Consider the following 55,849-nt stretch of genomic DNA (forward strand, 5'->3'; position numbering starts at 1 on the left):
ATCCTGCTCTTCGGCCCGATCCTGCTGCCGGCAGCGGTTGCCGCCGGCATCGATCCCATCCAGTTCGGCGTGATCATCGTGGTCAACCTGATGATCCACGGACTGACGCCGCCGCTCGGCATGCTGATCTTCGTCGTCAGCGGCGTCACCCGCATTCCCGCGTCAGAGCTCTTCCGGGCCGTCGTTCCTTATCTGCTCGCCCTTCTGGTCTCGCTCGCAATCCTTTGCGCCTGGGCCATCATCGTCTAACGAACAGGACAACCCCATGGACAATCTCAACCGACGCCATTTCCTGAAGACCGCAGCGCTCGCCGGAACGGCGCTCGCGGCGCCCGCTTTCGTCCGCACGGCCGCCGCCCGCACGACGACGATCACGATTGCCTCGCTGCTTAACGACGACAAGCCGGAAACGAAGATCTGGGTGAAGATCGGCGAACTGGTCGAAGCCAAGCTTCCCGGCCAGTTCAAGTTCAATATCGTCAGGAACGGCGCGCTCGGCGGCGAGAAGGAAGTGGCCGAGGGCGTGCGCCTCGGCTCGATCCAGGCCAGCCTCTCGACGGTCTCGTCGCTCTCCGGCTGGGCGCCGGAATTGCAGATCCTCGATCTGCCCTTCCTCTTCCGCGATGCCGACCATGTGCGCAGGACCGTCAGCGGCGATGTCGGTGCCGATCTCAAGCAGAGGCTGCAGGCGCAGAATTTCGTCGTCGGCGATTTCATCAATTATGGCGCCCGCCATCTCCTGACCAAGGAACCGGTGACGCGGCCCGAGCAACTCAAGGGCAAGCGCATCCGCGTCATCCAGAGCCCGCTGCACACCAAGCTCTGGAGCGCGTTCGGCACGACACCGATCGGCATTCCGATCACCGAGACCTACAATGCGCTCGCAACCGGCGTCGCCGACGCGATGGACCTGACCAAATCGGCCTATTCCGGCTTCAAGCTTTATGAGGTCGTGCCTGATATGACCGAGACTGGCCACATCTGGGCATCCGGCGTCATCTATTATTCCTCGACCTTCTGGGCTGGCCTCAATGACGAGCAGAAGGCGGTGTTCCAGCAGGCTTCCAGCGAAGGCGCCACCTATTTCAACCAGCTGATCGTCGACGACGAGGTGAAGTCCGTCGAGACGGCGCTTGGCCATGGCGGCAAGCTCTTGAAGCCGGAAGCCTTCGATGAATGGCAGAAGGGCGCGCAGGGCGTCTGGGCCGATTTCGCGCCTATTGTCGGCGGCATCGACAGGATCAAAACCGTGCAGGCGGCTTGAATGAGGGCAGGGCGGACCCCTGATGTTTCAGATAAGGCCGATTGAAATATCGGCCCTGTCATCGCTCGGATGCATCGGAAAAATAATGCCGCCGTAGGCCTGAAATCGAAAGAGCATGCCTTCGGTGATCGTGGTATATGACGTACTTAAAATCCTGGAATGGGAAGTTTTTATCTTCGGCCGGTGCGATCCTGTTGACCGCAATCTCGTGACCGCTTCCGGCGGACGGATCCCATGGCCTCGATTTGAGATGATCAAGATTTAACACAAGGCTTTGGAGGGCCGACCATGAGCTTACGCATCAACGATATTGCTCCCGATTTTACCGCCGACACCACACAGGGACCGGTCAGCTTCCATGATTGGATCGGCAGTGGCTGGGCCGTCCTGTTCTCGCATCCGAAGAATTTCACGCCTGTCTGCACGACCGAGCTCGGCGCCATGGCCGGCCTGGCCGGGGACTTTTCCAAGCGTGGTGTCAAGATCATCGGCATCTCCGTCGATCCTGTGGAAAGCCATGCCAAGTGGAAGAACGACATCAGGACCGCCACCGGCTTCGACGTCGATTATCCGCTGATCGGCGATAAGGACCTCAAGGTCGCCAAGCTCTACGACATGCTGCCGGCCGGCGCCGGCGAGAGCTCGGAAGGCCGCACGCCCGCCGACAACGCAACGGTGCGTTCGGTCTTCATCATCGGTCCCGATAAGAAGATCAAGCTGATCCTCACCTATCCGATGACGACGGGGCGGAATTTCAACGAGATCCTGCGCGCCATCGATTCCATCCAGCTGACGGCCAAGCACCAGGTGGCGACACCGGCGAACTGGAACCAGGGCGAGGACGTCATCATCACCGCAGCGGTTTCCAACGAAGACGCAATCACGCGTTTTGGCTCCTTCGATACGGTTCTGCCGTATCTCCGGAAGACCAAGCAACCGACGGCCTGACCGCTGTATTCAAAGCTTTCCTGAAGCCGCCGCGGCCATCTGGCGCGGCGGCTTTTTCGTGCGGGCATTGCGGAAATGGCAAGCTTCGCGCCTTGATCGATGCTATCTAGGATCACCGTCGCGATGGAAGTCGAACCTGCTGAGATCCGATGATAGGGCGAAAGCGTCAGTCCGGCATTGGGAGGAGAACGGCGAAGGCCATGCTTTCGCTCTGCCTTCTGTTTTCCGCCGCAGCCAGTGGAAAAGCCCAGCCGGAAGAAAGCGCTGCCGAGCCGGCCTGTCTCTACTCTGGGCCTTCGGCGTCGGGATCGGGCGAGACACTCTGCATCCGTAAGGACAATTTCAATCGCGACCTTTGCGTCGCGATCGAGCATTTCGCCAGCGCCAATCAATTGCCGCCGGATTATTTCGCCCGTCTCATCTGGCGCGAAAGCACCTTTCGCCCCGATGCCGTGAGCTTTAAGGGAGCGCAGGGGATTGCGCAGTTCATGCCCGGAACGGCGAAACTGCGCGGCCTTGAGGACAGCTACCAGGTGCTGGAAGCCCTGCGGAAATCGGCGCAGTATCTCGATGAATTGCGCAATCGTTTCGGCAATCTCGGCCTTGCCGCCGCTGCCTACAATGCCGGCGAAAACGGCCTTTCTTCTTACCTCGCGTCAGGAAGATTACCTTACGAGACGCGCGGCTACGTCATGGCGATCACCGCTCATACGGTGGAGGAGTGGAAGGACAATCCGCCGGAAGATGCGGCCGCCCCGCTCGACAAGGACAGGCCCTTTCTCGAGGGTTGCGTGGCGCTTGCCGAACGCCGGATATTGAAGGACACGCCTTGGCGTCCGGAGGGCGATTGGGCGCCCTGGGGCGTCCAGCTTGCCGCGAACGCGGATGTCGCGGTGGCCCGGCGTATGTTTCTCGATTCGGTGCAGGATCTGCCTGCGCCGCTCAATGCGGAGCAACCGCTGATCCTGCGACAGCGTGATCGCAGCTTCGGCTTTCGCCCGCGTTATGCTGCCCGCATCGGCCGGCAGACGCGCCCGGAAGCCAACAACCTCTGCAACCAGATCCGCAGTCACGGCGGCACCTGCCTTGTTTTCAAGAATCGATAGCGGGGCCGCTTTCCCATCTTGGCGAAAACTCCGCTTACGGGATCGCGGCACGGCGCAGCATAGTCGGCGCGGATCATGCAAAGGGAGGAACGACAATGCGGGTTTTGGTCATCGGGGCAACGGGCCATGTCGGAACCTATCTCGTTCCTCGTCTGGTTGAGGCGGGGCACGACGTCGTCACGATCAGCCGCGGCGCCGCCAAGCCCTACACGGAAAACCGCGCCTGGGCTGCCGTCGATCAGCGTCGGATGGATCGGGCAGCGATGGAACGGACCGGTGAATTCGGCACGGCCGTGCGTGAGTTGAAAGCCGACACCGTCATCGACATGATCTGCTTCACGCTGGAGAGCGCGGAGCATCTGGTGACGGCACTATCGGGGCATGTCGGTCATTTCCTGCATACCGGCACGATCTGGACACACGGCCACGCCAGTGCCGTGCCGACACTGGAAGAGGCGCCGAAGTCTCCTTTCGGTGACTATGGCATCCAGAAGGCGGCGATCGAAACCTATCTGCTGCAGCAGGCAAGGCTTCACGGCTTTCCGGCAACCATCATCCATCCCGGCCATATTGTCGGTCCCGGATGGGCGCCGCTCAATCCTGCCGGTAATTTCAACCTGCAGGTCTTTTCAACCCTTGCTCGGGGAGAGACCCTGGCGCTGCCCCATTTCGGCCTGGAGACTGTCCATCACGTCCATGCCGATGACGTGGCGGCGATGTTCATGGGTGCGATCGCCAACAGGAATGCGTCGATCGGGGAAAGTTTCCACGCGGTTTCGGAGCAGGCGCTGACGCTTCGCGGTTATGCCGAAGCCATGTCGCGGTGGTTCGGGCAGGAGCCGAAGCTCACCTTCGCCCCATTCAATGCCTGGGCCAAAAGCCAGACGGCCGAAGATGCGAAGGCGACGTGGGAGCATATTGCCCGAAGCCCGAATTGCTCGATCGCCAAAGCCCGGCGCCTGCTCGGTTACACCCCCAGGTACACGTCCCAGCAGGCGGTGCAGGAGGCGGTGGGATGGCTGGTCGGGCAGGGGCGGATCAAAACCTGATCCACCATCGCTGCCATTGGCCGGCTTTCAGCGGATCAGGATAGCCCTGAAATCATTGACGTTGGTTCCGGTCGGGCCGGTTTCGAAGAGGTCGCTGGTGGCCGCAAAGCCGGAATAGCTGTCATTGCCGTCGAGCAGCCGGCGCGGATCGAGCCCGGCGGCACGAAGGCGCTTGACGGTGCCACCATCGGCAAAGGCGCCGGCATTATCCTCCGAGCCATCGATCCCGTCCGTGTCGGCGGCAAGGACATGGATACCCTCCTGTCCGTCGATATCAAGCGCCATGGCGAGCGCGAATTCGCCGTTGCGTCCGCCTTTGCCGCCCTTGGCTCGGAGCGTCACCGTCGTCTCGCCGCCGGAAAGGATGACGACCGGCTTCGAAAACGGCCTGTTCCGGCCCAGCACCTCGCGGGCGATGGCCGCATGCACCCGCGCCACGTCGCGCGATTCTCCCTCGATCGCATCCGAAAGGATGGCGGGCTCGATCCCCTGCGACTTCGCCAGGGCCGCAGCGGCCTCCAGCGACACGCCGGCAGAGGCGATGATATGATGCTCGTGCCGTAGGAAGACCGGATCGTCCGGCCGCGGTGCATCGGCCTTCGGCAAGTTCAGATGGTCGAGCGCCGCCTGCGGCAGCTGCAATCCATATTGCCTGATGATCTCCAGCGCATCGTGCCGCGTCGAACCGTCAGGCACGGTCGGCCCGGAGGCGACATGCGCCGGGTTGTCGCCGGGAATGTCGGAGACGATCAGGCTGACGACCCTTGCTTTGGTTGCTGCCGCAAGTCTCCCGCCTTTGATGGTCGAGAGATGTTTGCGCACGACATTCATCGCCGAGATCGGCGCGCCTGAGGCAAGCAGCATTTCGTTGAGGGCAATCTCGTCTTCGAGGGCCAGCCCCTCCGGCGGGGCGGGCAGCAGGGCCGAGCCGCCGCCGCAGATCAGCGCGATCACCAGATCGTCTTCCGTCAGTCCGTTCACCGTCTCCATCAGCCGCCTTGCCGCGGCAAGGCCTGCCGCATCGGGCACCGGATGGGCAGCCTCGATGATGTCGATATCGATTGTCTCGCAGCCGTAACCGTAGCGGGTGACCACCAGACCCTCGAGCGGTCTATCCCAGACGCTTTCAAGCGCCCGCGCCATCTGCGCAGCACCCTTGCCGGCGCCGATTACCACGGTCTTTCCCTTCGGCCGATCCGGCAGGTTTGCCTTGATGCCGGTTATCGGATCGGCGGCGCGAACCGCCGCGTCGAACAGGCTTTTCAGGAAATTGCGGGGAACGGTCATCGTCATCAGTGGTCTCTGTGCCTGGAGTGTCGATCGTGACACGGACTGTCGGCGCATCGGCGTGCCGGCGTCAAGGTCGAAGGCGAGGCTGACTGACGGCCGTGGGCTGCAAATTCTGCTTCGTCAAAAGGAACCGATACGAACGATAGAAAGCATTAACCATAGTCCCGTAGACAACGAATAGGATCAAAGGAACCTGTGTTCAATGGCTACTGAAATGACCTGCCGCCCCGCCGCCCGTAGTGAAGGCAGGGTTATTGCTTTTCCCTCTGCAACCGGAACCGCCAATATCGAGCGCTGCGCCCGTGAACTCGGCCGCCGACACGGCGCAGAGGCAATAGAATTCTGGAGGGCCGAATGCCGCAGGCTCGCCGATCAGCTTCTGGCAGCCGGGATGCCGGAGAGCGACGTTGGTCAGCGGGTGCTGCAGTTTCAGCAGGATGTCCAGATCGAACTCGTCCTCAGCCATCAAAACGGGCCACTGCCCAAGTCCCAAAACCGATAGCGCAATCTCGCCGGCTTCCGACGGTCATCCTGGCATGACGGCATAGCAGCCAGGGCTGCTCTCGGTCTGTCGCTTTACCGCAGCAGGCCGGCGGATCGAAGGGCGTCTTCAATGACCTTCTGAATGCCGCCACGGTCGCTCTCCGCGGCGAATGGAGCCGTGGCGTTTTCCGGTTGCGCAGCAGAGGATTTGGCGACGAGTCGCTTTTCAAACGAGGGAACCAGACCCCAGGATCTGGCAATTTCCACCGTCGAGGAAATTCCGACGTCAAGCATGAAGGGGCCGCTTGCCCCGTAGCCGGTGCCGACATCGAGCGGAGTGCCGTGATCCATCCCGGCAATCGTATAAAGCTCAATCACCTCGACCCCATGAGCATCGGTCCACACCCTTCGCTGATGTCGCCCGATATCCTCGACGCGTGACGGCGATGCGTCGACGCTGTGGATATTTCTCCATTGCTCCACGATCGCATTCGCATTGGCTGGTACGACGGTTCTGTCGGCGGTTCCCTGCCAGAGTGATAATGTCGGCCAGGGACCTTTGTGCCCTGAAGCGCTTCTCAACCGCAATTCAAGTTCTTCTGCCGTCGGACCGCCGTGGCCGCGCATTCGGTCGAATGCCTCGGGAATGGTCGCGGCGCTTGCATAGGGCAGGCCCGCAATGATCGCGCCGCCGGCAAAAACCTCCGGATAGGTGGCAAGCATGGCGGCGGCCATGGCGCCACCGGCCGAAAGCCCCGTCACGAACACGCGCCGGCTGTCGATACCGTGTTCGGCAACGAGTTTTGCGATCATCTGGCGAATGGAAGAGACCTCGCCGTGATCGCGTCTTGTGTCCTCCGGGTTAAACCAGTTGAAGCAGAGGTTTGGATTGTTTGCCCGTCGCTGCTCGGGAAACAGTAGCGCGAAGCCATAGTCCTCGGCCAATCGCGACCACCCCGACCCGATATCATAGCCGGCGGCAGTCTGGATGCAGCCGTGCAGGACGACGACCAGCGCCATGTTTTTCCCGCGCTTCGTCGGCAGATAGGTATGGCCTCCCAAAGCACCCGGGTTTGCGCCAAACGCCTCCAAGGCGACAAGATCGGAATTGTCCTGCGTGGGTTGGGGGCGAAGCGTTCCACGCAGCGCAGCAAGGCGTGCGAGAGTGTCTGACATAGATCTCATGAAAAGTCTCCGCCAATCAGCAGCCGGGATGGCGGTGATGCTTAACCAAACGTCTACACTAGCAAAAAGTTGCTGCGCTGCACAATATTTTCTGAGTTGGCCGTGTTTCCGGGTGCGCTGACGGCTCACCGGCGAGGAACTTCGGCCCGGATTTGACGTTGATGTTGTCGATTGACGGCATTGATGCTGCGATCCAGCGAGGCTTTTCAGATGTCGAACAAACCCAACTTCTTCTCTTCCTTTGCAACCCTCGTCGCCGATTTCTCGGGAAAGCCGTTCACCTTCGTAGCGGCGCTGGCGCTCGTACTTGCATGGGCGATCTCCGGCCCGTTTTTCGGCTATTCTGAAACCTGGCAGCTTGTGATCAATACAACCACGACCATCATCACCTTCCTGATGGTATTTGTCTTGCAGAACAGCCAGAACCGCGACGGAAAGGCGGTCCAGGCCAAGCTTGACGAACTCATCCTGACGAGCCAGGCCGCCAACAAGTTTGTCGGTATCGAAAAGCTGGAGGAGGAGGAACTCAGGGAAATGAGCAAGACGCTTGCCGCGCAAGCCGACTGCGTCGAGGAAAAAGCGGATGAAAAGTCTGCCGCAGAGGCGGCATCCGCCTGATGCATGCCGCCTCCGTGCGACGCGCTTCAGTTCATTGTCTTTGAGATCTGGTCGTGGTGTTGTTGGCGCATTTCCTCGATGGCGTCGGCATCTTTCTTCTCAGCCGCAATCCAGTGATTTCTTGCCTTGCTTGATCGGATGAGTTCGTCGAGCTTTGCATGGAGCGCCATCATGTCCCGATTTTGCGAGTGCTGCACCAGCAGCAAAATGAAAAATATAATAGCTGTACCGACCATGTTGGTCAGCAGAAGCCACTGCCGCGGGAAGGAAAAACTCAGGCCGACTGCCGCCCATGTGGCTACGAAAGCGACCAGCGTGACAGGGACCACACGATGCCCTGCCCATAAGACGGCTAAGTCGGAGATCTGTCGAAAGCACCAGCGCATACGGCTCTCCACAGCGCATTGGACGGAAGATGGAACAGATCGAAGCAGTTTCCATCACGTAGTTTCAATAAATTGCGTGCCTCATACGGTATAAAACCCGCGTTTACGCGGGTTTTAGATTGCGACAAATCATTCCCATGGCGGCGGTCAATTCCGTTTGACCGAGGGTTCGCGGCCCCAGACACGCAGTTTGCCAAGCACCTTGACGAAGGCCGATACATCCCCAGCCGCTCCGAGCGCAATCACGCCCTCATCCCGTGAATCGGCAATTCCGGCCTTCTGCATGAGTGGCAGCGCTGTTTCCACATAGCCGATGAACTTGCAGTGCACGAAGGCATCCGACACGAAATCATGGGCCGTGGCCTCCTTCAGCAGGTCACTCGTTCCCGCCGACGAGGGGAGGAGCGCGACGGCGTCGTAGAGCACCGAGGGTCCTCCGTCGATCATCTGATGCGCCTCGATCCAATTGCCGTCCGAGAGCGTCACGCCGCCGATCTTTGGCGCGATCACTTCGAAACTTGCCCTCTGTTCGGTGATTTCAGCAAGCAGCGCCTTGAAGATAGCGGCATCGGTACCATCGCTGACAAGAATGCCGAGCTTGCGTCCTTCGAACCGCTTCGGACCGCGCTCGATAATGCTGAGCGCCGGCGACGGCTCGAGATCCTGCCGCGTCGGCATGGCGGCATCGGCAGGTTTCGGCATCGATTTGAAGCCGAGCGCGTGGCCGACCTTGCTGGCCAGGGTCTCATCGATGTTCATCAGATGCGAGACCATGCGTTCGCGAATGACAGGTGTCTCGACCTTGCTCAGTTCGAAGATCAGCGCTGCCGCGATATGGCGTTGCTCCGGCGGTGTCTGGCTGAGGAAGAACTGCCTGGCCTGGCTGTAATGATCGGCAAAGCTTTCCGGCCGCAACCGGACTTTGGGACCCTGCTCCTCGGCGGGGAAGTGACGATAGCCCTGAACCGGCGATTCTCGTGGCCCTTGATTCCAGGAGTTCGGTTGGTAATTGACCCGCCCGACAGGATTGCGCATCGCCATATGGCCATCCTGCTGGAAATTGTGGAAGGGACATTTCGGAGCATTGATCGGCAGATGGGTGAAATTCGGACCACCCAGACGTTTCAGCTGCGTGTCGAGATAGGAGAAGTTCCGTCCCTGCAGAAGCGGGTCGTTGCTGAAATCGATGCCGGGCGGAACGTTCTGCGTCATGAAGGCGACCTGCTCGGTCTCGGCGAAAAAGTTTTCGGGCATTCGGTCGAGCACGAGACGGCCGACCGGTTTGACCGGCAAGACCTCCTCGGGAATGATCTTCGTCGGATCGAGGATGTCGAAGTCGAACGTATCGGCGAAGTCCTGATCGAAGAGCTGGACACAGAGCTCCCATTCCGGGAAGTTTCCTGACTGGACCGACTGCCAGAGGTCGCGGCGATGGAAGTCCGGATCCGCACCATTGATTTTGACCGCCTCGTTCCATGCGACGGATTGCAGGCCAAGTTTCGGTTTCCAATGGAATTTGACGAAGGTCGATTCATCGGCGGCGTTGATGAAGCGGAAGGTGTGAACACCGAAACCCTCCATGAAACGAAAGGAGCGCGGGATGGCGCGGTCCGACATGACCCACATGATCATGTGCATGCTTTCGGGGGTGAGGGTGATGAAGTCCCAGAAATTGTCATGCGCCGACTGCGCCTGCGGAAATTCCCTGTCGGGCTCCGGCTTCACGGAATGGATGACGTCGGGAAATTTGATTGCGTCCTGAATGAAGAAGACGGGAATGTTATTGCCGACCAGATCCCAATTACCCTGCTGCGTATAGAGCTTCACCGCGAAACCACGAACGTCGCGCGCCAGATCAACGGAACCCTTGCTGCCGGCAACTGTGGAAAACCGTACGAAGGCTGGGGTCTTTTCGCCAGGCCGCTGGAAAAGATCGGCCCGGGTATAGGCGGCCAGCGATTCGTATGTTTCGAAGTAGCCATGGGCGCCGTAACCGCGCGCATGGACGACCCGCTCGGGGATGCGCTCGTGGTCGAAATGAAAAATCTTCTCGCGAAAATGGAAGTCCTCGATGAGGGCGGGGCCACGGGCGCCGACGCGAAGCGTATTCTGATCGTCGGAGACGGGGCCGCCTTGAGCCGTGGTCAACACCGGCATGCCGTCCTCGGCAAACTGATGAAGCTCACCGCCTGCACCGCGATGCAGTTTCTGATCATGGATCGTTGCACTGTCCGAGGGCGAGATCTTGGACGTCTTCTTGGCCATCTATCTTCTCCGGAAAAGGTTTGACTTAACCGAAGCTCAAAAATGGCCACATGTTCCGCTCGCCGCAAAATAAACTGCAACCTGGCGAAGGGCTGCGTTTCAAACAAGACAACATAAATAGGGCGCGCGGCCTTTCGACCCCGCGCCCCGAGTTCACCCGGGCCTTTAGCGCCGGGAAGTGACGATGAGATCTTCCTCTTCGTCGCGTTGCGATCCGCCAAACGCTGCGGCGGCAGAGGCGATGAAAGCCCCGATCAGAAGTGACAGCGAGCCGAGCAGGGCCGTGGTGGAGGCCGCCTTGCGTGCCTCATCGGCAGCTTTCTGGGCGGCAACCTTGGTGTCGTCGATACGCTTCAACACCGCATCGACGCGGGTGCGTGCATCGGCTTCGGAAAGACCGGTCCGAGAAGAGACGATGGTGGCAAGATAGGCCTTGTCGTCATCGGGAATCTTGCCCTCGGCGGCGCCGTTGAGCAGGATGCGAGACACCTCCGATGTTGCCGCGGCATCATTGGATGTGGCCGCTGCTCGCGCCTGATCGGGGCGCAGCAGTGCGTCGGTAAAATAGGAAGTGGAGAGATCCACCGGCGAAGTTGCCGACGATGCTGCTGCCGTACCGGCGGCAGTGGCAGTCGATCCCACGGCATGTGCCGCTGAACCCACGGCTTGTGCACCTGCGCCGGCCAGCGAGGTCAGCGACGATGCAAGAAAGCAGGCGACGAAGACTGTCGCCAAAGCCCAGCTCAAGAAACCATGCGCGGTGTCACGGAAGAAAACTTCATCAGTGTGGACAGCCGCCCATTTCGTCCGCAGCCGTCCGGTAATATAGCCTCCGAGCGCCGAAGAGAGCCATTGCACGAGAACGAGCCAGATTGCCGCCGTCACACCGAGTGTCCCGAGCGAACTGCTTTGCCCCGACCAGGGCGACACCATGGTCAGCCCGAGCCCGGATCCGAGCAGCAAAAGGATGAGCGTCACGCCAATGGCTGCCGCGGCTCCCCCAAAGATAGGCCCCCATGTCATAGCCGATTTGGAGGATTCGACCGGAGTGGCAATCTCTCCGGAACCTGTCATTGAAACCGACATATCTGCTCCTATCGCATAAACAGAGCCAGAAGAATGATGATAGGCAGTGGAACACCGAGCAGCCAAAGTAGAATACCGCGACCCATGAGAGACCTCCTGTCAGAAACTGACGTTACGTTGTTAATGCCACTCAACTTTGAACCACGGCCTTTGTTCCCGGCCGGCTTGATCGTCGACGATCTTCAGGCGCGGATGATAAAGATCGACGAAATCTTGGGCGCTCCCGCTAACGCCAGTCGAGCAACGCGCCTATATCTTTGGGGGCAAGATAAATTCCTCCCGCTGCTCCCAAGGGACAGGCACTCATGATGGCGTCACGGCGTAAACTGGAGAAGCATCAATGAACAGATTTCGGGCATTTGTATCAGCCGGAGCAATCAGTCTTGCCGCCATGATCTCGGCCTGCTCGACACCGCCGAATTCATATGGCACGGCATCGGGATATCAGCCGGGAGATTCCATGAACCCGGCCTGCGCCGATGGCTTCCGACCCGGCGACGGCCGTTCGTGCAGCTATTAAAGGCAGGCGGCTCGCGTCTGCACAGAACGGGAGTATGGGGGAGAAGTCAGGCAGGCGCTCCGTAGTCGGGAGCGTTGGCCAATAGGATCGCGATCGAGCCCGGACGTCATTTCCGTTTGATTGTAGCCCCAACGGCAGCGCCGAGCGCAACCCCGAACGTGATGCCGATCGCGACGTCGTCGAACAGAATCGGGCCGACCGCAGCGCCTATTCCAATTCCTATTGCCATACCGAGAGCCATGACTGAGCCTATCCGGTTGCTGTGGCGGAAGTATGTGTTTGAAAAGGAGCTGCGAGCGCGGTTCCCACGCTCCGATGATGAGAACGGCCACGTGATCTCGTGGCAGCGACGTGACGTCAATCTGCCGCCCGACCCCATTCTAAAGTTAATGGCGGTCGCGTCCTGCCTCAGCCTCTACATCATTCGACCGTCAACGCAAAGGCCGGCCGGTTCGTCGTTTCGCTTTCATTAAAGACGAACGCCAGGACGACCAGCCCCGGAGGTATCGCCGTCGATGAAGGCCGGCGCCACGAGGGCTTACACGACCGCGGCCACGCTGTTCTCTCGCGACCTGGATCTTTGGGACTATGCCAACAATGTCACTGGCCGTGAAGGCGCAATGCATCGATCAACTGGTGCACCTTATCGGTTGCGTAAACGATATCCTCGCGGGGCAAGTGCACCGTGATTTCGATCTGCTGCCATCGACCGCCATTGTTTTTCGCGTAACTCACGGCGGCCTGTAGAGATTTGAATTCAACCGCGGGCGCGTCGGCAATCCAGAACTGCACGGTGCAATCGGCTTCGGAATAGTCGGAGAGTGCTTTGAGTGGGTCTAGGGCCATGCGATGGGCTCTACACCCTTGGCGGTTCTTTGGCTACCGCAGGTGAAGCGCCGCTGCTGTTTTCGAGTCGCGCAATCCGGTGAAGACGTCTGCAATGTTATAGTGGTGCTCTGTGCTAGGGCGAAGTAGCGTCTGCCAAGTTCGCAGCATGAGAACTTTTCAGGCCTCTCAGAACGTTGCCGATCGCGGTCTCTTGATGCGGCCACGGGCCAGGAGCGAGTGGTCCACAGGAGCACGGGGTATGACTAGCTTGACCCCTGTCTTGCTTTGCTTGAACCGGATCGTGACCATCACGATGGCAGGCGAGCGACGCCGCTTCATACGGCGCCGCGGCCGGGCGGCTCTCAGCTTTATGGGTGCGCTCGGTTCCTTTCGGCCGCTGCCCAGGCCAACAGCGGGGGGCACTTCACGCCACATTGACGTGACCTCCGCTCCTCCAACACCGATGGCCGGCGCGATCACCACCCCATCCGACACTAGGGCGCGGCGGCTGGTGTCTTTCTGGAAATTCCACAGCGGAGAGCCGTTCATGCCAGGTTAATGCCTATTAACCCAGACTCGGAGCCTGAAAGGATGCGCCGATGAAAAAGCTTTTTCCCGCAGTCGCAGCCACAGTCTTGGCTGCATGTTTTGCCCTGCCGCTAAACGCCACGCCGATCGTCGTGCCGAAACCAGTTGCAATGCACACCGCCGACGTCGAGCAGGTCAAACACCGTCGACACGGCAATGGATATGCGTATGGCCACTGGAAGAACCGCCGGTACGCTTACCGCGACTGCCGGTACTACGGTTCGTGCTACCGTCCGCGGTATTACGGGCATCGCGACTATTACGGCTATCGCGACGATTACGGCTATCGCAACGATTACGGCTATCGTCGTCGGTCAGGTGTGACCGTGTATTTCGATTTTTAGTCGGCAGTAACCCGGTCACAGTCGCGTCGGCCTGACCTCACCACACCACCACAGCAGCCCGTCGAGCAGCAACTCGGCGGGCGTTTTGTTTCCGGCGTCTGAACAAAAAAAAGGTCGGGGGGAGCATTCGACCCGACCTTTCTTTGATTGCATCAGCACGGTGCCAGTTCATCCGTGGTCACCAGCAAAAGCTATCCGATGGATTGAATTTATGCGTCTTGTGGATTTTCGCAAGGATTAGGGGGATGCTGATTTAGGGCTAAAAGTGAGAAGAAAACGCCTGTCTTCGGATTTCTCAACGAAACAGGCGATTAACTTGAAAATGGCTCCCCGGGCCGGATTCGAACCGGCGACCTGTCGATTAACAGTCGAATGCTCTACCGCTGAGCTACCAGGGATCACTGCTTGGCGCGGTGTGAGTGGGCTAATACAAATGCTTGCCCGATTTGCCAAGCGGTTTTTTCAAAAAAATGAAATGAACTTGTATTTGGGATGCCTGTGCCCATCTCTGGGGAATGACGAATCGGAATGATCGCGAACAGACGAGGGCCGGCGAAAGGCCCAAAAAGCGGGCGGGGCGCTTCGGCATCGATCATGCAAGCGGCAGGCTTATGCTCGGCTCCTTCAGCATCGGAATGCCCCGTTCGCGCATCGCGCGGATGGCGATCGGCGTGGCCCTCATTCTTTGCGGGTTCTTAGGCTTCCTGCCAATCTTGGGATTCTGGATGCTGCCGCTCGGCCTCCTGGTGCTTTCGCACGATCTGCCTGTCGCGCGCAGGCTTCGGCGGCGGCTGGTGGTCTGGTGGCACAGGCGGCGGGACCCGGCTGGCTGACAGTCATCTCCAGAAAGATTTGGCGAAACCCTGAATGGCTTTTGCCTTCATGGTTTATGGATTGTGAAATGCGAAAACGCGCCAATTGGTCCAGGTGAGGAAATGAAGGCATTATTTATCGTCGTTGTGTCAGCGGCGGCGATTTTTTCAAGCGTTCCTGCCGAGGCCCTCGACAGCCGGGGTTTTGACGCTCGCGGCGTCTGCCGCCGTCCCGAGGGATGCGTGATCGACCAAGGTCAAGGCGGAGGCTATAACGGACCTCGTAACTATCGCAATTTCAACGGCCGGAACGAGCGTGATGGCAGCAACGATCGCCACCGCGACGATCGCCGTTATCGCAATCAGAACAGAACCGACAATGTCGACCCAGCAGCCAGTCGCCTTGCCGCAGGCCCAGCGATTGAGCCGGGCACGCCGCCTATGCGAATTTGGGCCTAATTCGACCTGAGTTCGCTTTCCTCGAACACTCCACTGGGACCCGGATCGAGGCTGGTCACCATGAGGAGGCTGCAGACGGCAAGCAGGAGGACGAGCTTCAGCGCGTGGGAGACCGAGACCGGATGTCGCCCACCCCGTGATACGCGGGAAGGCGCAACATAATAACTGTAATAGAAGTGCGGATCACTCGTTTCCAGCAGGTTCTGGTAAACGTGCGCCGGAATATCCGCATGTTTCACTGGTGGAGAACCCGGGAATTTTACGTGGAGATCCCGGCTGTCGGCGTCGTATGCCGCATGCGCGTGCTTCGATTTGAGGGCAGCCCAATCCATTGCAGCTCCTATCACCCTCCCGGGGGCAATATGAGGCCAACAGCACGATCGTCAAGCTGACAATTCGTTTCAAATGCAAACATTGGCAGGAAATAGGGCATCGTCACGGCCATGGAAATCCCAGCCTGCGCCCGCGCCGTTCCGGGATGGGAAAATGGCCTTTTCGGCAGCAGCGGAATGGCGTTTTTCCGAAATGCCCTCTTGCGATTTCCTTACGATCATTCTAAACGCTCGCCACGGCTCAGATAACGAGCGCGTGAGGCCTCGTGGCGGAGTGGTGACGCAGAGGACTGCAAATCCTTGTACCCCGGTTCAATTCCGGGCGAGGCCTCCAAAATTTTCCACACGACGTATACCGCCTGGCTGCGGCCGGTTAAGCGACGAGGCGTCGCGTCTGAAACGCACGGCTACCAGATCCGCGGGCGGGCCGAAAAATCGAACTGCGACGGATTGATTCCCCTGAGGCGGTGAAGCGCCTTCAGGCCGCCCTTGCGGATTTGCGCCTGATATTCCAGATCGCTTGATCCAGACCCGCTACCGATTTCGGGACCAGCGCCGAGCAGCCGTCGCATGGCCCGCGGCGAAACGCCGGTGAAGCTGCGAATGTCGCCGCTGCTGTATTTGATCAGCAGCAGGCGGGCATCGGCATTGTAGTGAAGCGCTTCTATATCACGCGATTTTATCAGAAAGGTTTGCATGCGCACACCCATAGCGAAAGGTGAGGGCGCCGCAACAAAATGGTTGACGTAACGTTAATGTGCGTGAGGTGGTCGAGGCTGGAAGCGCTGGCTACTGTTGGCAACATGCGTAGCGGGCAGCGGGTCTCGCCCGTGATTTCAAACGAACCAAGCGCAAATCAAACCCGCGTCTGCCTGCATGAGATTGATGCAGACGATATGCCGGGAATCTCTGAGCGCCCTTCGGCGCCCAATCACTTCAGGGTCGTTTCGCCGTCAAGCAGCCCGCAGCAGAATATGCCGATGAGTGCTGCGACGATGAAAAAATCGAACAGCGAGAAATACTCGAAAATCGCAGACATGGCCTGCTCCTCCTTATTTCCTCCGTTGAGGATCATAACATGACGGGGCAGGGGATTCCACGTTTGCGTTGCAGCGCTTCAATCCCCCTGTGGCGCGGAAGATGCGCCTGCCGGATTCTTTACGCCGGAGGCTGCCAAGCCTTGAAAGCATCCGTGGCGGGGATTAAGAGACGAAGGATAGGAACCGCTTTCAAGAGCCAGAGGACATGATGGATTTCGAAGCAGCGCGCGCAAAGATGGTCGACACCCAGGTTCGCACGACGGACGTTACCTCGCATTCCGTGCTGACTGCGTTTCTCTCCGTGCCGCGTGAGGCATTCGTGCCGGAGAAGGCGAAGCTGCTGGCTTACATCGACAACGATGTCGAGATATCGCCCGCAGCACCGGGAAAGCCGGCCCGATTCCTGATGGAGGCATCGCCGCTCGCCAAGCTGCTGCAGCTGGCCGCGATCACCAAGAATGATTTCGTCCTCGAAGTCGGTTGCGGTACGGGTTACGCATCGGCGCTGCTGTCGATCATTGCCGGCTCCGTCATCGCGCTCGAATGCGATGAGACGCTGGCCGCCGAGGCGAAGGCGCAGCTTTCCGGCTATGCCAAAGTCGAAGTCGTGACCGGACCACTCGAAAAGGGCTACGCTGCCGGCGCTCCCTATGATCTGATCTTCGTCAATGGCGCAGTCGAGGAGGTTCCGGCAGCTCTTCTCGGTCAATTGCGTGATGGCGGCCGTTTGATCACCGTCGAAGGTTACGGCAATGCTGCCCGCGCCAAGGTATTCGTCGCCGAGCGCGGCGCCGTTTCGGAAAACGTCTTCTTCAATGCCTCCGTGAAGCCGCTGCCCGGTTTCGCCAAGGCGCGAGAATTCGTTTTCTGAGGCGGTTTTGTCGATGAATTCAGCAACGGGCGTCAATGGGGCCTGTCAGACCGGCTAATAGGCCTGCCTATTTCTCCGTCGCAGATCCTCGGCACAAGGCCGAGGATGACGCTGAGTAAAGAGCAAGGCTTGTCATTAATACTCGGTTTTTGTTCGTGCCGCTGGAAAGCCTTCACAAACATGAATTACCCTGACGCCGCCAGGTCGCAAACATCGGGTAACAAAACTGTGCATGGCCGCATTCATTTGATTCGCGATGATTTTTTTCCCGCCTGGGGTATTCTAAGGTCGTGGTGATTCGGGTGAACGCTCCACATCATCCGGTCGTTGTTTTTGGATAACGGGGATTGAAATGGCTCAGCCAGGTGTAGCGCGTGAACCGTCCATGGAAGAAATTCTGGCCTCCATTCGCCAGATCATCGAAAGCAATGAGCCCGGCGCCGGCAAGGCGATCTCCGCATCCCTGCCGCCGGTCTACGGCGCCGATGAGGATGAGAACGGCTCCGAAATCCATCTGACGGTGGATGACACCTATGCGGGCGTGGAGTTCCCCGAACCGGCCATGCGCTCCTCCGATCCGCGTTTCGTCGCCGCCAATTCGGCCGGCACCGCCCCTGAAGCAGAAGTGCCGGCCCGCGCCCTGTCGCTTGCCGATGTCGCCGCCCGCGTGCGCGCCGCCTCCGAGCGCAGCGCCGTGCAGGCCGGTCAGGCACTGCGTGAGATTCCGAGCGGCTTCCGCCAGCCCGAACCGCAGCCGGCAGTGATGCCGGAGCCGCCGCGTGCAGCAGCACCGCAGCCGCAGCCGGCGCAGCCTGTTTTTCCTCCGGCTAGCGTTGCACCCGTTCCGCAGGCGGTGATCGAGCAGCCGGCCGAGCCGGTCTATGCGGAAGCACCGCGGGTCGCAATCGACGAGCCGGCGCCCGCCGTCGAAACAATGCCGCCGGTTTTGGAACCCGCACAGTCGTCGGCCGAACGTTTTCTGCCGAGCGTCATGGACGAGGTCCAGCCGACGCTGCTTTCACAGGATGCCGGTCTGCAGATCAGCCGCTCTTTCGAGGAGCTCGCCGCCGCGATCGACGGTGCGGAGCGCCGCTCGCTGGACGAGATTGCAGAGGATATGCTGCGCCCGATGCTGCGCGAATGGTTGGACGACAATCTGCCGACGCTGGTCGAGCGGTTGGTGCGTGAAGAGATCGAGCGCGTGGCGCGCGGCCCGCGCCGCTGATCGGATTGCTTTTTCCTGAAAAGCCGCTCCGGTCTCCGGGGCGGCTTTTTTATTGACTTGCCGGTAGCCATCCTATTTACAAACGCCATCCTCGAACCTCGAAATTGGTCAGAAAATGCTCGACAAGACCTATGATTCAGCTGCCGTCGAACCCAAAATCGCTGCAAAATGGGATGAGGACGACGCCTTCCGCGCCGGCGCGAACGCCAAGCCCGGGGCCGAGACCTTCACCATCGTCATCCCGCCGCCGAACGTTACCGGTTCGCTGCACATGGGCCATGCGCTCAACAACACGTTGCAGGACATCATGGTTCGCTTCGAGCGCATGCGCGGCAAGGACGTGCTCTGGCAGCCGGGCATGGACCATGCCGGCATCGCCACGCAGATGGTCGTCGAGCGCAAGCTGATGGAACAGCAGCTGCCCGGCCGCCGCGAAATGGGCCGCGACGCCTTCATCGACAAGGTCTGGGAGTGGAAGGCTGAATCGGGTGGCCTGATCTTCAACCAGCTGAAGCGCCTTGGTGCCTCATGCGACTGGTCGCGCGAACGCTTCACCATGGACGAGGGCCTGTCGAAGGCCGTCCTCGAAGTTTTCGTCACACTCTACAAGGAAGGCCTGATTTACAAGGACAAGCGCCTCGTCAATTGGGACCCCAAACTCCTGACTGCCATTTCCGACATGGAGGTCGAGCAGCACGAGGTAAAGGGCCATCTCTGGCATCTGCGCTATCCGCTAGAGCCGGGTGTCACCTACCAATATCCGATTGCATTCGACGAGGAAGGCAAGCCGACCGAATTCGAGACGCGTGACTATATTGTCGTCGCGACAACGAGGCCGGAGACGATGCTGGGTGATACCGGCATTGCCGTCAACCCCGAAGACGAGCGGTATGAATCGATCGTCGGCAAGCATGTCATCCTGCCGATCGTCGGCCGCAAGGTACCGATCGTCGCTGATTCCTATGCCGATCCGACGGCCGGCACGGGCGCGGTGAAGATCACGCCTGCGCATGATTTCAACGACTTCGAGGTCGGCAAACGCGCGAAGCTGCGTACCATCAATGTCATGAATGTCGATGCCACGATTACCATCAAGGAGAACGAGGACTTCCTCGAAGGTCTCGACAATCCGGCAGCGCTGCATGGCGCCTGGGACCGTCTGGAAGGACAGGACCGTTTCTTCGCGCGCAAGATCATCGTCGAGATTTTCGAAGAGGCCGGCCTCGTCGACAAGATCGAGCCGCACAAGCACATGGTGCCGCACGGCGACCGCGGCGGCGTGCCTATCGAGCCGCGGCTGACTGAACAATGGTTTGTCGACAACAAGACGTTGGGACAACCCGCGCTGGAATCCGTTCGCGAGGGAAGAACCAGGTTCATTCCCAGGAACTGGGAAAACACCTATTTCAACTGGCTGGAGAACATCGAGCCGTGGTGTATTTCTCGCCAGCTCTGGTGGGGGCATCAGATTCCCGCCTGGTATGGCCCGGACGGCCAGGTCTTTGTCGAACAGACAGAGGAAGAGGCGCTGCAGGCGGCGATCCAGCATTACCTCTCGCATGAAGGACCAATGAAGGCTTATGTCGAGGACCTGCTCGAAAACTTCAAGCCGGGCGAGATCCTGACGCGGGATGAGGACGTGCTCGACACATGGTTCTCCTCCGCGCTCTGGCCATTCTCGACACTCGGTTGGCCGGACGAAACGCCGGAACTCGCACGCTATTATCCGACGAGTGTTCTGGTCACCGGTTTCGATATCATCCCGTTCTGGGTCGTTCGCATGATGCAGATGGGCCTGCATTTCATGAAGGACGAGAATGGCGATCCTGTCGAACCCTTCCATACGATCTACATTCACGCGCTGGTGCGCGACAAGAATGGGCAGAAGATGTCGAAGTCCAAGGGCAACGTCATTGATCCCCTGGAACTGATCGATGAATATGGCGCCGACGCGCTGCGTTTCACGCTGGCGATCATGGCGGCGCAGGGCCGCGACGTGAAGCTCGATCCGGCCCGCATCGCCGGCTATCGCAACTTCGGCACAAAACTCTGGAACGCCACGCGCTTCGCCGAGATGAACGGTGTCAAGAGCGACCCGCATTTTGTGCCCGAGGCGGCCGAACTCACCATCAACCGCTGGATCCTGACGGAGCTTGCCCGTACGGAACGTGACGTTACGGAAGCGCTTGAAGCCTTCCGCTTCAACGATGCCGCCGGCGCGCTCTATCGCTTCGTCTGGAACGAGGTCTGCGACTGGTATCTCGAGCTCCTGAAGCCGGTCTTCAATGGTGAGGACGAGGGTGCCAAAGCCGAGGCCCAGGCCTGCAGCGCCTATATTCTCGAAGAGATCTACAAGCTGCTGCATCCCTTCATGCCCTTCATGACCGAAGAGCTTTGGGCCCATACGGCAGGCGAGGGCAAAGAGCGCGACACCTTGGTCTGCCATGCCGAATGGCCGTCGCCCTCCTATGCCGACGACGCGGCCGCCGACGAGATCAACTGGCTGATCGACCTCGTCTCCGGCATCCGCTCAGTACGCGCCGAAATGAACGTACCGCCGTCGGCCACAGCCCCGCTCGTCGTCGTCAAGGCCAACAACCTGACGCGCGAACGTCTGTTCCGCCATGACGCCGCCATCAAGCGGCTTGCCCGTGTCGAGGCAATATCGCTGGCCGACGATGCGCCGAAGGGGGCTGCTCAGATCGTCGTCGCGGAGGCTACCATCTGCCTGCCGCTCGGCAATCTGATCGACCTTTCCGCCGAAAAGGCCCGTCTCGAAAAGGCGATCGCCAAAATGGAAGGTGAGATTTCGCGCATCAACGGCAAACTCTCAAACGAGAAGTTCGTCGCCAACGCCAATCCCGAAGTGGTCGAGGCCGAACGCGAGCGCCTCGACGAGCTGAAGGGCCAGATCGCCAGCTTGAACACTGCCCTCTCCAGGGTAAGCGAAGCCGGGTAAGGTTCATCGCCCGTTTTGGTATTTTATTTCAAAGGCGCGTCCCTCCTCGGGCGCGTCTTTTTCATTGGTTTCGGCGCGCGTGATTCGGCCTGAAAGCGGCTGATTTCAGGCGCTGAGCCTGTGGATTACGGCTGGACGGACCTCCTGGGGGTGAAAACTGCCACTGTTGTCGGATTGATACAGCTTCTGCAATGTTTGGAATGAAAACCCAAAAGCCCATCTTAAAACCGATAACCTGGGAATAAAATTTTATTAACCAGATTTTTTGACGTGTCCGTCAATTTCTTTACGTAAGCTAGTCGCTGCAATGCCTGGAAGCGCTGCCGTGGCGCGCGTTGCCATGTCGAGCGAACACTTACTAGAGTGACGTGACATCAATTGCTGGAGTGGGGGAGACACAATGGCATCGCGTAGGTTTTCCAAGGGCGTAACGTCGCTCGTTCTTTTTTCGTCGCTTGCATCGCCGTCCTTCGCCGGCGGTCTGGAGCGCGGCGGATACAATATCGACCTTCTCTTCGACAATTCGCGGTTCTCGGTGCAATCCGGTGCGACCTATGTCATGCCGCAGCGCAGGCTGACGAACGTCAAGGACACCAAAGCCTCGGACGGCCTCGGCACCAACGGCATCGGCGGTGGTTCGACCACAGCGGATGAGACGGAGGATTACTGGGTCCCCTATCTCGGGGTAAAGGTTGGTTTCGGAGACGCCATCGACTGCTTGGGCGATTATTCAACGCCCTTCGGCGCACACACCAATCCCGGCACTGATTGGCTGGGCGTCAACAACAACATCGAAACCAAGATCAGCACCCGCAACTACGGTGCCACTTGCTCCTATCGTTTCGACATGGGTCCCGGACAGCTTCGCCTGATCGGTGGCGGATTCTACCAGACGGTCGAGGGGTTCAAGACGCGCCTCGTCGCCCCGATCACCACTCTGCCGGCCGCACTAATCTATGACGGCACTGGCCGTCTGGACCTTGCCGACCAGGCTTGGGGATGGCGGGCGGGCGTCGCCTACGAAATCCCGGAATATGCCTTTCGCGCCAGCCTGGTCTATAACAGCAAGGTCAAGTATGACGATCTCACGGGCACGGTCGACTTGACCGAGGTGCCGAAGGCCGTCAGTCCCACCAATCCCTACCTCGGTATCGTCACGCCCGTCTACGGTTCGGCCGAAGCGCCCGATTCCGTCGAGTTGAAGCTGCAGAGCGGCATTGCCCCCGACTGGCTTGCCTTCGGTTCGGTCAAGTGGACGAACTGGAGCGTGCTTCAGTCGATCGCCTTCTGCCCGAAGGCCACCAAGGGCGTCGTCGCCTGCAACGCCGGCAGCCAACTCACCTCGCTCGACCTCTTGTATCGCGACGGCTGGACGATCAGCGGCGGCGTCGGCCACAAGTTCAACGACCAATGGGCAGGCGCCCTCAGCCTGACCTGGGATCGCGGCACAAGCCAGGGCTACGGCGCCCAAACCGACACGTGGACGCTTGGCGCAGGTGTTTCCTATACGCCGGTCGAAAACGTCGAATGGCGTCTGGCCGGTGCGCTCGGCATCATGACCGCCGGTGAATCCGGCACCTTCGTCTATAACGGCAAGACTTACGGCGACGACGTCTCTTATTCCTTCGGCGACGATCTGGTGGCGGCGCTTTCCACCAGCGTAAAGATCAAGTTCTGACCCTGCGTCCCAAGTAGAGGTTTGAGAGCCCGGCAGTCTGCCGGGCTTTTTTTGAGCACTCCGTAAGACAAATGGACGTTCTGATTTGTGACGATTCAGCAACACTTTTTTACGACGATTGCCGTAAGGTGGCAGCGGGGTGAAATTGTCCATTTCCCGCCACAAAGAGGGCGCAGCGCTATTTGCGGGCAAGGTGATGGGCAGGCTTACGGTGCGTGTAAATAGTAGCATGGGTCGATTTTTTTCCGGCAACAACAGATCGCGCGATACGATTGGCAACAATCGTTTGATTGCGGCCGTTTCGCTTTCTGCACAAGGCTGTTGCGACCGCCAATCCGGTCTCACGGCGGCGCCGTCGAGCCGTTCTTTGTTGTCGTTTTCGGCCCGCTCGGATGAGCGGCACGGCTTTCCTGGAGATGTCGATACCGGTTTCGTCACATTTGTTGTTTACGATTATGGTGAAGGCGGGAAGGCGGATGCCGCAACTGTCGAAAGCCTGCCACGGAGATTGCTGTCGGGCCATGCCGTGAGCCGGGTGGTTCTGAATGATGCGCTGAAAATTCGGCCTTCGAGAGAGGGCCAGTGGGCTGGATGCGACGCGGGCAAAGGAGCCATGGAGCTCGCCGCGGGATCGCTCGCCTCGAAGAAATACATCCGCGGAATGCACAGCGCGAGCGCCGCTGCTTCCTGCCTGCGATGAGCGAAAGAAATCGGTTGAAATGGTGACGTCCGAGTTCAGACTGTTCAAATTCATGCTGATGGGCATGTCGATGGCCGTAGCGCTGGCGCTGTCCGGCCCGGTCCGCGCATTTGACATCAAGGCGGGCGTCAGCAAGGAATCCGGACCCTTCGACCTCTTCAAGTTCGGCTTCAAGGCCTATAAGAACGGACAGAAGGAAGAGGCGGTCGAAGCCTATAAATACGCTGCTGAAAAGGGGCACACCGGCTCACGCTGGGCGCTCGCCAATATGTATGCCGATGGCGACGGTGTCACGCAGGATGATTTCGAAGCCTTCAAGATTTACAGCGAAATCGCCCAGCAGGGCGTCGAACCGGGCTCGGAAGATACCGGCTTCTTTGTCAACGCGCTGCTGTCGCTCGCCAATTATTACAAACACGGCATATCAGGCAGTCCGGTCCGGATCGACCTCAGCCAGGCGCGCCAGCTTTATTTTCAGGTGGCCTCCACCTTTGGCGTCCCCGAGGCGCAGTTCCAGCTGGCGCAGATGATGCTGGCCGGCGAGGGCGGCAATTCCAGCCCGCAGCAGGCGAAGAAATGGCTGAACCAGGCCCGCAAGAGCGGTCACCCAGGCGCCATGGCGGTCTTCGGCAATATTCTTTTCGACGAGGGCCAGACGGCCCGCGGCCTGGCGCTGATGACGGCCGCGCTCGACCGCTGCAAGCCCAAGGATTGCAGCTGGATGGAAGCGCTGCAGGAACAGGCCTTCTCCGTTGCCAATGAGGCCGACCGCCGCACGGCGGTATCCCTCTCGCACAGCATCGCAACTAGCTCCGACGACTAGTATCAAGGCGAAAAGCCTCAGGCCGTGAAATCGAAATAAGCGATGACCGGTACGTGGTCGGACGGCTTTTCCCAGGCCCGCACGTGTTTTTCGATTGCAGCCGACGTCATCCGGTCGGCGGCCTCAGGCGACAGCAGCAGATGATCGATGCGGATGCCGTTGTTCTTCGGCCATGCGCCGGCTTGATAATCCCAGAAGGAATAGAGCTGCGTCGCATCCGTCGTCACGCGCACGGCATCCGTCAGCCCGAGATTTTCGAGCCGGCGGAACGCCTCCCGCGTCTGCGGCAGAAACAGCGCATCGCTTTCCCAGACCTTGGGATCGAAGCAGTCGTGCGGTTCCGGGATGACATTGTAATCGCCGGCAAGGACCAGCATCTCCTCATAGGCCAGCCGCTCGGCTGCAAACGTCCGCAGGCGCTCCATCCAGGCGAGCTTGTAGGGATATTTTTCCGTGTCGACAGGATTGCCGTTCGGCAGGTAGAGGCAGCAGACGCGCAGGATACGTGTGTCGGGCAGGGTGAACACCGCTTCGATGAAGCGGGATTGTTCGTCCAGCGGATCGCCGGGCAGGCCGCGGTTCACTTCGGAAGGTGAACTCTTCGAGAGAATGGCCACACCGTTGAAGCCCTTCTGACCGTGCGTCTCGACGTGATAACCGAGCGCCTCGATCTCGAGCCTTGGAAAACCTTCGTCGACCGTTTTGATCTCCTGCAGGCAAACGATATCCGGATCGGAATCCTTGAGCCATTGCGTAAGATTGTCGATGCGCGCCTTGACGCCATTGATGTTCCAGGTCGCGATCTTCATGGCTCTGTCCCGTTGCGCATAATGCATGTCGCCCAGAAATGTGCAGCGGTTCTGGATAACGGCATGCATAAAAACAAAAGAACTAAAGCGCGCCGCATGAATCAGCTTCGAGGCGGTGCGCTTTAGTGCGCTTCTTTTATCGTGGTCTTTCGTCGTCGGACAAGACGGTAAACCGGCCGAAAGCATTATCTTCGGCCGGTTCGATGGGGAGAACGCAGTGCGTTCGGATCTTCAGATCGAGAAGCTGGTGCCACAACCGCAGCTTGCCACTGCGTTCGGGTTCTTGATCTGGAAGGATTGACCGAGCAGATTGTCGACGAAGTCGATCTCGGAACCCGCCATGTAGACGAGCGAAAGGCTGTCGATCAGCACCTTGGCATTGTTCTTTTCGACGACGACGTCGTCGTCATCAGCGCTGTCGGCAAGGTCGAACTTGTAGGAAAAGCCCGAGCAGCCGCCGCCTTCGACGGAGACGCGCAGCGCGCTCTTGCCGGCCTCGGCGCCGACGATCGCAGCGATACGCTTTGCTGCGGCATCTGAAAGGGTTACACTCGTATCCGTCATGTTTCCTCCTGCCGGGGTCAAGATCCGGAGAGAATGGGTTTTGGCACTCGAATATTCAAATGCCTGATATCAAACAAACTTATCATGATCTTCGTAAAAAGGCCATGATGCGCCGAGGTGGTTGAGAAAGCACCTCTTTGCCGTTTCTTCGGGCTATAGGTATGAAGAGCGCAAAGCGGCGTCAATGGGCAGATGCGGCAACATGCAGGATGACGGTGAACAATGACGATCGATAGGCGTGCTTTGGGTTTCGGCAGCGGTGAAAGGGCGGTCTATGCGGCCGACCCCTGGACGACGCGCGGACGGCTTTATCAGGAGGATGAAAGCCCGACGCGCTCCGACTTCCAGCGCGACCGTGACCGCATCGTCCATACCACCGCCTTCCGACGGCTGAAGCACAAGACCCAGGTCTTCATCGCTCAGGACGGCGATCATTACCGTACCCGGCTCACGCACACGATCGAGGTGGCGCAGATTGCCCGCGCGCTCGCCCGCGCCCTGAAGCTCGACGAGGATCTGGCCGAGGGCGTGGCGCTCGTGCACGATTTCGGCCACACGCCGTTCGGTCATACCGGCGAGGACGCGCTGCACGAGGTGCTGCTGCCCTATGGCGGCTTCGACCACAATGCACAATCGCTGCGCATCGTGACCAAGCTGGAGCGGCGTTATGCCGAATTCGACGGCATCAACCTGACATGGGAAAGCCTCGAAGGTCTGGTCAAGCACAATGGTCCGCTGCTGACGCCCGAAGGTGTCGGCACGCGCGGTCCCGTTCCACAGCCGATCCTCGATTATTGCGAGCTGCACGATCTCGAGCTTGCAACCTATGCCAGCCTCGAGGCCCAAGTCGCGGCGATCGCCGACGACATCGCCTATAACACCCACGATATCGACGACGGCCTGCGCTCCGGCTACCTGACTTTCGATATGCTGGAGGAAATCCCGTTTCTCGCCGGGCTGATGGCCGAGGTCAGGGCGCGATACCCGCATCTGGAGCCGAGCCGCTTCACCCATGAGATCATGCGCCGGCAGATCACCCGCATGGTCGAAGACGTGATCGGCGTCGCGCAGGCACGCCTTTCCCTGCTGCGCCCCGAGAGCGCAGCCGACATTCGCGGTGCCGACCGGGTTATCGCCACGTTTTCCGATCACATGGCCGAGACCGACAGGCTGATCAAGGCGATGCTCTTCAAACGTATCTACCGCAATCCCGATATCATGCGCATCCGTGCGGGTGCGGCGCAGATCGTCACCGATCTCTTTGCCGCCTACATGGCCAATCCCAAGGAGATGCAGAGCCACTACTGGGTCGATCATATCGCCGGCCTGTCGGATGCGCCGAAGGCCCGCCATGTCGGCGATTATCTCGCCGGCATGACCGACACCTATGCGATCAGCGCCCACAGGCGATTGTTTGACCAGACTCCGGATTTGCGATAGGCAGCGGTCGCCCCGCCGAAGGCCGATTTAAGCCTTTGGCACAGCCTATGCATGGAAGAGTGTGATGAACCTTTTTACCGACTTCGAAGCCAGGATCAAAACCGCCCTTGAACAGATCGATCTGGTCAGGGAAAAGCGATCCGAGCTCGATTTCGGCCGCATCGCCGTCGAGCCGCCACGTGACGCGAGCCATGGCGATGTCGCGACCAATGCCGCCATGGTGCTGGCAAAACCGCTCGGAACCAACCCGCGCGCGCTGGCCGACATCATCATCGCCAAGCTCAGGGAGGATGCCGACATCGCCGAGGTTTCGGTCGCCGGCCCGGGTTTCATCAACATCCGTCTGGCCGTCGGCTACTGGCAGCGGCTGCTCGCTGCGATGATCGGCGCCAGCATCGATTACGGCCGCTCGACGCTTGGTGAGGGCCGGAAGGTCAACGTCGAATATGTCTCGGCCAATCCGACCGGCCCGATGCATGTCGGCCATTGCCGCGGTGCCGTCGTCGGTGATGCGCTCGCCAACCTGCTCGCCTTTGCTGGTTACGACGTCGAGAAGGAATACTATATCAACGATGCCGGCTCGCAGATCGACGTGCTCGCCCGTTCGGTTTTCCTGCGCTATCGCGAAGCGCTCGGCGAAAAGATCGGCGAAATTCCCTCGGGTCTCTATCCAGGCGACTATCTCGTGCCCGTCGGCCAGTCGCTTGCCGCCGATTACGGCGTACGGCTGCACAACATGCCGGAAGACCAATGGATGCCGATCGTCAAGGATCGCACCATCGATGCGATGATGGTGATGATCCGCGAAGACCTGGCGGCGCTGAACGTCCATCATGACGTCTTCTTCTCCGAGCGCACGCTGCATGCCCATGGTGCAGCCGCGATCCGCACGGCGATTAACGACCTGACCTTCAAGGGCTTTGTCTACAAAGGCACGCTGCCGCCACCGAAGGGACAACTGCCTGAGGATTGGGAGGATCGCGAACAGACGCTGTTCCGCTCGACCGAAGTCGGTGACGATATCGACCGGCCACTGATCAAGTCGGATGGCTCCTACACCTATTTCGCCGCCGACGTCGCCTACTTCAAGAACAAGTTCGACCGCGGTTTCGACGAGATGATCTATGTGCTTGGCGCCGACCATGGCGGCTACGTCAAGCGCCTGGAAGCGGTTGCACGTGGCGTTTCGGACGGTAAGGCGAAACTGACGGTGCTGCTCTGCCAGCTCGTCAAGCTCTATCGCAACGGCGAGCCGGTGAAGATGTCGAAGCGCTCGGGCGATTTCGTTACGCTTCGGGAAGTGGTCGAGGAGGTCGGTCGTGATTCGGTGCGTTTCATGATGCTTTATCGCAAGAATTCCGAGCCGCTCGACTTCGATTTCGCCAAAGTGACGGAACAGTCGAAAGATAATCCGGTTTTTTACGTGCAATATGCGCATGCCCGCTGCATGTCGGTCTTCCGGCAGGCGAGGGAGGCTTTTGGCGACCTCGATGTTTCGCCCGCCGAACTGGCGCAAACCGTTGCAGGCATTGGCGATCCGGCCGAATTGCAGCTCGTCGCCAAGCTCGCCGAATTCCCGCGGATCGTCGAGGCTGCAGCCCAGTCACAGGAGCCGCATCGGGCCGCTTTTTACCTCTACGACCTCGCTAGTTCTTTCCATGCGCACTGGAACAAAGGTAAAGATCAGCCGGAATTACGATTTGTTAATGATAAAAACCGAGAATCAACTATTGCCAGACTTGGGCTGGTGTACGCCGTCGCGTCGGTTTTGAAGTCGGGACTTGCCATTACAGGCACTGCCGCACCGGACGAAATGCGATAACGTCACCATTTCCCCACAATGCGCTGGCAATTCAGAGTTGGCGTTTGCGAGTGGGATAGGCATGGCTGATAAACAACTTGCGTATGATACGCGCGGAAAAGATGACCTGTTTGCCGACGATGATCCGTTGGCCGAACTTGCCCGTATCGTCGGCTTCGAACCCCGTGTTGCAGCAAACACGATAACCGAGCCCGCGCGGCAGGAGCCCGCCCTCGATCTCGAGGACGAGCTTGGCCGCGAGTTCGACCGTTACGATTCGCCACGTCCGCTCGCAGAGCTCGACCGGCCAGCCGAGCCGATCTCTGACGACGTCATCCCCGAAGATTACATTGAGCCCGTTCTCGATGTTTCTCCGGCTGCCGAGAGGCCGGAGGTTGCAGAGCCGGTTTCCGTCGCCTCCGTTGAGGCTGAGGAAGCAACTGTGCCTGCAGCAAGCAACTGGGATGCGCCCGCCGCCGACCCGGCGGCTTGGCCGCAGCAGCTTTCCGTCGAGCCCGCTCTCGAGACGCCGGTGCAATCGGCTATCGGCGGTGCCCGCGACCTGATCGAGGAGCTTGAGCTGTCGATCGGTGCTGCTCCGGTCTCTTCGCTGCCGCAGCCCGCCAAGGCGCCGCAGTGGTCGGCCGCCAGCATCAGGTTGCCGCTTGCCAATTTCCACGCCGCGAAACGCGAGGAATCGGTTGTTCCGCCGAAGCCCGAACCTGTGGTCGAAGCAGCCGCAGCGCCGGTGGCTGAAGCGCATTCCGCCGATCTGCCCGCTGCAGAGCCGCAGCCCGTAATCGAGCAGTCCGCCCCCGCCGTCGAGCAGTTGGCCCCCATCGTCGCTGCCGAGCCGTCCGAGGAATTCGAATCCGCGTCTCCGTCGCTCGGCTTCCCCGCCGAGCTCGATCGCCACGACGAGGTGATCGCGTCGGAAGAGGTTGCCGAGGTCGAGGACTTCGTCGAAATCGAAGACGATCTGGAAGATTTCGGGTCCGACGCCGGTTTCGATCTCATTGCCGCCGCCGTCGAAGGCGAGATCCAGGCCGATGCCGCGCTGACCGAGGTCGTGCCCGACGTTCCGCACACTGCCGGCACTTTCGATCTTGACGATCTGCTCGCCGACGTCTCGCGTTATCCGGTACCGCAACGCCCCAATCCGGCGACGGTTTCGCCGCAGGCCGAATCGATCGAGGCAGCCCCCGTTGCCGCTGCATTTGTCCAGCCGCAAGTGATCGCGCCGGCACCGGTCGCCGCGGCTGCCGTTGGGCCTGCTCCGGTCGAGCCGGCTCCGGTCTATGCTGCTGAAGCCGTAACGGTCGCGCCGCAGCTTGCCGAGGTCGCTGCACCTCAGCCTGCCGCGACGGCATATTCGCGGGCACCGCAACCTGTACCGGAAGCCGACGATCCCTTCGCCGGCCATGATTTCGAGCTGGATCTTGCCGGCATCGAGCTGGAACTCGCCGATCTCGATTTCTCCGAACGGCCAGAGTTGGCTCCGGCTGAGCCCGCGCCGCAACTGGAGCCGGCAGTCCGTGCTCCCGAGCAGGTCGCTGCCGTCTCGCCTCGGCCCGCCGCCGTTTTTGCGCCTGAGCCACAAATTCCTGCTTTCCAGCAGGCGGCTTCCGCCCCTGCACGGCCCGCTCCGGCTGTCGTTGCTGAGTCCCACGTTCGGGCTCAGGCTCAGGTTCCAACTCCGGCTCCGGCCTTCAACTGGACGCCTGTCGCTGACTCGACCGAAGACTTGCCGTTTGATCCGGCGATGATCTCCGATCCGGAGGATCGTCCTGAGGCTGTCGAGGACATGCACGTGCCGGCGCTACCGCCGGTCGAGCAGCCAGCTCCGGTCGCGAAAACTCAGGATTTCGATTTTGATCTCGACGCGGAGATCGCGAGCTTCTTCGAACCGGCCAAGCCGCGGGAAAACCCGGCGCTGGCCACGGATACGGCTGCCGCAGCGGCAAAGGTGGTCAAGCCCACCATCGCCGATGGCCTCGATGATTTCGAACGGGCGCTGGAGGAGGATTTCCGCCGCAGCGTGCGCGAGCCGGTCGAGCGCCGCGAAACCTCCGAAGTTCGGATTGAGTCGGCAAGCCAGGCGGCTGATTTCAGCCGGGCCCGGTCGATGCGCCGGCTGCTTGCCGGAGCCGTCGTGCTCGTGGTCTTCGCCGGCGTCGGTTACGGTGTCTATTCCTCCGTCTGGAACGGCGAGGGGCTCGGCATCGTCGCATCGGGCGAGCCGCGCGTGATCGCCGCCGACAAGGAGCCGGTCAAGGTGGTTCCGGAAAATCCCGGCGGCAAGACCGTGCCGAACCAGGACAAGGCGGTCTACGACCGTGTTGCCGGTTCTGCCGAGGAGCCGAAGCAGAAGGCGTTGGTTTCTTCCGACGAGGCGCCGGTCGATGTCGTCCAGCGCACGCTGACACCGGAAGCGCTGCCTGAGGACGACGAGAACGCCAACCCGAGTGATCAGGTCACACCGACCGCAGTCGGTGAGACGGAGGATCCTCGGCTGCTGCCGAACCAGGACAATGCCGAAAACGCGCCCGCCAGCGATGCCGACAAGGCGCCGTCCGTTTCGCCGCGCAAGGTCCGCACGATGATCGTCAAGCCCGATGGCACGCTGGTCGCCCGCGAGGAACCAGCAGCCGTCGACCAGCCGGCTGCCCCGGTGACATCGTCTGCTCAGCCGATGCCGGCGTTGACGGCCCCGTCGGCGCAATCGGCTTCGCCGGTGCCGCCGGTAGGCGGAACGGCCGCAAGCTTCCCGTCAAGCGCCGAGGTTGCTTCCGCCGATGCTCGTTCTGCAGCACCTGCCGAAACGACGCCGGCACAGCCGCCGCTGACAGGTGGCGCCGACACGCAGGCTGCAAATCCCGCCCCGGTCCAACCGCCGGTGCGCCCGGTCAAGACCGGGGCGATGACCGATACCGCTCCGGTTCCGATCGCCCGTCCGGCCGAGCAGCCCGTCAACGTTGTCGGCACCGTGACCGAGAAGGGCAATGTCCGACCGCCGGCACAGCAGCCGAAGCCGGCACAGCAGCCGAAGACGACTGAGGTCGCGGCCGCAGCACCGGTCGCCGCTCAGCCGCAGCAGGCCGCGTCCGCCGGCGGCTACGGCATCCAGATCGCCTCATTGCCGTCGCAAGACGAGGCGACCAAATCCTATGCCAACCTGTCGAAGAAATTCGCCGGTGTGCTTGGTGGCCGCGCACATGAGATCCGCAAGGCCGATATCGCCGGCAAGGGCACTTTCTACCGTGTCCGTATTCCTGCCGGTTCCAAGGACGAGGCCGCAGCGCTCTGCGAACAGTATCGCGCAGCGGGCGGCAGCTGCCTGATCTCCAAGTAGTCTCGGGTTTGAATGGAATAACAAGAGCGGCGGGCCGGATCGGTCCGCCGCTCTTTTTTGTGCATCGCTTTCGACCTTGCTCGCATTTGGCCGGGCGCCGTCTATGATTCTCAAATGACCGAATCAAAAGCGATGATCCTTGGCTGCAGTGGCCTTTCCCTCACATCCGAAGAGAAAGCCTTCTATCGGGGCGAACGGCCCTGGGGCTTCATCCTCTTCGGGCGCAACATCTCGGAGGCAGGTCAGATTACCGATCTTGTCGCCGAACTGCGTGACAGCGTCGGCTGGCATGCACCGGTGCTGATCGACCAGGAGGGCGGCCGTGTCCAGCGCATCCGGCCACCCATTCTCAAGCGTTATCCCTCAGGCCGGGAACTCGGCGATCTCTATCGCCGCGACCCAGGGCTCGGCCTGCGCGCCGCATGGGCGATGTCGCGGCTGCACGCCTTCGACCTTTCGAGCCTCGGCATCGATGTCGATTGTCTGCCGGTGCTCGATGTGCCGGTCGAGGGCAGCAGCAATGTCATCGGCGACCGCGCCTATGGCGGCGATCTCGAGACCGTCATCGCGATGGGCCGGGCGGCTGCCGAGGGGCTGAAGGCCGGCGGCCTGTTGCCGGTGATGAAGCATGTTCCCGGCCACGGCCGCGGCTTTGCGGACTCACATCTGGAACTTCCTGTCGTCACCGTCTCGCGCGATGAGTTGGAAGCCCATGACTTCCCACCCTTCGTCGCGATGAAAGACGAGTTGATGGCGATGACCTGCCACGTCGTCTTCACCGCCATCGATCCCGATAATCCGGCGACAACGTCGCGCAAAGTGACCGACGGTATCATCCGCGAGCATATCGGCTTTACCGGTCTGCTGCTCTCCGACGACAGCTCGATGAATGCTCTTTCCGGCACGATCGGTCAACGGGCGGCGAATATCATTGCAGGCGGATGCGATATCGTGCTGCATTGCAACGGCCATATGGACGAGATGCGCGAGGTCGTGGCAAATGTTCCGCAGATCGCCGGTCAATCGCTTGTCCGCGCAAAAGCGGTGGAGGCGGGCTTCACGGCAGCAGATGCCGCCGACGAAGCGGAATTGAGGGCAGAATTCGAGGCGATGTTTGCGACGGTCTGATTGTAGAGGAGCAGGGTGGTGAACACGGTCAAGGGCACGGAGCGTTCGCAGGCGGCAACGCCGATGGACAAGCTGTGGCAGGAAAATGGTGCCGAGCGCGCCAGCCACGAGCCGGCGTTGGTGATCGATGTCGCCGGCTTTGAAGGCCCGCTCGACCTGTTGCTCTATCTTGCCCGCAACCAGAAGGTTGATCTGTCGCGCATTTCGGTGCTGGCGCTTGCCGAGCAATATCTGCAGTTCGTCGAAAGCGCCCGGCGCATCCGCATCGAGCTTGCCGCCGACTATCTCGTCATGGCAGCCTGGCTCGCCTTTCTGAAGTCGAGGCTGCTCATTCCCCAGCAGGCCAAGGATGACGGTCCTTCCGGCGAGGAACTGGCGGCAACGCTCGCCTTCCGGCTGAAACGCCTCGAAGCCATGCGCCAGGCTGCGGAAGGCCTCGTCAACCGCAACCGTCTCGGCCGCGACATCTTCATGCGCGGCGCGCCCGAGCATATTCCCGACCGGCAGCAATCCGCTTATGCGGCCAGCCTCTACGATCTGTTGACCGCCTATGCGGCGCTGCGCCAGCGCAATGCGGTCACCCATGTGACGATCGAGAGACGCAGCGTCTGGTCGCTGACAGATGCCCGCGAATTGCTGACCCAGATGATCGGCGAGGTCGGCGACTGGACAGCGATGGAGCATTATCTGCTGCGCTATCTCGCAGCGCCCGAGGAACGCGTCACGGCGATCGCTAGCGCTTTTGCCGCCTCGCTAGAGCTGGTGCGCGAGGGCAAGTTGGAAATCCGCCAGGACGGCGCCTTTCAGCCGTTATACATGCGCCGCGGTCCCAAACACGCCACGCTGCAGGTGGTGGAGCAGGAGCAGCCGGCTTGATCGATCCGAAGAGTGATGAGGATTTCGAGGACGATTTCGAAGGCAGGGGCCGCGACTTGCAGGCGGAGATCGAGGCAGAGCGCATCGCCGAGGCGCTGGTCTTCGCTTCCTCGCAGCCGGTTTCCGAGAGCTTCCTGGCTGAGCGTCTGGCTGAGAATGCTGACGTGCGCGCAATCATGCTGCGTCTGAAAGCGCAATATGCGCCGCGCGGCGTCAACCTCGTGCAGATCGAGGGCGCCTGGGCCTTCCGCACCGCGGCCGATCTGTCCTTTGTCATCCGCCGCGATGAAAACGAGGTGAAGAAGCTGTCGCGCGCCGCACTGGAAGTGCTGGCGATCATTGCCTATCACCAGCCGGTGACCCGGGCCGAAATCGAGGATATCCGCGGCGTTCAGACCTCGCGCGGCACGCTCGACGTGCTGATGGAAGCCGGCTGGGTGCGGTTTCGCGGCCGCCGGCGCACGCCGGGCCGGCCAGTGACACTGGGCACGACACGCGATTTCCTCGACCATTTCGGTCTCGAGGAACTGCGTGACCTGCCCGGTCTCGAAGAATTGAAGGGAGCGGGCTTGCTGTCAGGCCGGATTCCGGCGAATTTCAATATTCCCTCGCCGTTGATGAACGACGAACTGACCGAGGACGAGGACCCGATAACCCAGATGGACCTCGAGGAACTGGGGTTGCTGGCGCCGCGCGGCGCCTCCGAAGATTGAGGGGCTTGCGTCTTGCTTTTGCCATGCATGGCGAAAACAATGGGGGCCGCCACTTTTCGACGGGTCAATGGCTTGTCACAAAGGGCGATACCGTGACATTAAGCGCAGTTCAAAAGGCGTGATGTTGGAAACGGTGTTTGAAATCCTTACATCGTGGGAACAACGAAACAGGGAGTTAGGGTAATGGGTTCTTTTAGCATGTGGCACTGGTTGATCGTTCTGGTCATAGTGCTGTTGTTGTTCGGTCGCGGCAAGATCCCGGAACTGATGGGCGACGTTGCCAAGGGCATCAAGAGCTTCAAAAAGGGCATGACGGACGAGGACGCGCCGGAAACGGCAAAGACCGTCGATCACAAGGCCGACGAAACGAAATAACCAAGTCCGGGAAAAGGCGCTGCCCCCGCGCTTCCCGTCCAGGAGCCTTGCATGTTCGATATTGGCTGGACCGAGCTTTTGGTCATCGCGGTGGTCCTGATCGTGGTCGTCGGTCCCAAGGATTTGCCGCCGATGCTGCGCGCTTTCGGCAAGATGACGCAGCGCGCCCGCAAGGTGGCGGGTGACTTCCGCGCGCAGTTCGATGAAGCGTTGCGCGAGGCAGAGCTTGACGATGTCCGCCAGACGCTCAGCGACGCTCAGAAGCTCAACCCGGTGAATAGCCTGCGCGAGGCGATGAATCCGCTTCGCCAGATGGGCAACGAGATCAAGGCCGACCTGCAGAAGGCGACCGTGGCCCCGGAAAACAAGACCGAGGTGCCGCCTGCTGCGGTCTCAGCCCCGACGCCGTCGATGAGCCTGCCGGAAGCGCCGCCGTTGGTGCCGGCGCCTGCGCAGCCTGAACCCGTCGCAGCAGCGATCGTCCAGGCCGAAACGGTTGCCGCCAAGCCGAAGGCCGTACGCAAGCCACGCGCCAAGGCCGCAGATAAGGCCGCCTTTGCCATTGCCGCGCCTGTGGAAAAGCCGAAGCGCACGACGGCAGTCAGGAAGCCTGCAACGCCGAAGACGCCGGTACAGATGAAGAAAAAGGACGAGGCATGAGCGGTGAGTCCGAAGATAAGCCGCAGCCGTTGATCGAGCACCTGATGGAGTTGCGCACGCGGCTGATCTGGTCGATCGGCGCGTTTTTTATCGCCTTCATCGCCTGCTTCTTTTTTGCCAAGCATCTCTTCAACTACTTAGTCATTCCCTACAAGACAGCCGTAATATGGGCGCATCTCGACGTCGAGAAGGCCCAGCTGATCTACACCGCGCCACAGGAATTCTTCTTCACGCAGGTCAAAGTGGCGATGTTCGGCGGACTGGTGGTCGCTTTCCCGATCATTGCCGCCCAGGTCTACAAGTTCGTAGCGCCCGGCCTCTACAAGAACGAACGTCAGGCCTTCCTGCCGTTCCTGATCGCCTCGCCGGTCCTGTTCCTGATGGGCGGCGCGCTCGTCTATTTCTTCTTCACGCCGATGGTCATGTGGTTCTTCCTGTCTATGCAGCAGGCGCCGGGTCATGACGAGGTGGCGATCTCGCTGATGCCGAAGGTCTCGGAATATCTGAGCCTGATCATGACGCTTGTCTTCTCCTTTGGCCTCGTCTTCCAGCTTCCCGTCGTCACCACGCTGCTCGCCCGCGTCGGACTTCTGACGTCGCAATGGCTCGCCGAAAAGCGCAAGTTCGCCATCGTGCTTGCCTTCATCGTCGCCGCCGTGTTGACGCCACCGGATCCGATGTCCCAGATCGGCCTTGCGATACCGACGATCCTTCTCTACGAGATTTCCATCCATGCGGCGCGACTCGTAGAGCGCCAGCGTGCCCGGCAGGCGGTCGAAAAGGACACCGAATCCGCGGACGTTGCCAAGACGGACAGCGTCTGAGCGGCAATCCGGAAATCCTTTCATGAACGCCGTCTCATCCGGTCGAAGCCCGCTCAGGCTTTGGCCGGGTCACTTCTGTTGCAAACGATCTGGAACGACGATGCTCGATATCAAATGGATCCGTGAGAATCCCGAAGCGCTCAATGCCGCTCTTGCCAAGCGCGGCGCGGAGCCTCTGGCCCAAAGCCTCGTCGCCCTCGATGAAAAGCGCCGCTCTGCCGTGCAGAAAGCGCAGGACTTGCTGTCTCGCCGCAATCTCGCCTCCAAGGAGATCGGCGCGGCGCTGTCCCAGAAGAATGGCGAGCTTGCCGAGAAGCTGAAGGCCGAGGTCGCCGAATTGAAGACCCTGCTGCCGGCGATCGAGGAGGAGGACCGGCTACTGACGGCCGAACTCGCCGACGCGCTCTCTCGCATCCCCAACATACCTTTCGACGATGTTCCGGTCGGCAAGGACGAGCACGACAATGTCGTCACCCGCGTCGTCGGCGAAAAGCCGCGCTGGAACCATACGCCGAAGGAGCACTTCGAAATCGGCGAGGGGCTCGGCTATATGGATTTCGAGCGCGCCGCCAAGCTCTCCGGCTCGCGCTTCACGGTTCTGACCGGGTCGCTCGCCAGGCTCGAGCGTGCGCTCGGCCAGTTCATGATCGATCTCCACACCCGTGAGCACGGTTATACCGAAGTCAGCTCGCCGCTAATGGTGCGCGCTGAAGCCCTGTTCGGCACCGGCAACCTGCCGAAGTTCGAAGAGGATCTCTTCAAGACGACGGACGGTCGTTATCTCATTCCGACAGCCGAAGTGACGCTGACCAATCTGGTGCGCGAGGAAATCCTCGATCAGGAAAAGCTGCCGCTCCGCTTCACCGCCTTGACGCCGTCCTTCCGTTCGGAAGCGGGCTCGGCCGGCCGCGATACGCGCGGCATGCTGCGTCAGCACCAGTTCTGGAAATGCGAACTCGTCTCGATCACCGACGCCGAAAACGCCATCGCCGAGCATGAGCGCATGACGGCCTGCGCCGAAGAAGTTCTGAAGCGCCTAGGTCTGCATTTCCGCACGATGACGCTTTGCACCGGCGACATGGGCTTCGGCTCGCGCAAGACCTACGATCTCGAAGTTTGGCTGCCGGGACAGAACGCCTTCCGCGAAATCTCCTCCTGCTCTGTCTGTGGCGATTTTCAGGCCCGCCGGATGAACGCGCGCTACCGCGACAAGGACGACAAGAGCAACAGGTTCGTCCACACGCTGAACGGCTCCGGCACCGCTGTCGGCCGCTGCCTGATCGCCGTTCTCGAAAATTATTTGAACGAAGATGGGTCCGTCACGATTCCGGACGTTTTGCTTCCCTATATGGGCGGATTGACCAAAATCGAACGGGCGGCCTGAAGGCGATGCGCATCCTGCTGACGAATGACGACGGAATTCACGCGGAAGGCTTGGCCGCGCTGGAGCGGATCGCCCGCACGCTGTCCGACGACGTCTGGATCGTGGCGCCCGAGACTGATCAGAGCGGCCTTGCCCATTCGTTGAGCCTGTCGGAACCTTTGCGGCTGCGCAAAATTTCCGACAAGCATTTCGCCTTGCGCGGCACGCCGACCGATTGCGTCATCATGGGCATCCGGCAGGTGATGGACATCAAGCCCGATCTCGTTCTCTCCGGCGTCAATTCGGGCTCGAACGTCGCAGACGACGTAACCTATTCCGGCACTATCGCCGGCGCCATCGAAGGCACGATGCAGGGTGTGCGTTCCTTCGCGCTGAGCCAGGCCTACCTCTATGAGGACGGCGCGCGCATCGTGCCTTGGGAGGTCTGCGAGACACATGCGCCGGCCCTTCTGGAAAAGCTGATGGTTCTGGACCTGCCGCAGGGCACGTTTCTCAATCTCAACTTCCCGAACTGCCGTCCCGACGAGGTCGATGGCGCCGAGGTGACCATGCAGGGCAAGCTCGCCTTCAACCTGCAGGTCGACGCCCGCTCCGATGGCCGGGGCTTTCCCTATTACTGGCTGAAGTTCGGCGAACGCGCCGGCGCCTTCATCGAAGGCACCGATATTCACGCCCTGAAGCATAACAAGATTTCGGTAACGCCTTTGAAACTGGATCTGACCGATTATTCCGTGACGGACCGCGTGGCGCGGGCCTTGGGATACGGAGCACAGGTTTGACGGCAAGACTGGCCGAGAAAGAGGGCTTTGCGGCGCTCGTCCTCAGATTGCGTGCCGAAGGCATCTCCGACCTCGATCTGCTGACGGCGGTCGAGCAGACGCAGCGCTCGCTCTTTGTGCCGCCGCAATTTTCCGATGATGCCTATTCGAGCCGGACGATACCGATCGAATGCGGCTCCTTCCTTGAAGGCATCGATTTTGTCGTCCGCATCCTGCATCACCTCAAAGTCAAACCAGGACAGCGCGTCCTCGAAATCGGCACCGGCAGCGGCTTTACCGCCGCCGTCATCGGCAGGATGGCTGAGCGTGTTCTGTCCATCGACCGCTACAAGACGCTGACATCGGCGGCACAGCGGCGCATGGAATCGCTTGGCCTGCGCAACGTTATCATCCGCCACGCCGACGGTAGTGCCGGCATGCAGGGAGAGGGCACCTTCGACCGCATCCTGGTGACGGCGGCCTTCAATGCGATGCCGCGCTTTTATACTGAGCAGCTTGTTTCCGGCGGCTCGATGATCGCGCCGTTGATGATCTCCGAAACCGAATGCCGCATGGTGCGGTTGACGAAAACCGGCAGCCGGTTCGAACGCGAAGAACTGTTCGAAGCCCCGTATCTGCCGATCGTTCCGCGCCTTGCCTCGCTGCTGTAAGCTCTACGATTTTTCACCCGTAAGCTATGGTTATCAACTTCTCAAAAATACCGCACTGATTCCAGCATCTTAACCGCGTGGTAATACTAACGCGTTTTAATAGACTCACAAATGGTTGCGTTCTCAGTGGGTCGAGTCAATGCGTTTCAGTCTTTCGCCGAAGTTCGGGAAGTCGGCCGGTAATCTTCTGGTTGTGGGTCTGTTGGCGAGTGCCGCAACAGGCTGCAGTTCCGATGTGACACGGTTTGGCGGCTTGTTTTCCTCCTCAGGGCAGGATCAGATCACCACCAGTTCCATTCCGCGCAGGGGTGGTGCTCAGGGCGATCCGGTGCCGCGCGCCGATCTCGGCGGCTCCGCCGTTGCCAGCCAGTCGGGCTACGGCGGCGGCAATGGTGCGCTGAGCCAGCCTTATCCGTCGAGCCCCAGTTATGATCCGGTCCGCACGTCGAGCGCCCGCATGGCTTCCGCACCGGTCTCGGTGCAGCGTTCCGAGCTTGCTGCGCCGACGGCTGTTGCGCCTTCCCGCCAGCGGGAAAAGGAAGTCGCGCTCGCCCAGCCTTTCCCTTCGGCGCCCCAGGCCGAAAAAAATCGATTGGTGGCCCCGGCTGCGCCGAAGCTGACGCCCGATACTCTGACGACGGGCACGACGCCGAAGGTTTCCGGCTGGTCCGGGACCAATGCCCCTTCTGTAACGCTACGTCCGGGTGAAAGCGTTGCCACGCTGTCCAGGCGCTTCGGTGTTCCGGAAAAGGAAATCCTGCGGGTCAACAACCTGAAGACGGCTTCCGCCGCTGCGCCCGGCCAGGCGATCCTGATCCCGACCTTCAATGGCGGCAATGCCGCCAAGGCGGCGTCGCAGGCGGCCGATCTCTCCAAGCCCGGCAAGATGCCGGAGCCGGTGAAGGCTCCTGAGCAGAACGTCGCCGTCATTCCCGGCGCCAACTCCGCCCGCGACAAGACCATGACGAGCGCCGATTCTACCGGCAAGCTTCCGGCCGGCGCCGGCAAGGACCCGAAAGCGCCTGCCGGCAGCTATGTGGTCAAGCAAGGCGATTCGCTGGCAAAGATCGCCAAGGCGACCGGTAGCAATATCGACGATCTGAAGGCCGCCAACAAACTTTCGGCCAACTCGCTCCGGATCGGCCAGGCCCTGAAGATCCCGAACGGCACTGCCGACAATATCAAGACGGCGTCGATCCAGCCCGAGAAGGTCGATCCGAAGCCGGCTCAGACAGCGCCGGCCCAGCAGACGGCCTCCGTTCAGCCAGCGCCCTACAAGGCGCCGGCCGCCACCCAGACGGTCGACGATGTCGAAAAGAAATCTGACGTCAGCTCCGCCGCACCGGAATCGACCGGCATCGGCAAGTACCGTTGGCCGGTCCGCGGTCAGGTCATTGCTTCATACGGCGCTAACGTCAACGGCAACCGCAATGACGGCATCGACATCTCGGTTCCGCAGGGAACGCCGATCAAGGCCGCCGAAAATGGCGTCGTCATTTATGCCGGCAACGGCCTGAAGGAACTCGGCAACACGGTTCTCGTCCGTCACGACGACGGCACCGTCACCGTCTACGGTAATGCCGATACTTTGAGCGTCGCTCGCGGCCAGAAGATCCAGCGTGGCCAAACCGTCGCCGTCTCCGGCATGAGCGGCGACGTCAAGCAGCCGCAGGTCCATTTCGAGGTGCGCAAGGACGCATCCCCGGTCAACCCGATGACTTTCCTGGAATAGGTATAGCGTACCAGGAAACGAGAAAAGCCCGGCAACAGCCGGGCTTTTGTCATTCAATGCATATCATTCTAAATTAGACCCGGTCGATGTGAACGCGCATGCGTCCGGCCAAGTCCTGAATATACTGCCAGGCGACACGGCCGGAGCGCGCCCCGCGCGTCGTTGCCCATTCCAGCGCTTCGGCATGCATCTTGCCGCGTTCGAGCCCGAGCTTGAAGTGATCGGCATAGCCGTCGATCATGCCGAGATAGTCTTCCTGGCTGCATTTGTGGAAGCCGAGCCAGAGGCCGAAGCGGTCGGACAGCGAAACCTTCTCTTCCACCGTCTCCGACGGATTGATCGCCGTCGACTGCTCGTTTTCCATCATGTGGCGCGGCAGGAGATGGCGCCGGTTCGATGTGGCATAGAAGAGTACATTGTCCGGCCGCCCCTCGACGCCGCCGTCGAGTGCTGCCTTCAGCGATTTGTAGGCGGTATCGTCATGATCGAAGGACAGATCGTCGCAGAAGACGATCACGCGGTACGACGTGTCCTTCAAGAGGTCGAGCAGATTGGGAAGGCTGGAGATATCCTCGCGATGGACTTCGACCAGTTTCAGCGAGACACCACTTTCGCGGCTGACATCCTCGTGCACGGCTTTGACCAGCGAGGATTTTCCCATGCCGCGTGCGCCCCACAGCAGCACATTGTTGGCGGCATAACCCTCGGCGAAACGCACCGTATTCTCATGCAGAATGTCGCGCACATGATCGACGCCGCGGATGAGCTTCAACGCCACCCGGTTCGGCTTCTTCACAGGCTGCAAATGCTGGCGCAGAGGCGCCCAGACGAAACAGTCGGCAGCATCCCAGTCGTTGAGGGCAGGCGCCGGCCCGGCAAGACGCTGGAGGGCATCGGCGAGCCGTTTCAGTTCGGCAAGCAGGGCATTGTTGATTTCCTCGGTCATCGCAGGCCTCCTGTTTTTCGCTGCGGCAATCCGCTTTGATCTTTCGCTGCGGGGTAGCATGGCGTTTTGACGCCGGAAAGGTTATGAGGCAGCGGAATCGGTACTGTTTCCGGCTGTTTCTGTTGCATTCACCGAAGCCGTAACTATAGTCCGGCAACCTGAAAAAAGAGGCGGTGTTCCGCCGTGAAGCCTGAGGAGTTTAGCATGTTCATCACCCCGGCATTCGCCCAGAGTGCGACCGACACCGCAACCGGTTTCGGTGGCTCCGGTTTCGAAATGATCATCCTGTTCGTGCCGCTGATGGTCGTCTGGTACTTCCTGCTGATCAGGCCGCAGCGCGCGCAGGCAAAAAAGCGTGACGAGACCCTGAAGGCGATCCGTCGCGGCGACCAGGTCGTCACCGGTGGCGGTCTTGTCGGCAAGGTTACCAAGGTCGTCGACGACAAGGAAGTCGAAGTCGAGATTGCCGACGGCGTTCGCGTACGCATCGTCCGCAGCGGCATCTCTGAAGTGCGGGTCAAGGGTGAACCCGTCAAGGCCGACGCAGCGTAACGAGCGATAACGGCAGGACCGCCGGATCGGAAGATCGTCGAGAGAATGTTGCATTTTTCCCGCTGGAAAACACTTCTGATTTGGCTGGCCGCGTTTGCGGCCATCGTCATCGCTGCGCCCAATCTGCTGAGCGAGGAGCAGCGTTCCGCTCTGCCGGGCTGGTTGCGTCACGACCGCGTGACGCTCGGTCTCGATCTGCAGGGCGGCTCGCATATCGTTCTGAAGGTCGAGCGTTCCGATGTCGTCAAGGACCGCCTGGAAGAGGCGGTCGCCAATGTGCGCAATGCGCTGCGTGGCGCCGGCATCCGCTATACCGGGCTGACCGGCAATGACCAGACCGTTACTGTCCGCATCACCGATCCGGCCGAGACGCAGAAGGCGGTTGATCTCCTGACACCTTTGACGGCGACTGCCGGCAGTTTAGGGCCGGAGGTGGCGCTGCGGCGGGGCGAGGAGGGACAGCTCTCGCTGCAGATTTCCGACGCCGGCATCACAGCTGACGTCGCTTCCGCCCGGACTCGATCGCTCGATATCGTTGCCCGCCGTATCGCTGGATTCGGCCATGCGAATTTCCTTGTTCACCCCGATGGCGCCGACCGGATCGTCGTGCAGGTGCTGGGATCGGTCGATGCGGAACGGCTGAAAAACCTGCTCAACCAGCCGGCCAAGCTTTCCTTTCATCTGATCGATGCAAGCATGTCGGGGCAGGAGGCGCTGAACGGCCGTTGGCCCGCGACATCGCAAGTGCTCTATTCGCTTGATGATCCGCCGATCCCATATCTCGTCGACCGCACGGCTTTCGTCTCCGGCAGCAATATGGTCGATATCGAGCCTGTCGTCGATCCACAGACGCAGGATACCTCGATTACTTACCGCCTCGATGCCGAAGGCACGCAGCGGCTGGCGGAGGTGACGGGGCAGAATATCGGCAAGCACCTTGCCATCGTCTTCGACGACCAGGTGATGTCGTCACCGGTTATCGATGCGGCGATCACTGGCGGCGAGGGCGCGATTTCGGCGAACTTCTCCGAGGATGGCGTCCGCGATCTTGCGATCATGCTGCGCGCCGGCGCCCTGCCGGCGACGCTGACGAGCGTCGAGGAACGCAGCGTCAGCCCAAGATTTGGCGCTGATTCGATCTTCAGTGGCCTTGTTGCCGGCCTCGTCGCCGTCGTGCTGGTCGCAGCACTGATGATCGCGCTCTACCGCATTCTCGGCGTCATCGCCGTCGTCTCGCTGTTTTTCAACCTGATTCTCATCGTTGCGGTGCTGAGCCTTGCCGGCGCGACGCTCACCTTGCCCGGGATTGCCGGCATCGTGCTCATCGTCGGCATGGCGGTCGACTCGAACGTTCTGATCTACGAGCGCATCCGTGAAGAGGAGAAAACCACCCATTCCTTCGCAGAGGCCGTCGGCCGCGGTTTCACGCGCGCATTCGCAACGATCGTCGACGCAAATGTCACGATCTTTATCGCCGCGATCATCCTTTTTTACCTCGGCAGCGAATCCATCCGCGGTTTCGCGGTGACGCTGGCGGTCGGCATCCTGACGACAGTCTTCACGGCCTTCACGCTGACGCGCTCGATCGTCGCCGGCTGGCTGAAAGGCCGCCATCCCCGGCATCTGCCGAAGAGCGTTCTGACCGATCTCTTCGAACACGCCAATATCCGTTTCATGGGAATCCGCCGTTATGTCTTTACGGCGTCAGCGGTCATCTCGCTGATTGCCATGGCCGCCTTTGCTACCGCCGGCCTGCGTCTCGGCATCGATTTCACCGGTGGCTCGCTCATCGAGGCGACGGCGAAGCAGGGCAATGCCGACCTCGCCGATCTTCAATCACGCCTCAACGATCTCAATCTAGGCGAGGTGCGTGTGGAGCGCACGGGCGGGCCGTCGAATGCGCGGATCAGCATCGCGTCCCAAGGCGGCGGCGAAAATGCCGAACAATCCGCGGCGACGCTGGTGCGCGGCGAGCTCCAGGAGGATTATGACTTTCGCCGCGTCGAGGTCGTCGGCCCCGCCATCTCCGGCGAATTGACGATGATGGCGACGCTCGGCGTGCTTGCAGCGCTTGCGGCGATCCTCATCTACATCTGGATCCGCTTCGAATGGCAGTTTGCGGTCGGCGCCATAGTCGCAACGCTGCACGATGTCATCATCATGCTCGGTCTCTTCGTCCTTACCGGCATAGAATTCAACCTGACGAGCATTGCCGCGGTGCTGACCATCGTCGGTTACTCCCTGAACGACACGGTCGTGGTCTATGACCGAATGCGCGAGAATCTGAAGCGATACAGGAAGATGCCGCTGCCGATCCTGATCGATGCTTCGATCAATCAGACGCTGTCGCGCACCATTCTGACCGCCGCGACGACGCTGCTCGCCTTGCTCGCGCTCTATCTTTTCGGGGGCGATGTCATCCGCTCCTTCACCTTTATGATGCTCTTCGGCGTCGCTCTCGGCACCTTCTCTTCAATCTATATCGCCGCTCCCGTGTTGATCGTCTTTCGGCTACGCCCGGAGGCTCCCGACGGGGAAGAGAGCAACAAGACGGATGTTGGTGTAAAATCCGGCACGGTGGTTTGAAAACATGGCAAAAGGCATAGAAATCCGCGCCGCGCATTTCCCCGGGCGCGCGCCGATCGATAGCTACGGCAATGGCGGGTTCCGCTTTGCCGATATGTCTCATCGCGGCTCGATCCTTTGTCTTCCCTCCGGCATTCACGGTTGGGACATGGATATGTCGAAACCGCTGTCGCCTGAAAATTTTCGGCGTGTGCTCGATGAGGCTGACGAGATCGAGGTTCTGCTTGTCGGCACCGGAACCGAGCTTCGCCGTCTGCCCGAGGAATTGAAACTGGCGCTGAAATCGCGTGGCATCTCCTCCGATCCGATGAGCACCGGCGCGGCGGTACGCACCTTCAATATCATGCTCGCCGAGCAGCGCGCCGTCGCTGCGGCATTGATCGCGGTCTGACGATGGCTGAAGCCAATAGTGCGACGAACCAGGAGATCTGCCTGGCGATGCTCCGTGACAGCGACCGCGACCGTTATCTTGCCTGTCTTTTGTCGCCGGAGGAAAAGCGCGGCGCGCTTGCAGCTCTCTATGCCTTCAATGCCGAGCTTGCCCGCATCCGTGATCTCGTGCACGAGACTTTGCCCGGCGAGGTGCGGCTGCAATATTGGCGGGATCTTCTGGAAGGCAGCGCACACGGGTCGACGGCAGCCAATCCCGTCGCCGCCGCACTTCTGGCGGCGATCGAAACCCATCGCCTTCCGCGCAAGACGCTGATCGACATGATCGAGGCCCGCACCTTCGATCTCTATGATGATCCGATGGAAACGCGTCTTTCACTCGAAGGTTATGCCGGCGAGACGGCATCAGCCCTCATTCAGCTTGCAAGCCTCGTGCTGTCGCCTGAGGAGGCCGCACGATCGGCGAATGCTGCCGGCCACGCCGGCGTCGCCCAGGCTGTCGCTGGCCTGTTGCTGCTGATGCCGCTGCATCGCCGCCGTGGTCAGGTCTATATTCCGCTGCAGATCCTTTTCGCCACCGGGCTCGACCGCGATTCCTTCCTTGCCGGCGAAGACAGGCCACGCATCGCAGCCGCCATCGAGGCCTTCGCCGGCCTCGGTCGCGAGCATCTGGTAAAGGCGCGGGCGGCGGGGCCGATTGCGCCGGCGGTCTTTCCGGCCTTTCTGCCGGCGACCCTTGCCGAACCGGTACTCGTCAACGCGCAGAAACGCGGCGCTTTGATATTTGACCGGCCGCTGCAGTCGCCGCAATGGCGCCGCCAGTTGCAGATGGGGCTGGCCGCGGCGCGCCGCAAAATCTGACATCGGGTCAAATTCGCGCAAGTCTCGCGCGTTAGAAGGCTTGAACCGCTACCCCATTGAACGGAGACTCGGCGTGGGCATTATCGTCTGGTGCGTTCTTTTCACCATCGTTATCTTCTTTGCTTTTGTGGCAACGCGCATGGCTGCGCAAAACAAGGAAGACGGCCTGCACGATACAGGCCTCGCCATCATCGAGTTCGGCCGCGCTTTTCCGACCGAGGCGATCCGCCAGTTGCAGGCAACGGAAAACGGCCAGGCCATCTTCGTGCGTCTGCACGACAACAAAGCGGGCTTCATGCGCAATATGTCACGCCACTTCGCCTGCCATCTGATCGCGCCAGGCCGCGTGCGCGTCGTCAGCTCGCAAACGGGCAGGGGCCTGGTGATCGACTTCCTCGATGCACCCCATCACAACGGCGATTTCGAATTTGCTTCCGCTAAAGAATCCTCGGAAGTGGCGCTCTGGCTGCTCGGCAACTATATCGCCGAGCCGGATAAGGACCTGCCGCCGAGCCATATCTCGGCGGCGAACAAGCAGTAGAAGTGCTTTAGCCGAGCCAGGCGGCGCAGTCTGCAAGCGCGCGGCGTGCGATCAACTGCCGTTTCATGATCGTCTTGTCCTTGCCGCGGAAACGTTTGACGCCCTCGGGCTTGACGATCGAACCCGGCTGGAGCTCCGGAAACAGCCCGAAATTGATGTTCATCGGCTGGAATGATCGTTTACCCGGCTCCTCGTCGGTGACGATATGCCCACCGGTGATATGACCGAGCAGCGAGCCCAGCGCCGTCGTCGCCGGCGGCAGCGAGATCGCCTCGCCTTTGCGTTCGGCGGCGGCGAAACGGCCGGCCATCAGCCCGACGCTGGCGCTTTCCACATAACCTTCGCAGCCGGTGATCTGGCCGGCGAAACGCAGGCCGGGCCGCGATTTCAGCGTCAGCGACGGGTCGAGCAGGGTGGGGGAATTGATATAGGTGTTCCGGTGAAGACCGCCGAGACGGGCAAATTCCGCATTTTCCAAGCCGGGGATCATCCGAAAAATTTCCGCTTGCGCGCCATATTTCAGCTTCGTCTGGAAGCCGACCATGTTGTAAAGCGTGCCGAGCGCATTGTCCTGCCGCAGCTGCACGACGGCATAGGCCTTGACCGTCGGGTTATGCGCGTTCGTCAGCCCCATCGGCTTCATTGGCCCGTGGCGCAGGGTCTCGCGGCCGCGTTCGGCCATCACCTCGATCGGCAGGCAACCGTCGAAATAAGGCGTGCCTTCCCATTCTTTGAAACCGACCGTGTCGCCTGATATCAGCGCGTCGACGAAGGCATTGTACTGCGCCTCGTCCATCGGGCAATTGATGTAATCCTTGCCGGTGCCGCCGGGGCCGACCTTGTCGTAGCGCGACTGATACCAGCAGATATCCATGTCGATGCTCTCGCGGTACATGATCGGCGCGATGGCGTCGAAGAAGGCGAGCGAATCCTTGCCGGTTTCTGCCTGGATGGCGCTTGCGAGTGACGGCGCCGTCAGCGGCCCGGTGGCGACGATGGCAAGATCCCAGTCCCTTGGCGGCAGGCCGGTGACCTCTTCCCGCACGACCGTGATCAGCGGGTGGTCATGGATCGCCCTCGTCACCGCCTCGGAGAAGCCATCGCGATCGACGGCGAGCGCGCCACCTGCCGGAACCTGGTGCCCATCGGCAGTGGCCATGATCAGTGAGCCCGCCATGCGCATCTCGGCATGGATGACGCCGACGGCATTGCTGGTCGCATCGTCGGAGCGGAAGGAATTGGAGCAGACGAGTTCGGCAAGGCCGTCGGTTTTATGCGCATCCGTGCCGCGCACCCCGCGCATTTCATGCAGGATGACGGGGATGCCGGAGCTGGCGATCTGCCAAGCGGCTTCCGAACCGGCAAGCCCGCCGCCGACGACATGGATGGGGGAATAGGAGGAGATCGTGTTCATTCCGGGCTGATATCATGTCGGCAGGTGCGATCCAACACCCCGGAATCAAAAACGGCGCCCTGGGGCGCCGTCTTGGGAGCATCACGCTCGCTATTAGCGGCCGTTATTAACGGCCGGCTATTAGCGGAACGAGCGGGATGCGATATTGCGGATGTCGTAGCGGCTGACGCCGATATCGGACAGGGTCTGGTTCGAAAGGCCGCCGAGTTCATTGAGCGTACGGCGGTAGCTGAGCCAGCTTCTTGCAATGCGGATCGGGTTCATTGTCTTTTTCCTCTAACATATGTCCGCTGGATGGCGGGATCGCCTATCTCTCTGCGGTTGATGTTTATATAGGCGAGAACCGTCCTATTGTGCAGTGCAAATAAAAGGCGTCTGCCATGCAATTGTGCAGTGTGATGCTCGTCAATTAGGCGGTGGATATTTTTTGAGCGGGCTAACGAAAGCGGAAAAACAATGCAACCGCCGCAGCAGCCGCATGCAGACAAACGAAAACGCCCGCTGTGGATACAGCGGGCGTTTCAATCAGAACGATCCTGCTTGGGAGGAGCAGCGGATCGCCTGGATTAGCGGGAAGAAGCCTCACGGGCAACGCGATTAATGTCCGAACGGTCGATGCCGAGATCGTGCAATTCGCGGTTGGTCATGCGGCCAAGTTCCGTGATCGTCTGACGATACTTGCGCCAGTTATTGAAAGAGCGAGAGAAGTTCATGTTAAGCCCCTTTCTGAGGGTTTCATCTGCCAGCAGCCGCCGATCGGCGCTGACCTCTATTTGATGACCAGAATATATGTTGCGGCGCGAAAGACTAAAACAGCCAAGTTTTCAGATCACCTATGCGATGCATGCAATGCTCTAGGGGTGTTTGACGCAGATTTTCCGTTTTTTGGTCAACGAATAGGCAGAATGGCTTTCAGGAAAGCAATCCCGTTTGGAGGACCGAACCGGTGCCATTGCTCAAAAACGCCGCTGCTTCCGGCGGTTCCGCCCATATATCCGCTATAAGAACGCATTCCGCCGCCGGATCGAAGTTGCCCATCTGTCCGCAGCGTTGCCGGTGCGGTGTGACGGCAATGCGGCAGGCCGGCGCCAAACGGCGGAAATCCTCGGACCGCCAATGCTTTAATTCAGTTTTTGCCGAACAAAAACGCCCGCCGGGGGAGGATCCGGCGGGCGCGTTATGGTGACCGGCAACTGGGAGGAGGAGTGTTGCCAGCCTATCGCAGCGCGCTGGGAGGAGGAGTGCGCGGCTGCGAATATCGTCACGGACCAAGCGATCCGCGGGCGTCCGGCTGAAGCCGGGCCGGGGCGCCATCCCCGTGCTTCTATGGTTCGATAAATAGTATGACTAATGACTATTTTGCAGTGCAATAAACTCATGAGTGATATGCGATCGGCGCATACCTCTCCGTCCATATGCTGATATTAGCACTTCTGAGGTTAGCGGCCGGTTAATGCTCGGTACAAGTTAGACCAATGAGGAAGTTGTATATTTGCGCAAGAGCGTTTGCGAACACCCGTGCTGCGTCTATAACGGCGTGAGCCGTAGCGCCGCAGTCGGCGTTGCGGAAATGAAGGGTGGAGCATGTATCGCGGCAGATTGGAGCGGGATCTCTCACTCTGGGTAGGCAAGGGCCTGCTGGGGCAGGAAACGGCAGGCGCGCTTCTCGCCGAATATGACAGCCGCCCGGCAAGCTTCAGCCTCGGGCGGGTGCTGATGGCGCTGGCGGCGGTACTGCTTGCAGCCGCCATCCTGCTGGTCGTCGCCTCCAACTGGGAGGCTATTCCGCGCCTCGTCCGCGTCGGCGTCATCCTTGCCCTGATCTGGTTGGTGCATATTGCCGCCGCTCGGATGCTCGCCCGCGGTGCGACAGCGGCGGCAAGCGGCTTGCTGATCATCGGCGCGATGAGTTTCGGCGGCGCCATCTCGCTGGTCGGGCAGATGTATCATCTCTCCGGCGATGAGCAGACGGTGATGTATCTCTGGTTCGCGATTGCGACGATTTCCGCGATCCTGTTCCGTTCGGGCGCAGTGGCCGTCGTCGCCGGCTTCCTCTCCTGGGCGTCTTTCGCCGTCTATCTCGAGAATCACGACACACATTGGATAGGACTCGATCCCTGGATGGCGCCGGTTATGGCGGTGATCATTATCGGGCTGGTGCGGTATACCGGCGCCGAGCGGGCCCGCCATCTGGCCTATCTGCTTTTGATCGGTTGGCTTGCCTGGCTCTATACGCTTTATGAGGAAATCGCCGTGGCGCTCGCCTTCGCGATCGGCGGCATGGCGGCCTTCGTCCTGACGGCATTGCCGCTCCCGCGGATTACCTCCCTGCTCAGGAGCGCCGGTGCGGCCCCGGCCTTCTACAGCTTCCTTGTCGCTGCGATCGGCTTGCTGCTGCTGCATTTCGAAATCGAGGACGGCTGGCGGCTGGTGGTGCTCGGCCTGGCGACGCTTGCCGCTTCAGTGCTGGCGATTGCCCTGCATGGCAGGGACAACGGTGCGGTGCGTTATCTCGCCTACACCACGTTTGCCGCCGAAATGCTTTATCTCGCTTCCGTCACGGTCGGCTCGATCCTCGGCACGTCGAGCCTCTTCCTGTTCTCCGGTCTCGTGGTCGCACTGGTTGCCTGGATCGTCATCCGTCTCGAGCGGCGTTTTTCGGCGAATGCACAGGGGGAGCGCGTATGAGCTCGTTCATGGCAAGGCTGCAATCCGGAAAGGGCTATCTGCTTTCGGCGATCGTCGTCGCCGGCCTGCAGACCCTTATCCTCGGCACGATCATCCAGAGCCGGGCGTCGATCCTCGCCGATGGCGCCGAGGTGCTGCTGAAAACGGCGCCGGTCGATCCGCGCGATTTCCTGCGCGGCGACTATGTCGTCTTGAACTACGACATTTCCTCGGTGCCGGTGCAGACGGTTTCCGGCGGTATTCCGACCGAGCCCGGCGAGCGGACTTTATGGGTCCGGTTGAAGAAGCAGGAGGATGGTTTCTGGACGGTGACCGAATCGTCCTTTCATGGACTGCCACCGCTACCCGAGATGGTGATCCTGCGCAGCCAGCCATTCTACAGTGGCGGACTGGCCGCGGGTGACAGCATCCGCGTCGAATACGGAATCGAGCGCTACTACGTTCCCGAAGGCGAGGGCAAGCCGATCGAGGAGGCTCGCAATGACGGCAATGTCGCAATCGCGGTGCGCGTTTCGCCAGCGGGAGGCGCACAAATCCGCAGTCTTCTCGTTGACGGCAAGCCGGTTTACGACGAGCCGCTTTACTGATCCGGCGGCAGTTCGGAAGAAGACGGCTTCCGGGCCGTAAATCCCTGTCATTTGCCGTTCATTTTTCCTTTGCCTCGACCAAATCGGGTGATATAGAGACGCCGCGCTCCGGAAGGCCTCATGTGCAGGCATAAGCATGCGGTTTTGTGAACGCGGGTATGGTGAAATTGGTAGACACGCCAGATTTAGGTTCTGGTGCCGCAAGGCGTGGGAGTTCAAGTCTCTCTACCCGCACCAAGCTGTTTGCAGGCGGGAGACTAAAATCGGTTGCCGCAGGGCAGCCGAGAGTTATCCCGAATAGCCCGCGAGTGCCGTTCCCCCTTGGGCGGAATGATACAGGAATTGGGAAAAGCCACGCGCGGCACTCGGCCGGCGTCGTGCTCATTGAAACGAACGGCGTCTGGGCACGGCCGCCACGAAATGAAGGTAGGAAGACATGCAGGTTATCGAAACGCTCGCTGAAGGGCTGAAGCGCGAAATCAAGGTCGTTATCCCGGCCAAGGACATGCAAGACAAGATGAATGAGCGTCTTGCCGATGTGAAGGACAAGGTTCGCATCAACGGCTTCCGTCCGGGCAAGGTACCCGCTGCTCACCTGAAGAAGGTCTACGGCAAGTCGATCATGGCCGACCTCGTCAACGAGATCGTCCGCGAGCAGCCGTCCGCCATCCTGTCCAGCCGCGGCGAAAAATCGGCCACGCAGCCGGAAATCGCCATGACCGAAGACAAGGATGAAGCTGACAAGATCCTCGCCGCCGAGCAGGATTTCGAATTCACGCTCTCCTATGAAGTGCTGCCGCCGATCGAACTGAAGTCGGTCAAGGGCATCAAGGTCACACGCGAAGTCATCGACATCTCGGACGACGAAGTCAACGAGCAGGTCCTGAAGGTCGCCGAAAGCGCTCGCGCCTACGAGACCAAGACCGGCAAGGCCGCGAACGGCGACCGCATCACCATGGATTACGTCGGCAAGGTCGACGGCGAAGCCTTCGAAGGCGGCACCGACCAGGGCGCCGAACTGGTGCTCGGCTCCGGCCGCTTCATTCCTGGCTTCGAAGACCAGCTCGTCGGCGCCAAGGCTGGCGACGAGAAGACCATCACCGTGACCTTCCCGGCTGACTATCCGGCCAAGAACCTCGCCGGCAAGGAAGCGACCTTCGACGTATCGGTCAAGGATGTTGCAGCACCTGCCGCTGTCGAGATCAACGACGAACTCGCCTCGAAGCTCGGCATCGAATCCGCCGATCGCCTGAAGGAAATCGTTCGCGGCCAGATCGAATCGCAGTACGGCTCGCTGACCCGCCAGAAGCTGAAGCGCCAGATACTCGACCAGCTCGACGAGATGTACAAGTTCGAGACCCCGAACTCGCTCGTCGACGCCGAATACAACGGCATCTGGAGCCAGGTGAACAACGACCTCGCCCAGTCCGGCAAGACCTTCGAGGACGAAGACACCACCGAAGAGAAGGCACGTGAGGAATACAAGACGCTCGCCGAGCGTCGTGTCCGCCTCGGCCTCGTTCTCTCCGAAATCGGCGAAAAGGCCGGCGTCGAAGTCAGCGAAGACGAAATGCAGCGTGCGATATACGAACAGCTGCGCCAGTATCCGGGCCAGGAAAAGCAGATCCTCGAATTCTTCCGCAGCCAGCCGGGTGCCGCCGCTTCGATCCGCGCGCCGATCTTCGAAGAGAAGGTCATCGATCACCTGCTGACCGAAATCGACGTCACCGACAAGAAGGTGACCAAGGAAGAGCTGCTCGCCGAGGAAGAAGGCGAGGCTAAAGCCGAAACCAAGAAGGCCTCCCCGAAGAAGAAGGCTGCCGCTAAGGCCGAAGCTGCTGACGCCGGCGAAGGCGAAGAAGCCGCTCCGAAGAAGAAGGCTGCTCCGAAGAAGAAGGCGGCTGACGAAAGCGCCGAATAATCGCTTTTCAGTTCTGAAGTCTGCAAGGCCTCGCCATCGTGCGGGGCCTTTTTCTATTATCCGGGACCGTTCAGTCTCGAAGGTCTCCCACTATCGAGTTGTATTCCCGGCAACAGATAGTTGCGTTAAAGTATAATTCGATGCAGATTTCGCTGATGGTGGGAGGACCGGAAAATGACCGCAAAACATGACATGAAGAAATGCGTGGAAGAAATCTACGCTGTGCGCGACCGCGGCGATATCGAGGGCACGCTGGCGCTGATCGGCGAGGATTGCACCTTCCGGATGGCCGGCAATACACGGTTGGCGCCTTTTTCAACTGAATCCGGCGGGCATGCCTTTCGCCAAGTGATAGAGCAACTCATCACTGTGTGGGATCTATCCAATATCAAGACAGTCGGCATCTATGTGGACGAGGACGAGCATATGGTCTTCGCCCATCGCGAGGGTGAGGTCAGGCACATCCCATCGGGTGCGAGCTTCTATACGGAATTCGTCGACAAGATCCATTTCAGGGACGGGAAACCGGTCAAGATCGTCGAATTCGTCGACACACTGCAAGTGGCCGAGACAAGTCAGATAATCCAGGTCGCTTAGCGTAACGGAAGTCGGAGCTCCAGGCTTCGACTCCGTTGTCATCAATGATTCCGGCTGACAGCGTATGAGCCGCCGCTGTAAGAGATGCCGGTCAATGCGCGGCAGATCGGCCGTGGGTCAGTTCCGCCACCTTGCGAATATGGTTGACCGCCGCGGTGCCGCCAGCGGTCTTGGTGAAGAGGCTGAGTGTCTCTTCCTCATCGTCGGCGACCGGCGTCAAGGCCTGATCCATATAGGTCTTCGACTTGGCATCCCGTGAGATCAGGAATGCCGAAATCGTCAGGCCGATGATCGTACCGGCAAGCGAAGCATGTTTTCGGAAGGTTTCCCAGGCAAAGCGCGGCCAGAACACCAGCGGATTTTCGCGCGGCAGGTCCGGGCGCCGCTCCGCCGGCGTCTTCAGGCGCAGCAAGCCGCTTTGCAACGGATGCACATTTTCCAGCGGCACGGTGGTTGCGAAGGAGACGAGAACCTTGACGAGCCTTGCGAGCGGTACCCCGGTCGCCACAGCACGGCGCAGCAGGGTCTTCATGTGCTTCGGCGAATAATAGAGCGCCCAGGCCTCGTGATAGATGTCTTCCCACTCCTGCTTGCTCATCTTCGGATGTGCCGTGCAGACGTGCTCGACATCGTAGATGTTGAGATCCGCATCCATCTCGATGCCCTTCTTCCACAACACCTGATGGTCCTCGGAACCGGGCAGCGGCGTCAGGATGAAGAATTCGATGACGTCGAGCGGCAGTTCGTCCTGGATGATCGCGATGTCGCGGCGGATCGATTCCGGCGTGTCGGCGGGGAAGCCCAGGATATAACCGGCCAG

Annotated in this window: 55 protein-coding genes and 3 tRNA genes (2 of these 58 only partly in view); 41 read left to right on the forward strand and 17 right to left on the reverse strand. The window is 60.5% G+C overall.

Features of this window, described 5'->3' with window-relative positions:
- The 5 genes from HJB84_RS15635 to HJB84_RS15655 all read left to right on the forward strand — a co-directional run.
- Positions 1-249, forward strand: partial view of a TRAP transporter large permease subunit gene (locus HJB84_RS15635; RefSeq protein ID WP_221116308.1) — the end only. Its footprint begins 1,578 nt before the window's first position; the window shows 249 of its 1,827 coding nt (coding positions 1,579-1,827); its start codon lies beyond the left edge, outside the window; its stop codon occupies positions 247-249.
- 16 nt (positions 250-265) lie between these two features.
- Entirely contained in the window at positions 266-1,264 is a 999-nt protein-coding gene (locus HJB84_RS15640) for a TRAP transporter substrate-binding protein (RefSeq protein ID WP_207583940.1), read from the forward strand.
- 288 nt (positions 1,265-1,552) lie between these two features.
- Complete coding sequence (locus tag HJB84_RS15645) at positions 1,553-2,212, forward strand: peroxiredoxin (protein WP_207583941.1); 660 nt, start codon at positions 1,553-1,555, stop codon at positions 2,210-2,212.
- Between the two features lie 149 nt (positions 2,213-2,361).
- On the forward strand, positions 2,362-3,318 hold the full coding sequence (locus tag HJB84_RS15650) for a lytic transglycosylase domain-containing protein (protein ID WP_207583942.1): 957 nt from the start codon (positions 2,362-2,364) through the stop codon (positions 3,316-3,318).
- Between the two features lie 95 nt (positions 3,319-3,413).
- A complete protein-coding gene (locus HJB84_RS15655) occupies positions 3,414-4,367 on the forward strand; it encodes an NAD(P)-dependent oxidoreductase (protein WP_207583943.1) in 954 nt (317 codons plus the stop codon).
- Positions 4,368-4,394: 27 nt separating this feature from the next.
- On the opposite strand, the gene HJB84_RS15660 is transcribed toward HJB84_RS15655, so the two are convergent.
- Entirely contained in the window at positions 4,395-5,660 is a 1,266-nt protein-coding gene (locus HJB84_RS15660; protein ID WP_207583944.1) for a glycerate kinase, read from the reverse strand.
- Between the two features lie 199 nt (positions 5,661-5,859).
- On the opposite strand from HJB84_RS15660, the gene HJB84_RS15665 reads away from it, so the two are divergent.
- Positions 5,860-6,159 carry a DUF6074 family protein gene (locus HJB84_RS15665; RefSeq protein ID WP_221116309.1) on the forward strand — a complete coding sequence of 100 codons (300 nt, stop codon included), beginning with the start codon at positions 5,860-5,862 and terminating at the stop codon, positions 6,157-6,159.
- Positions 6,160-6,233: 74 nt separating this feature from the next.
- On the opposite strand, the gene HJB84_RS15670 is transcribed toward HJB84_RS15665, so the two are convergent.
- On the reverse strand, positions 6,234-7,325 hold the full coding sequence (locus HJB84_RS15670) for a PHB depolymerase family esterase (RefSeq protein WP_207583946.1): 1,092 nt from the start codon (positions 7,323-7,325) through the stop codon (positions 6,234-6,236).
- A gap of 210 nt (positions 7,326-7,535) precedes the next feature.
- Between HJB84_RS15670 and HJB84_RS15675 the strand changes: the two genes are divergently transcribed.
- Positions 7,536-7,943 (forward strand): low affinity iron permease family protein, encoded by a 408-nt coding sequence (locus HJB84_RS15675; RefSeq protein WP_207583947.1) that lies wholly within the window; start codon positions 7,536-7,538, stop codon positions 7,941-7,943.
- Between the two features lie 26 nt (positions 7,944-7,969).
- Here HJB84_RS15675 and HJB84_RS15680 read toward each other — a convergent pair whose 3' ends face one another.
- The 3 genes from HJB84_RS15680 to HJB84_RS15690 all read right to left on the reverse strand — a co-directional run bounded on the left by HJB84_RS15680 (position 7,970) and on the right by HJB84_RS15690 (position 11,680).
- The gene (locus tag HJB84_RS15680) at positions 7,970-8,329 is read right to left on the reverse strand and encodes a low affinity iron permease family protein (RefSeq protein ID WP_207583948.1); all 360 of its coding nucleotides are present in this window, start codon (positions 8,327-8,329) and stop codon (positions 7,970-7,972) included.
- Between the two features lie 147 nt (positions 8,330-8,476).
- On the reverse strand, positions 8,477-10,594 hold the full coding sequence (locus HJB84_RS15685) for a catalase (RefSeq protein ID WP_221116310.1): 2,118 nt from the start codon (positions 10,592-10,594) through the stop codon (positions 8,477-8,479).
- Between the two features lie 165 nt (positions 10,595-10,759).
- On the reverse strand, positions 10,760-11,680 hold the full coding sequence (locus HJB84_RS15690; RefSeq protein ID WP_221116311.1) for a hypothetical protein: 921 nt from the start codon (positions 11,678-11,680) through the stop codon (positions 10,760-10,762).
- A gap of 340 nt (positions 11,681-12,020) precedes the next feature.
- On the opposite strand from HJB84_RS15690, the gene HJB84_RS33595 reads away from it, so the two are divergent.
- Complete coding sequence (locus HJB84_RS33595) at positions 12,021-12,200, forward strand: hypothetical protein (protein ID WP_259671102.1); 180 nt, start codon at positions 12,021-12,023, stop codon at positions 12,198-12,200.
- A gap of 600 nt (positions 12,201-12,800) precedes the next feature.
- Here HJB84_RS33595 and HJB84_RS15695 read toward each other — a convergent pair.
- Entirely contained in the window at positions 12,801-13,046 is a 246-nt protein-coding gene (locus HJB84_RS15695; protein ID WP_207583951.1) for a hypothetical protein, read from the reverse strand.
- A 581-nt stretch (positions 13,047-13,627) separates the two neighbouring features.
- Between HJB84_RS15695 and HJB84_RS15700 the strand changes: the two genes are divergently transcribed.
- Positions 13,628-13,960 (forward strand): hypothetical protein, encoded by a 333-nt coding sequence (locus HJB84_RS15700; RefSeq protein WP_207583952.1) that lies wholly within the window; start codon positions 13,628-13,630, stop codon positions 13,958-13,960.
- Positions 13,961-14,283: 323 nt separating this feature from the next.
- Here HJB84_RS15700 and HJB84_RS15705 read toward each other — a convergent pair.
- Together HJB84_RS15705 and HJB84_RS15710 are read right to left on the reverse strand one after the other, a co-directional pair.
- Positions 14,284-14,358, reverse strand: a tRNA-Asn gene (locus HJB84_RS15705).
- Positions 14,359-14,556 (reverse strand): hypothetical protein, encoded by a 198-nt coding sequence (locus HJB84_RS15710; RefSeq protein WP_207584408.1) that lies wholly within the window; start codon positions 14,554-14,556, stop codon positions 14,359-14,361. It abuts the tRNA gene before it with no gap.
- On the opposite strand from HJB84_RS15710, the gene HJB84_RS15715 reads away from it, so the two are divergent.
- Together HJB84_RS15715 and HJB84_RS15720 are read left to right on the forward strand one after the other, a co-directional pair.
- Entirely contained in the window at positions 14,476-14,793 is a 318-nt protein-coding gene (locus tag HJB84_RS15715; protein ID WP_207583953.1) for a hypothetical protein, read from the forward strand. The two genes, HJB84_RS15710 and HJB84_RS15715, sit on opposite strands and share 81 nt — an antisense overlap.
- A 102-nt stretch (positions 14,794-14,895) precedes the next feature.
- Complete coding sequence (locus HJB84_RS15720; RefSeq protein WP_207583954.1) at positions 14,896-15,231, forward strand: hypothetical protein; 336 nt, start codon at positions 14,896-14,898, stop codon at positions 15,229-15,231.
- On the opposite strand, the gene HJB84_RS15725 is transcribed toward HJB84_RS15720, so the two are convergent.
- Complete coding sequence (locus HJB84_RS15725; RefSeq protein WP_221116312.1) at positions 15,228-15,563, reverse strand: KTSC domain-containing protein; 336 nt, start codon at positions 15,561-15,563, stop codon at positions 15,228-15,230. The two genes, HJB84_RS15720 and HJB84_RS15725, sit on opposite strands and share 4 nt — an antisense overlap.
- Positions 15,564-15,823: 260 nt before the next feature.
- Between HJB84_RS15725 and HJB84_RS15730 the strand changes: the two genes are divergently transcribed.
- Positions 15,824-15,897: transfer RNA gene (locus tag HJB84_RS15730), tRNA-Cys, on the forward strand.
- A 73-nt stretch (positions 15,898-15,970) separates the two neighbouring features.
- Here HJB84_RS15730 and HJB84_RS15735 read toward each other — a convergent pair.
- Positions 15,971-16,273 (reverse strand): KTSC domain-containing protein, encoded by a 303-nt coding sequence (locus HJB84_RS15735; protein WP_221116313.1) that lies wholly within the window; start codon positions 16,271-16,273, stop codon positions 15,971-15,973.
- 535 nt (positions 16,274-16,808) lie between these two features.
- Between HJB84_RS15735 and HJB84_RS15740 the strand changes: the two genes are divergently transcribed.
- The 6 genes from HJB84_RS15740 to exoR all read left to right on the forward strand — a co-directional run bounded on the left by HJB84_RS15740 (position 16,809) and on the right by exoR (position 24,859).
- The gene (locus tag HJB84_RS15740; RefSeq protein WP_221116314.1) at positions 16,809-17,474 is read left to right on the forward strand and encodes a protein-L-isoaspartate O-methyltransferase; all 666 of its coding nucleotides are present in this window, start codon (positions 16,809-16,811) and stop codon (positions 17,472-17,474) included.
- Between the two features lie 352 nt (positions 17,475-17,826).
- Positions 17,827-18,699 (forward strand): DUF2497 domain-containing protein, encoded by an 873-nt coding sequence (locus HJB84_RS15745; RefSeq protein ID WP_221116315.1) that lies wholly within the window; start codon positions 17,827-17,829, stop codon positions 18,697-18,699.
- A gap of 115 nt (positions 18,700-18,814) precedes the next feature.
- Positions 18,815-21,658, forward strand: a complete 2,844-nt coding sequence (locus HJB84_RS15750; protein WP_221116316.1) for a valine--tRNA ligase — start codon at positions 18,815-18,817, stop codon at positions 21,656-21,658.
- Positions 21,659-22,058: 400 nt separating this feature from the next.
- Positions 22,059-23,336 (forward strand): OmpP1/FadL family transporter, encoded by a 1,278-nt coding sequence (locus HJB84_RS15755; RefSeq protein WP_207583959.1) that lies wholly within the window; start codon positions 22,059-22,061, stop codon positions 23,334-23,336.
- 139 nt (positions 23,337-23,475) lie between these two features.
- Positions 23,476-24,036, forward strand: a complete 561-nt coding sequence (locus tag HJB84_RS15760; RefSeq protein ID WP_246762742.1) for a hypothetical protein — start codon at positions 23,476-23,478, stop codon at positions 24,034-24,036.
- A gap of 19 nt (positions 24,037-24,055) precedes the next feature.
- The gene (gene exoR / locus HJB84_RS15765) at positions 24,056-24,859 is read left to right on the forward strand and encodes an exopolysaccharide production regulator ExoR (protein ID WP_207583960.1); all 804 of its coding nucleotides are present in this window, start codon (positions 24,056-24,058) and stop codon (positions 24,857-24,859) included.
- Between the two features lie 17 nt (positions 24,860-24,876).
- Here exoR and xth read toward each other — a convergent pair whose 3' ends face one another.
- Both xth and erpA read right to left on the reverse strand, forming a co-directional pair.
- The gene (xth, locus tag HJB84_RS15770) at positions 24,877-25,668 is read right to left on the reverse strand and encodes an exodeoxyribonuclease III (protein WP_207583961.1); all 792 of its coding nucleotides are present in this window, start codon (positions 25,666-25,668) and stop codon (positions 24,877-24,879) included.
- A gap of 231 nt (positions 25,669-25,899) precedes the next feature.
- Positions 25,900-26,232: an iron-sulfur cluster insertion protein ErpA gene (gene erpA / locus HJB84_RS15775; RefSeq protein ID WP_164009248.1), complete on the reverse strand. Its 333-nt coding sequence runs from the start codon at positions 26,230-26,232 to the stop codon at positions 25,900-25,902.
- A gap of 222 nt (positions 26,233-26,454) precedes the next feature.
- On the opposite strand from erpA, the gene HJB84_RS15780 reads away from it, so the two are divergent.
- The 13 genes from HJB84_RS15780 (at position 26,455) to HJB84_RS15840 (ending at position 41,946) form a co-directional block, all read left to right on the forward strand.
- A complete protein-coding gene (locus HJB84_RS15780) occupies positions 26,455-27,672 on the forward strand; it encodes a deoxyguanosinetriphosphate triphosphohydrolase (RefSeq protein ID WP_207583962.1) in 1,218 nt (405 codons plus the stop codon).
- A 64-nt stretch (positions 27,673-27,736) separates the two neighbouring features.
- Positions 27,737-29,494, forward strand: a complete 1,758-nt coding sequence (argS, locus tag HJB84_RS15785) for an arginine--tRNA ligase (RefSeq protein WP_221116317.1) — start codon at positions 27,737-27,739, stop codon at positions 29,492-29,494.
- Between the two features lie 61 nt (positions 29,495-29,555).
- Positions 29,556-32,825: an SPOR domain-containing protein gene (locus HJB84_RS15790; RefSeq protein ID WP_221116318.1), complete on the forward strand. Its 3,270-nt coding sequence runs from the start codon at positions 29,556-29,558 to the stop codon at positions 32,823-32,825.
- A 114-nt stretch (positions 32,826-32,939) separates the two neighbouring features.
- Positions 32,940-33,953: a beta-N-acetylhexosaminidase gene (gene nagZ / locus HJB84_RS15795; protein ID WP_207583965.1), complete on the forward strand. Its 1,014-nt coding sequence runs from the start codon at positions 32,940-32,942 to the stop codon at positions 33,951-33,953.
- Between the two features lie 18 nt (positions 33,954-33,971).
- Entirely contained in the window at positions 33,972-34,829 is an 858-nt protein-coding gene (locus HJB84_RS15800) for a ScpA family protein (RefSeq protein ID WP_221116319.1), read from the forward strand.
- A complete protein-coding gene (gene scpB, locus HJB84_RS15805) occupies positions 34,826-35,542 on the forward strand; it encodes an SMC-Scp complex subunit ScpB (RefSeq protein ID WP_207583967.1) in 717 nt (238 codons plus the stop codon). Before HJB84_RS15800 ends, scpB begins: the two co-directional genes overlap by 4 nt.
- Positions 35,543-35,725: 183 nt before the next feature.
- Positions 35,726-35,917, forward strand: coding sequence for a twin-arginine translocase TatA/TatE family subunit (locus tag HJB84_RS15810; RefSeq protein ID WP_064709192.1), 192 nt, complete (start codon positions 35,726-35,728; stop codon positions 35,915-35,917).
- 51 nt (positions 35,918-35,968) lie between these two features.
- Positions 35,969-36,577 (forward strand): Sec-independent protein translocase protein TatB, encoded by a 609-nt coding sequence (gene tatB, locus HJB84_RS15815; RefSeq protein ID WP_221116320.1) that lies wholly within the window; start codon positions 35,969-35,971, stop codon positions 36,575-36,577.
- A complete protein-coding gene (gene tatC / locus HJB84_RS15820) occupies positions 36,574-37,401 on the forward strand; it encodes a twin-arginine translocase subunit TatC (protein ID WP_207583969.1) in 828 nt (275 codons plus the stop codon). The genes tatB and tatC overlap by 4 nt, the downstream gene beginning before the upstream one ends.
- Positions 37,402-37,501: 100 nt before the next feature.
- Complete coding sequence (gene serS, locus HJB84_RS15825) at positions 37,502-38,785, forward strand: serine--tRNA ligase (RefSeq protein ID WP_207583970.1); 1,284 nt, start codon at positions 37,502-37,504, stop codon at positions 38,783-38,785.
- A 5-nt stretch (positions 38,786-38,790) separates the two neighbouring features.
- Positions 38,791-39,564, forward strand: coding sequence for a 5'/3'-nucleotidase SurE (gene surE / locus HJB84_RS15830; protein WP_209885034.1), 774 nt, complete (start codon positions 38,791-38,793; stop codon positions 39,562-39,564).
- Positions 39,561-40,214 carry a protein-L-isoaspartate(D-aspartate) O-methyltransferase gene (locus HJB84_RS15835; protein ID WP_221116321.1) on the forward strand — a complete coding sequence of 218 codons (654 nt, stop codon included), beginning with the start codon at positions 39,561-39,563 and terminating at the stop codon, positions 40,212-40,214. Before surE ends, HJB84_RS15835 begins: the two co-directional genes overlap by 4 nt.
- 139 nt (positions 40,215-40,353) lie before the next feature.
- Positions 40,354-41,946: a peptidoglycan DD-metalloendopeptidase family protein gene (locus HJB84_RS15840; RefSeq protein ID WP_221116322.1), complete on the forward strand. Its 1,593-nt coding sequence runs from the start codon at positions 40,354-40,356 to the stop codon at positions 41,944-41,946.
- Positions 41,947-42,019: 73 nt separating this feature from the next.
- Here HJB84_RS15840 and HJB84_RS15845 read toward each other — a convergent pair whose 3' ends face one another.
- Positions 42,020-42,892, reverse strand: a complete 873-nt coding sequence (locus tag HJB84_RS15845; RefSeq protein ID WP_207583973.1) for an ATP-binding protein — start codon at positions 42,890-42,892, stop codon at positions 42,020-42,022.
- Positions 42,893-43,096: 204 nt separating this feature from the next.
- Between HJB84_RS15845 and yajC the strand changes: the two genes are divergently transcribed.
- From yajC to HJB84_RS15870, 5 genes are all read left to right on the forward strand, one after another.
- The gene (yajC, locus tag HJB84_RS15850; protein ID WP_007628493.1) at positions 43,097-43,444 is read left to right on the forward strand and encodes a preprotein translocase subunit YajC; all 348 of its coding nucleotides are present in this window, start codon (positions 43,097-43,099) and stop codon (positions 43,442-43,444) included.
- Between the two features lie 45 nt (positions 43,445-43,489).
- Complete coding sequence (secDF, locus tag HJB84_RS15855; protein WP_221116323.1) at positions 43,490-46,030, forward strand: protein translocase subunit SecDF; 2,541 nt, start codon at positions 43,490-43,492, stop codon at positions 46,028-46,030.
- Positions 46,031-46,034: 4 nt separating this feature from the next.
- On the forward strand, positions 46,035-46,421 hold the full coding sequence (locus tag HJB84_RS15860; protein WP_207583975.1) for an Mth938-like domain-containing protein: 387 nt from the start codon (positions 46,035-46,037) through the stop codon (positions 46,419-46,421).
- Positions 46,422-46,423: 2 nt separating this feature from the next.
- A complete protein-coding gene (locus HJB84_RS15865) occupies positions 46,424-47,281 on the forward strand; it encodes a phytoene/squalene synthase family protein (RefSeq protein WP_207583976.1) in 858 nt (285 codons plus the stop codon).
- Between the two features lie 73 nt (positions 47,282-47,354).
- Positions 47,355-47,822, forward strand: a complete 468-nt coding sequence (locus HJB84_RS15870) for a hypothetical protein (protein WP_221116324.1) — start codon at positions 47,355-47,357, stop codon at positions 47,820-47,822.
- A 7-nt stretch (positions 47,823-47,829) separates the two neighbouring features.
- Here HJB84_RS15870 and trmFO read toward each other — a convergent pair whose 3' ends face one another.
- The 3 genes from trmFO to HJB84_RS15885 form a co-directional block, all read right to left on the reverse strand.
- The gene (gene trmFO / locus HJB84_RS15875; RefSeq protein ID WP_221116325.1) at positions 47,830-49,236 is read right to left on the reverse strand and encodes a methylenetetrahydrofolate--tRNA-(uracil(54)-C(5))-methyltransferase (FADH(2)-oxidizing) TrmFO; all 1,407 of its coding nucleotides are present in this window, start codon (positions 49,234-49,236) and stop codon (positions 47,830-47,832) included.
- A gap of 120 nt (positions 49,237-49,356) precedes the next feature.
- Positions 49,357-49,500 (reverse strand): DUF1127 domain-containing protein, encoded by a 144-nt coding sequence (locus HJB84_RS34105; RefSeq protein ID WP_003539017.1) that lies wholly within the window; start codon positions 49,498-49,500, stop codon positions 49,357-49,359.
- Positions 49,501-49,802: 302 nt separating this feature from the next.
- Positions 49,803-49,949 carry a DUF1127 domain-containing protein gene (locus tag HJB84_RS15885; RefSeq protein WP_007628510.1) on the reverse strand — a complete coding sequence of 49 codons (147 nt, stop codon included), beginning with the start codon at positions 49,947-49,949 and terminating at the stop codon, positions 49,803-49,805.
- Positions 49,950-50,820: 871 nt separating this feature from the next.
- On the opposite strand from HJB84_RS15885, the gene HJB84_RS15890 reads away from it, so the two are divergent.
- The 5 genes from HJB84_RS15890 (at position 50,821) to HJB84_RS15910 (ending at position 55,029) form a co-directional block, all read left to right on the forward strand.
- Complete coding sequence (locus HJB84_RS15890) at positions 50,821-51,924, forward strand: DUF2157 domain-containing protein (RefSeq protein ID WP_221116326.1); 1,104 nt, start codon at positions 50,821-50,823, stop codon at positions 51,922-51,924.
- Entirely contained in the window at positions 51,921-52,511 is a 591-nt protein-coding gene (locus tag HJB84_RS15895) for a GDYXXLXY domain-containing protein (protein WP_221116327.1), read from the forward strand. The genes HJB84_RS15890 and HJB84_RS15895 overlap by 4 nt, the downstream gene beginning before the upstream one ends.
- Positions 52,512-52,663: 152 nt before the next feature.
- Positions 52,664-52,748 (forward strand) — tRNA-Leu (locus HJB84_RS15900).
- Between the two features lie 199 nt (positions 52,749-52,947).
- Entirely contained in the window at positions 52,948-54,432 is a 1,485-nt protein-coding gene (tig, locus tag HJB84_RS15905; RefSeq protein WP_221116328.1) for a trigger factor, read from the forward strand.
- A 174-nt stretch (positions 54,433-54,606) separates the two neighbouring features.
- A complete protein-coding gene (locus HJB84_RS15910; protein WP_207583982.1) occupies positions 54,607-55,029 on the forward strand; it encodes a nuclear transport factor 2 family protein in 423 nt (140 codons plus the stop codon).
- 91 nt (positions 55,030-55,120) lie between these two features.
- Here the strand turns inward: HJB84_RS15910 and HJB84_RS15915 are convergent, their stop codons facing one another.
- Positions 55,121-55,849 carry the 3' portion of a radical SAM protein gene (locus tag HJB84_RS15915; protein WP_207583983.1) on the reverse strand. Its footprint extends 1,056 nt past the window's final position, so only the last 729 of its 1,785 coding nucleotides appear in the window; the start codon falls outside the window, past its right edge — the gene reads right to left on this strand; the stop codon is at positions 55,121-55,123.

The sequence above is a fragment of the Rhizobium sp. NZLR1b genome (assembly GCF_019685155.1).
In the GTDB taxonomy this organism is placed as follows: Bacteria; Pseudomonadota; Alphaproteobacteria; order Rhizobiales; family Rhizobiaceae; genus Rhizobium.

Excerpts from the sequence above, each read along its gene's own strand:
- HJB84_RS15685 (WP_221116310.1), bottom strand. The coding sequence starts at position 10,594 with ATGGCCAAGAAGACGTCCAAGATCTCGCCCTCGGACAGTGCAACGATC.
- HJB84_RS15910 (WP_207583982.1), top strand. The coding sequence starts at position 54,607 with ATGACCGCAAAACATGACATGAAGAAATGCGTGGAAGAAATCTACGCT.
- HJB84_RS15665 (WP_221116309.1), top strand. The coding sequence starts at position 5,860 with ATGGCTACTGAAATGACCTGCCGCCCCGCCGCCCGTAGTGAAGGCAGG.
- HJB84_RS15810 (WP_064709192.1), top strand. The coding sequence starts at position 35,726 with ATGGGTTCTTTTAGCATGTGGCACTGGTTGATCGTTCTGGTCATAGTG.
- HJB84_RS15885 (WP_007628510.1), bottom strand. The coding sequence starts at position 49,949 with ATGAACTTCTCTCGCTCTTTCAATAACTGGCGCAAGTATCGTCAGACG.
- HJB84_RS15690 (WP_221116311.1), bottom strand. The coding sequence starts at position 11,680 with ATGTCGGTTTCAATGACAGGTTCCGGAGAGATTGCCACTCCGGTCGAA.
- HJB84_RS15790 (WP_221116318.1), top strand. The coding sequence starts at position 29,556 with ATGGCTGATAAACAACTTGCGTATGATACGCGCGGAAAAGATGACCTG.
- HJB84_RS15780 (WP_207583962.1), top strand. The coding sequence starts at position 26,455 with ATGACGATCGATAGGCGTGCTTTGGGTTTCGGCAGCGGTGAAAGGGCG.
- HJB84_RS15890 (WP_221116326.1), top strand. The coding sequence starts at position 50,821 with ATGTATCGCGGCAGATTGGAGCGGGATCTCTCACTCTGGGTAGGCAAG.
- HJB84_RS15655 (WP_207583943.1), top strand. The coding sequence starts at position 3,414 with ATGCGGGTTTTGGTCATCGGGGCAACGGGCCATGTCGGAACCTATCTC.
- serS (WP_207583970.1), top strand. The coding sequence starts at position 37,502 with ATGCTCGATATCAAATGGATCCGTGAGAATCCCGAAGCGCTCAATGCC.
- HJB84_RS15845 (WP_207583973.1), bottom strand. The coding sequence starts at position 42,892 with ATGACCGAGGAAATCAACAATGCCCTGCTTGCCGAACTGAAACGGCTC.
- nagZ (WP_207583965.1), top strand. The coding sequence starts at position 32,940 with ATGACCGAATCAAAAGCGATGATCCTTGGCTGCAGTGGCCTTTCCCTC.
- HJB84_RS34105 (WP_003539017.1), bottom strand. The coding sequence starts at position 49,500 with ATGAACCCGATCCGCATTGCAAGAAGCTGGCTCAGCTACCGCCGTACG.
- HJB84_RS15675 (WP_207583947.1), top strand. The coding sequence starts at position 7,536 with ATGTCGAACAAACCCAACTTCTTCTCTTCCTTTGCAACCCTCGTCGCC.
- HJB84_RS15740 (WP_221116314.1), top strand. The coding sequence starts at position 16,809 with ATGATGGATTTCGAAGCAGCGCGCGCAAAGATGGTCGACACCCAGGTT.
- HJB84_RS15650 (WP_207583942.1), top strand. The coding sequence starts at position 2,362 with ATGATAGGGCGAAAGCGTCAGTCCGGCATTGGGAGGAGAACGGCGAAG.
- xth (WP_207583961.1), bottom strand. The coding sequence starts at position 25,668 with ATGAAGATCGCGACCTGGAACATCAATGGCGTCAAGGCGCGCATCGAC.
- HJB84_RS15645 (WP_207583941.1), top strand. The coding sequence starts at position 1,553 with ATGAGCTTACGCATCAACGATATTGCTCCCGATTTTACCGCCGACACC.
- HJB84_RS15860 (WP_207583975.1), top strand. The coding sequence starts at position 46,035 with ATGGCAAAAGGCATAGAAATCCGCGCCGCGCATTTCCCCGGGCGCGCG.
- tig (WP_221116328.1), top strand. The coding sequence starts at position 52,948 with ATGCAGGTTATCGAAACGCTCGCTGAAGGGCTGAAGCGCGAAATCAAG.
- HJB84_RS15660 (WP_207583944.1), bottom strand. The coding sequence starts at position 5,660 with ATGACGATGACCGTTCCCCGCAATTTCCTGAAAAGCCTGTTCGACGCG.
- HJB84_RS15710 (WP_207584408.1), bottom strand. The coding sequence starts at position 14,556 with ATGATCGATGCCGAAGCGCCCCGCCCGCTTTTTGGGCCTTTCGCCGGC.
- HJB84_RS15725 (WP_221116312.1), bottom strand. The coding sequence starts at position 15,563 with ATGGATTGGGCTGCCCTCAAATCGAAGCACGCGCATGCGGCATACGAC.
- HJB84_RS15670 (WP_207583946.1), bottom strand. The coding sequence starts at position 7,325 with ATGAGATCTATGTCAGACACTCTCGCACGCCTTGCTGCGCTGCGTGGA.
- HJB84_RS15865 (WP_207583976.1), top strand. The coding sequence starts at position 46,424 with ATGGCTGAAGCCAATAGTGCGACGAACCAGGAGATCTGCCTGGCGATG.
- HJB84_RS15700 (WP_207583952.1), top strand. The coding sequence starts at position 13,628 with ATGAAAAAGCTTTTTCCCGCAGTCGCAGCCACAGTCTTGGCTGCATGT.
- HJB84_RS15640 (WP_207583940.1), top strand. The coding sequence starts at position 266 with ATGGACAATCTCAACCGACGCCATTTCCTGAAGACCGCAGCGCTCGCC.
- secDF (WP_221116323.1), top strand. The coding sequence starts at position 43,490 with ATGTTGCATTTTTCCCGCTGGAAAACACTTCTGATTTGGCTGGCCGCG.
- HJB84_RS15755 (WP_207583959.1), top strand. The coding sequence starts at position 22,059 with ATGGCATCGCGTAGGTTTTCCAAGGGCGTAACGTCGCTCGTTCTTTTT.
- erpA (WP_164009248.1), bottom strand. The coding sequence starts at position 26,232 with ATGACGGATACGAGTGTAACCCTTTCAGATGCCGCAGCAAAGCGTATC.
- HJB84_RS15735 (WP_221116313.1), bottom strand. The coding sequence starts at position 16,273 with ATGGGTGTGCGCATGCAAACCTTTCTGATAAAATCGCGTGATATAGAA.
- trmFO (WP_221116325.1), bottom strand. The coding sequence starts at position 49,236 with ATGAACACGATCTCCTCCTATTCCCCCATCCATGTCGTCGGCGGCGGG.
- tatB (WP_221116320.1), top strand. The coding sequence starts at position 35,969 with ATGTTCGATATTGGCTGGACCGAGCTTTTGGTCATCGCGGTGGTCCTG.
- HJB84_RS15680 (WP_207583948.1), bottom strand. The coding sequence starts at position 8,329 with ATGCGCTGGTGCTTTCGACAGATCTCCGACTTAGCCGTCTTATGGGCA.
- HJB84_RS15840 (WP_221116322.1), top strand. The coding sequence starts at position 40,354 with ATGCGTTTCAGTCTTTCGCCGAAGTTCGGGAAGTCGGCCGGTAATCTT.
- HJB84_RS15715 (WP_207583953.1), top strand. The coding sequence starts at position 14,476 with ATGACGAATCGGAATGATCGCGAACAGACGAGGGCCGGCGAAAGGCCC.
- yajC (WP_007628493.1), top strand. The coding sequence starts at position 43,097 with ATGTTCATCACCCCGGCATTCGCCCAGAGTGCGACCGACACCGCAACC.
- HJB84_RS15695 (WP_207583951.1), bottom strand. The coding sequence starts at position 13,046 with ATGGCCCTAGACCCACTCAAAGCACTCTCCGACTATTCCGAAGCCGAT.
- exoR (WP_207583960.1), top strand. The coding sequence starts at position 24,056 with ATGGTGACGTCCGAGTTCAGACTGTTCAAATTCATGCTGATGGGCATG.
- tatC (WP_207583969.1), top strand. The coding sequence starts at position 36,574 with ATGAGCGGTGAGTCCGAAGATAAGCCGCAGCCGTTGATCGAGCACCTG.
- surE (WP_209885034.1), top strand. The coding sequence starts at position 38,791 with ATGCGCATCCTGCTGACGAATGACGACGGAATTCACGCGGAAGGCTTG.
- argS (WP_221116317.1), top strand. The coding sequence starts at position 27,737 with ATGAACCTTTTTACCGACTTCGAAGCCAGGATCAAAACCGCCCTTGAA.
- HJB84_RS15745 (WP_221116315.1), top strand. The coding sequence starts at position 17,827 with ATGGCTCAGCCAGGTGTAGCGCGTGAACCGTCCATGGAAGAAATTCTG.
- HJB84_RS15750 (WP_221116316.1), top strand. The coding sequence starts at position 18,815 with ATGCTCGACAAGACCTATGATTCAGCTGCCGTCGAACCCAAAATCGCT.
- HJB84_RS15895 (WP_221116327.1), top strand. The coding sequence starts at position 51,921 with ATGAGCTCGTTCATGGCAAGGCTGCAATCCGGAAAGGGCTATCTGCTT.
- HJB84_RS15720 (WP_207583954.1), top strand. The coding sequence starts at position 14,896 with ATGAAGGCATTATTTATCGTCGTTGTGTCAGCGGCGGCGATTTTTTCA.
- HJB84_RS33595 (WP_259671102.1), top strand. The coding sequence starts at position 12,021 with ATGAACAGATTTCGGGCATTTGTATCAGCCGGAGCAATCAGTCTTGCC.